This window comes from Micromonospora matsumotoense (assembly GCF_050951065.1).
GTDB lineage: Bacteria > Actinomycetota > Actinomycetes > Mycobacteriales > Micromonosporaceae > Micromonospora > Micromonospora matsumotoensis.
Genome location: NZ_CP192025.1, coordinates 1,140,156 through 1,197,826, shown reverse-complemented (window position 1 = coordinate 1,197,826; position 57,671 = coordinate 1,140,156). Strand labels below are relative to the sequence as shown.

The following is a 57,671-nucleotide window of genomic DNA, read 5'->3' as shown; positions in this document are numbered from 1 at the left end:
CCACCGACACGAGATCGGTGAGCAGAAGCCCCAGGAGGTGGCGGCCGAGCTGCTGCTACGGGTCAGAGCGACGCTCACCGCGACCGGTGCTCAGCTGCCGACCGGCAACGCCGCGCGCAGCAACGAATCGTAGGTCTCAGTACTGCGCACCAGTCCCACGCCGAGCGTGCGGGCGAACCGGTCCAGCTCCTGCTGGACCTCGATCGCCGATCGATCACCGCCCACCATCACCTCGATCTCAAGGAACGCGCCGAGCCCGTCGACCTCGTCGATACAGAGCAGCATGTCGGCGATCCGGGCGGTGCGCCTGGTCTTCACGATGCGCGTGGTCGGATAGAAGCCCATCGCCAGGATCGCGGCGTGCATCGGCTCCCGGTCCAGGACCTCCGTCTCGTGCTCCGCGCAGGCCAACTCGTTCTCCAGGGGCCTTTTCACGCAGAAGGTGTGTCGTCCGTTCTCGGTGCGCAGCCGGGCGAACGCCGCACCCACCTTGCTCTGCCCATAGGTCCAGCCGTTGACCGCGTACGCCTGGTCTTCCTGACGAGTCGGCTCGGAGAGGACAGCGCCCCGAGCAGCCAGGGCCCGGGCCAGCGCCGCCGGTTCGGACACCTGATACTTGACCTCGATCTCCCGCAACAGGGTCGCCATCGCCTCTCCAGAAATCCGGTTGATCACGTACCGGATCACTCAATCACGGCGGCGACCCGCGACCCGGCCGACACCCGGGGGCGGAATGCGCCTATTACGACAGCTATCCGGGCGTGGAGGTCCCTGCTACCCGGCTCCCCTCGATGCCCAACTCCTCGATCCGCTGCCACAGCGGCATCAGCGCCGCCTCCGGGTCCCGGCTGAACACACTCCCCCGGATCCGGACGAACACGCAGTTGCCGACCCGTTCCAGCACCGCCTGCCGACGCATGTCGCTCTCCCACTGCTCCGGCCCGTGGTAGGCGTCCCCGTCACACTCGATCGCCAGCCGCCGCCCGTCCGGGGCGGGCAGCACGAAATCGATCCGGTACGAGCCGATCCGGAACTGCGGCAGCGGCCGGAACCCCCGGCGCAGCATCCGCCGCAGCACCTCGCGTTCGAAGTCGCTGTCGCAGCGCTTCTCCAGGTCGTCGTAGGACTCCTCGGCGGTGTTGACGTTCTGGCAGTAGCGCAGCAGCAGCCCCCGGGCGTCGTCGGCGCGCAGGTCGTCGGGTTGCACGGAGTGGAACACCCAGAGCTGGTCGCGGGCCCGGGAGGCGGCGACGTTGACCCGGCGGTGGTGGTCGCGTTTGGTGAAGGCGGCGACCGGCCCCTGGTGCGGGGAGACGACCGTCGACACCAGCACCACGTCGCGTTCGTCGCCCTGGAAGGTGTAGGAGTCGCCGACGCGCAGCCGGCGGCGTTCCATCTCCTCCTCGCCGATCTGCTCCCGCAGCCGGGCCAGCAGATAGAGGGCCTGCCCGCTGGTGCTGAGCAGGCTGACCACACCGACGCTGCGGCCCGCGTACGCCGGGTCGGCGACGATCGTGGCGACCCGCGCGACGAGGGCCTCGGCCTCGGCCACGTTGACGTTGCCGTAGCCGGGCAGGTCCTGGCGGATGCCCTCGGGCACGTGCACGGCGACGACCGGGTCGCCGATGCCGGCGGGCCGGTCGGTGCGCAGCGGTTCGATCTCGCCGCCGTAGTAGGTGTCGCTGGAGAACCCGATGATCGCCGGCACGGACCGGAAGTGCTCGGTGAGCAGGATCCGCTCGGGCGAGCGGCGGACCGCGTGGTCGTAGAGGCTGCTCTCCGGGTCGAAGTGCTCGGCCGACGGCACATCGACCAGGTGCGAGTTGATCAGGCCGGTGACGCTGCCGACGAAGGAGAGCTGCGGCCCGATCTGCTGGTCGTCGCCGACCACCACGGCCCGTTCGGCGAGGCTGAGGATCGGCAGCGCGAACAGGTCCGCCTGGGACGCCTCGTCGACGATGACGACGTCGAAGCGCGCGCCCCCGGCGAACTGTTCGATGGCCCGGTCGACGGACATCACCCAGACCGGCACGGCGTCCACGGCGGCGGCCATCGCCTTCTGCGCGTGGGCCTGCCACTGGGCGGCGTTCTTCCCGGTCCCCTTGCCGATCTTGCGCAGCGCGGTGGTCCAGTCGGCGAGGGCGGCCCGCCGCCGGTCGTCCAACGCCAGCGACACCTCCCACCAGGCGGAGGCCACCACGAGTTCCCTGGTGAGCTGCCGGATGCGTTCCCGGGTGCGGTCGACACGCCGGCCCAGGGCGACCGGGTCGACGCTGCCGACGACCTGGTCGAACCAGGTCTGCGCGCGCCGCCACCGCCACCGGTCGAGGCAGTCCGCGCCGGTGCCGTGCAGGGCGGCGGCAGTGCCGGCCTCCAGTTGGGCGGTCCAGTCGGGGGCGACGGGTCGCAGCCGGTCGGCGAGCTGGGCGAGGCGTTGCGCCTCGGGGCGCAGGGCGGCGAGCCGGCGCACCTCGTCGAGCAGGGCGTCCCAGCCGTCGAGGTCGCCCTGGTAGCTGTGGTCGAGCAGCCGCCACAGGTCGCTGGCGTCGGCGCCGGACATGCCGTGCTGCAGCAGCGCGTCGAGCCGGTGCTCCTCGGCGACCAGCTCGTCGTGGGCGAACACCGCCGTGGCCCGGCCGAGCAGGGCGATCAGCGCGGTCAGCCGGCGTACGTCGACGGTGTGCTCGGCGCGCGGCAGCAACCGGCGGACGACGCCCAGCAGGGCCGGCCAGCGCCGCCGGTCCCAGTCCAGCGCGGTGGCGGCGGCGGTGAGCAGCTGGCCGGTCCAGTACTCCGGCTCGTCGCCGACCTCGACCGGCAGCCCGAGCGACGCCCGCCACTCCGCCCACCGGGTGGCCAACGCCTGCCGCAGCCGACGCCGGGTGACGTACGCGACGACGATGTCGACGTCGTCGGCGCTGCGCAACACCTCGCCGTCGATCCGGCATTCGGTGGCGATCCGGGCCAGGGTGCCCTGGAAGAGCTTGCTGACGCCCTTGCCGGCGGCGAACCGCTGCCGCAGCTCGTCGAGCAGGGCCAGCAACCGGCGCGGCTCGGTCAGGTGGACCTCGGCGACGGTGACCTCGTGCCCGGCGATGACCCGGGCGGCGGCGGCCAGGTCGGCGAGCGCCTGCTGGCTGGCGGCGACGTGGTCCTCCCACCGGATCCGCCAGTTGGCGTCGGCCTGCAACAGGGTGCCGAGGCGGTCGGTCCACGCCCCCTCCCGCTCGGTGAGCAGGGTCAGCGCCTCCCGCAGCTGACCGCCGAGCTGCTCCACGGCGGGCTGCCCGACGGCGCGCACCTCGGCGACCAGCACCCCGGCGTCGGCGAGCCGATCCAGTTCGCGCCGGGTCGTGGCCAGCTCGTGGCGGTCGGCCCGGATCGCCTCGGCGGTCGGCAGGTCGGCCGCCGTCGGCAGCCGACGCAGCGCTTGGGCCCGGTCCTGTCGCCGGGTACGCCGGGCGATGTCGAGCAGTTCGCTGAACTCCTCGCCGGTCAGCGGGGCGTCGAGGGCGGGGGCGAGCGGGTCGGGGATGTCGCCGTAGCGGTCGGCCCGTTCCCGCAGCCAGACGCCGATGTCGCCGGGGGACAGCCGGATGCCGTCGATGTCGTACCGGGCGGACTCGTGCTCCGCCATCGCCCGCAGGCCGGCCAGGGCGAGCCCGAGGTCCCGCTCGGCCTCCTCCAGCTGCCGGCGCAGCCGGTCGACCTTCTGCTGCTCGGCGCGACGGTCCAGGGTGGCGCCCCGGTCGGAGAGCTCCCGGGCGGCGAGCTGGAGCTGCACGAGCTGGTCGGTGGAGCGGCCGAGCACCGCCAGGCAGAGCGGTTGGATCTCCGGTGGCAGGCCGTCGCGCAGCACCCGCAGCGGGTCCTCCTTCTGGGCGACGACGAGCACCCGCTTGCCGTGCGCCATCAGGTGGCAGATCAGGTTGCGGATGGTGTGCGTCTTGCCGGTGCCGGGCGGCCCCTGCACGGCGACGTTGCGGTGCTGGGCCAGCCGTCGGGCGATGGACTCCTGCGCCTCGTTGGTGGGCAACGGCATGAGCAGCCGCTCACCCAGCGGCTGCCACCGCTGCGGCTGGTCCTGCGGCATCTCCAGCCGGCTCGGTTCGTGGGCGAGGATGGCGGCCAACGCCCCGATGCCGGTGGTGTCGCCGGCCAGCAGCCGCTCCCGCAACTCCTCCAGGAACCGGCGCAGCATCCGCTGTCGGGGCCGGACGAACAGCACCCCGGTGTCGTGCACGTACGCGCCGGTGGGGGCGGGGGCGTCGGCGTCGCGCAGCACCGGGTCGTGGCCGAGCCGGCGCAACGCCCGCGCGAAGAACTCCCGCCGGTCCTCCTGCGCCCAGACGTCCAGGTCGAGCTGCCCGCCGGCCCCGGCCAGGGCCAGCAGTTGGCGCAGGTAACGCTCGTCGAGGCCGGTCAGCGGGTCGGTCTGCAACCGGGCCGGCCCCTGCGGCACGACCCGGACGACCGACCGGTCCGCGTCGAACTCGACGGCGACCGGGGTCACCACCAGCGGGTACTGCACCCGGTGGCCGGCGACCTCGGTGCGGATGACGCCGTGCCCCCAGACCAGTTCGTGACTGGCGGCGGTCATGTCGACCCGGTGCATCAGGTCGAACAGGGCGCGGTGCAGCTGGCGTACCCGGTCGGTGCGGGCGGCCTGCTCGGCCCAGGGCCGCCAGTCCTGCTCCCGCCACTGGTCGAAGCGGGGGCGCAGGCGCGCGATCGTCTCCTCGTCGCCGGTCAGCCTCGGCTCGGCCGGATAGGGCGGAGTGTCGGCGAGGTGCGCCACGAACTCGACGGGGGTCTTGAGCCGCCGGGGCGGCGCCGGCAACCCGACCTGCCACCAGCTGACCCCGTCGGCCGAGACGCCCAGCTGGCAGTCGGGGTGCTCGGGCAGGTCGTGCTGCCAGAACGCGTCGGTGGTGGGCACCGTCCGGGCCGGCTTCTCCAGCTGGGCGCGGACCGCCATCAGATAGTCGACCAGCGCGGTGGTGCGCTCCAGGATCAGCGCGGGCGTTTCAGTGTCGGGCGTGGCGCGGGGGAGCATGCGGCACCTTTGCTGGCTGTGGCGGTCCCCGGCACCCTACCGGCGAATTCCTCCCGGACGGGGCCTCCGGGCGGCATTCCTGACCGCGACCGTGTCGTAGGTCCGTTCTAGCCTGGGCCGGCAACCACATCGAGGGAGACCATCGTGCTCGACCACCTGGGCATCCAGGCCCGCGACATCCCCGCCAGCCTCGCCTTCTATGACGCCGTCCTCGCCCCGCTGGGCGCCCGCCGGATGTTGGAATACGGCGACGTGGTCGGCTACGGCGTCGAACGGCCCGACTTCTGGCTCAGCCCGACCACGGTGTCCGGCCCGGCCCACGAGGCGCACATCGCCTTCACCGCCGCCGACCGGGCCGCCGTCCGGGCGTTCCACGACGCGGCGGTGGCGGCCGGCGCCGAGGTGCTGCACGCCCCGAAGGTGTGGCCGGAATACCACCCGACCTACTTCGGCGCGTTCGTCCGCGACCCGGACGGCAACAACGTCGAGGCGGTCTGCCACCGGCCGGAGTGACGGTCCGCCACCCGGTCCGCCCGGCCACCACGGCTTCCCGACCCGGTGGGGCGGCGGCACCCCGGTTCGCGGCGGAGAGCCTGGACCCCCACCTGCACATCTCGGCTGCCTGACGCGGTGGGGTCGGCACATCTCGGCTGCCGCCCGCCGGGGCGGTCAGACCGGCTCGGCCGCCGCCCGCGCCAGGTTCTCCGGCACGTCCTTGACGTGATAGATCCGTTCGCTCGGCTCGATGCCGGCGAGGAACATCGCGTACACGGCCGCCATCCGCAGCCAGGCCACCGACCGCAGCAGCGTCACTGCCCGCTCCGGCCGGCAGCCGGGCACGTCGGCCCGCCAACGCGCGCACCAGTCGGCCACCAGGGCGGCGGCCAGCTCGGCGGGCAGCTGTTCGGTCAGCCGGAGGATGTCGAAGGCCGGGTGCCCGACGAACGAGTCACCCCAGTCGATGATGGTGTGCCGCGACCCGTCGGCGCGGACGTTGCCGGGGTGCAGGTCGCCGTGCACGAGGGTGTCCGGCAGCCCGCACCGGGCCACCTCGTCGAGCCGCGCCTCCAGCCCGGCGAGGAGCGGGTCGGCGGCGGGATGTGGGGCGAGCGTCGCGCGTAGCCACCGGGCCAGGGCGACGCCGCGCTGGTCCGGCACCCCGGCGGCGATCAGCCGGTCGACGGTGGGCGTCGTGCGTACCTGGAGGGCATGGTGTGCGGCGGCGATCGCGGCGCGTTCGGCGGCGTCGGCGCCGTAGCGATCCTCCCCCGGCACGTGGTCGAGCAGCATCCGCCCCTCGTCGGCGGCGGCGAGCAGCGTCGGCGTGGCCGGGTCGTCGGCCAACAGCCGCAGCACCGCCGCCTCGTGCCGGAAGAACACCGGCACCTGCTTGAGCCAGGCGGTGCCGTGCGGCCCGTCGAGCCGCCAGATCGCCGACAGGTTCCAGGTGCGCTCCTGGGTGACCGCCGTCGCCGGCCGGCCCAACCGGTCGAGCTGCGCGGCGGCCCAGGCCAGGCTCGCCGCCGGCCCGCCCGGCTGCGCGTAGGGCACCCGCAGCGGATGCGCCGCCGGCTCCACCGCCTCCACCGGCAGCAGCGGTACGCCCACCGGCCCGGATGCCTCGGCCAGGTAGCTGACGTGACCACCGGGTGGCCGGCCGCGCTGCCCGGCGAGCACCCGCAGCACGGTCACCTCGACGCCGTACGCCGCGCGGGCCCCGGCGACGACCGTCACCGTGTCCTGCCACCAGGGCACCGGCACGTCGAAGTCGGGCAGCGCGCCCAGCGTCCGGCCGGTGGTATCGACGAGGACGAGTCGGATGGTGCGGGACATGCCCCGGACGGTAGCGACGACCCGCCCGACAGGCGAGCCGAATATCGCCGGCGCTCCGTCCGGCAGCGGTCAGCCCGGGTGGGTGGCGGTCAGCTGCCCGGGTGGGTGGCGAGGATGGCGTCGAGGCCCCGGACGAAGAGGTCTTCGTCGCTCCACTGTCCGTCGTCGAGGTGGCCGGCGGCGATGAGGGTGGGGTAGGCGTCGGCGTTCGCCACGAGGTGTCGACGGGCGTCGGCGCGTACCTCGGGATCGTCGGTCTGCCGCCAGGTGGCCTCGGTGAGCGCCGCGCCGATCACGTAGTTGGCCACCAGCCGGGTCACCACGGCCAGGTGGACGCCGGTGAACCCGGCGCGGACCAACGCCGCCTGCAGGAACTCCGTGCGGGCGAGGACGTGCGGGCCGAGCATCGGACGGCCGATCAGGCTGGGCGCCCAGGGGTGGCGGAGCATCGCCGCCCGCCACCCGGAGGCCAGCGTGCGTACGTCGGCCCGCCAGTCGGCGTCGGCAGCGGGCAGCGGCACCTCGCCGAAGATCTCGTCGACGGCCAGGTCGAGGACGTCCTCCTTGGTGGTCACGTGCCAGTAGAGGGCCGTCGGGGTGACCGTGAGGCGCTCCGCCAACCGGCGCATGGTCAACCCGTCCACGCCGTGCCGGTCGAGCAGGGCCACGGCCGCCGCCACGATCCGCTCCCGGGTCAGCGGGGTGGTCCGGCGGTTGCGGACCGGCTCCTCGCGCAGCCAGACCGTGCCGGCCCGGCCTTCGTGCCGCCCGGCCGGTCGCCCGCTCAATTCGGTCGCGTCCACCTGCAGCATCCTAGTACCGTGGCCACTTAATTTAACGCTGTTAGATTAGACTCGGGCATGCCGCCGGCCGCACCCCCGGTGAGCGGCGTGGCTCTCCCGGAAGGACGGTGGTGACCGTGCCGCTGATGCGGATACAACTGGACAGCGACCGGCTCACCGCGCGCCGGGTGGTGGAGCTGCACCGGGCCGGAAAGACCCACCGCGAGTCCCGCGACGCCGCCCGCGCCGAGGTCTGGCGGCGGGGGCGCACCCCCGCCGCAGAGCCCGTCTTCGTCGGCATCACCAACGGCGATCCCGTCCGGCTCATCTACGACGTCGAGGTCTACCGGGACGTGACGTCGTGACGGCCGCCGGCACACGGTGTTCCCCTGGTCGGGGCGAGCACCGTGCGGCCGTCGGCCACGGGCGGCCGTCGACGCCGCAGGCGCACGGCCGGCAGCCGGGCCCGTGGGTTCGTCAGTGGACCGGGTCGTGGGTGCCGCGTGGGACACCCGGCCGGCAGCGGCGCAGCCGGTCCGCCGCCATCCGCCCGCCGACGGCCAGGCCGTACCGCTCGACGGCGGTCAGGCCGTAGGCGCTGCACGTCGGGGTGTAGCGGCACTGGCCCGGCCAGCGGTGCGACAACCAGCGACGGTAACCGAGGATCGCGGCCCGGCCCGCCCGGTCGACCACCGGCGCCCGGCTCACCCGCGCCGTGGTCGCGCCGAGGGTGAGCAGGAACGAGAACAGCCCGAAGTCACAGCAGGGCAGGCCGTCGCAGTCGCAGACGTCGCAGTCGGCGTCGCACCAGTCGCGCTTCTTCTTGCGCTGCTTGCGCTTGAAATGGATCACGCCGTACATGATGCGACGGCCGCGCCACCACGACGGAAGGCCGGCGGCCGGGCACTGTCCGACCAGCCCACCCTGCCCCGGCACGCGCTTGCCGCCCCGGCGATGCCCGCCGTGGGCGAGGTAGCGGCCACTACTTCGACCCTCCGGCGACGAGGCACCCCTGGGCCCGCCCGGGCCGGCCGACATCCCTCGACCCGTCCGGGGGTACGGTCCGGGGATGGAGCAGCGGATCAGTCTGGTCACGCTCGGGGTCGCCGACCTGCCCCGGGCCCGCGCCTTCTACGAGCGGCTCGGCTGGCGCGGCCAGGAGGTGCAGGAAACGGTCTTCTTCCAGGCCGGCGGGCTGGCCGTGGTGCTCTGGGGGCGGGCTGCGCTGGCCGCCGACGCCGGGGTGGCCGACGCCGGCCCGGGGGCGGCGTCACTGGCGCACAACGTCCACTCCCGGGCCGAGGTGGACGACATCCTGACCGTCGCCGCACAGGCCGGGGCCCGGATCACCCGGCCGGCGGCGGAGACCTTCTACGGCGGGTACGCCGGCTGCTTCACCGACCCGGACGGTCACCTGTGGGAGATCGCCTGGAACCCGGGCTTCCCGCTCGCCGAGGACGGCAGCCTCACCGTGCCGGACCTGACCCCACCGTCCTGACCGTGAGCGGGGCTCCGCTGGGCTGACAGCAGAGCCGCAAGCAGCAGACGGGCCGGCCACGGCAGCAGAGCAGAAGCGGCGAGACGGGCTGGGCCGGCAGCAGAGCCGGAACCACCGAGGAAGCCGGGCCGACGGGGCAGGTCGACCGGTCAGCGGTCGACGGTACGGCGTACCCCGTCGTGGCCGGCGCAGGGCTTCGGCCGGCCGCCGGTCAGGCTGACCGCGCCGTCGCGGCACAACACCAGGTAACCGCGCCCGGCCCAGAACTGCGGCACGCAGTCGAACCAGTCGCAGACCCGGTGGTCGGGCTCGCGGACCCGGTCGCCGCCGCAGTAGTCGTACCCCATCGGGTTGGCCGGCGCCCCGCAACGCCGCTCCCGCACCACGGACGGTGACGGGGCGGGCGACGGGGGGCGGGTGCGGGGCGGGGCAGGGGCGGCGGTGGCCGCCGCCGCCACCTCCGGGGTGACCGGCGGGTCGGACTCGACCAGCACCGCCGGCACCACCAGGGCCAGCATGGCGGCCACCGCGACGGTACGTCGACCGCCCGGGATACGGGCGCTGATCCGGGCCTGCGCGGGGGTGGCGATCGCCGGCCGGAACGGCGTGGTCTCGGCGTGTGTGGCGATCAGCTCGTCGAGTTGGGCGAGGACGGCGGCCCGCTGCTCGATGGCGTCGGCGAAGGCCAGGGTGAGCACGAACCGGAACTCGGCCGCCGCGCCCGGCGGCAGCAGCAGGCCGGAGGTCTGCCGCCGGTCCAGGACCTGGATCAGGGTGACCGGGGCCGCCGGGTCGTGCAGCAGCCCGGTCATCTTCCCGTACGCCCAGTCGCGCCGGCCGCGCCCGCCGACCAGGACCAGTCGACGGTTGGTGACCACCGCGATGCCGGCGTCGGTGACCCGCACCCCGTCGGGCAGCCGGTGGCGCAGCCGCCCCGGGTCCGCCTCGACGACCAGGTCGGGGGCGGGCAGCACGGCGGTGTGCCGGAGTTCGACCAGTTGGGCGCCGGGCATCGTCCAGAGGACGGCCTCGCCGGGACTCAACGCCAGCGGCAGGCCGACACCGGCCGACGCCGTGCCCCGCAGGCCGACGGCGAGGGCACGCAGCCGACGCAGTTCGTCGTCGCGGCGTCGCCAGGCCCGCTCGACGGTACGGAAGGCCCGCCGTCGTCGTTCGTTCTGCTGGCGTGCCCAGGTGTAACGCCAGGTGGAACCCGTCGAATCAGTCATCGCCACGCCGATCCCTCCGCCGCGCGAGCCACCAACCGGGGTGTTCACCCGGCTCAACGGCGGAGACAAGCCCGACGGACCCGACATTGCGGGTTTACCACCCGATCGGGGGATGAATTTCCTCCCAGAGTGGCGCATCGCGCGGTGACCCACGTTCCGGTCCGACGCCGTGCGGGGTGGGGCCGGCGTGGGTAACGTCAGCCGCAGCCGGGCCGCAGCGCCCGCACCGCCGACGCGAAGGGGGACCCGTGACCGGCCCGGACCAGCGCCACCGCGTGGTGCTCGGCGTCGACATCGGCACCACCAGCACCAAGACCGTGGCATACGACGTCGACGGCCATCAACTCGCCAGCCACTCGGTCGGCTACCCCCTCGACGAGCCGCACCCCGGCTACGCCGAGCAGGACCCCCAGCTCATCTTCGACGCGGTGGTGGAGACCATCCGCACCGTCGTCACCGAGTTGGGCGCCGGCATCGCCGGCCTGTCGTTCAGCACCGCGATGCACAGCCTGATCGGCCTCGACCCGGACGGCGTACCGCTCACCCCGTCGGTGACCTGGGCCGACTCCCGGGCCAGCAGCCAGGCCGAACGGCTGCGCGCCGCGCCCTGGGGGCTGGCCCTGCACCGGCGCACCGGCACCCCCGTGCACCCGATGGCCCCGCTGTCCAAACTCCTCTGGTACGCCGAGCAGGAGCCGAAACTGCACGAACGGGTCGCCCACTGGGTCGGCATCAAGGACTACGTGCTGCTGCGGCTGGCCGACGCGCTGGTCACCGACCACTCGGTCGCCTCGGCCACCGGCCTGATGGACATCCACCGGCTCGGCTGGGACGCCCAGGCGCTGCGGATCGCCGGGATCACCGAGGAGCAGCTCCCCCAGCTCGTCCCCACCACCACCGTGCTGCCGGGGCTCACCGCCCGCGCCGCCATCGCCACCGGCCTGCCCGCCGACACCCCGCTCGTCGTCGGCGCGGGTGACGGCCCGCTGGCCAACCTGGGTCTCGGCGCGGTACGCCCCGGCGTCGTCGCCTGCTCCATCGGCACCTCCGGGGCGATGCGGGTGGCCGTCGAACGCCCCGCCGTCGACCCGCTCGGCGGGGTGTTCTGCTATGCGCTCACCGAGGACCGCTGGGTGGTCGGCGGGGCGATCAACAACGGCGGGATCGTGCTCCAGTGGGCCGGCGACGCGCTCGCCCCCGAGTTCGGCGAGCACGGCGAAGAGGAGCTGCTGGCGTTGGCCGCCACCGCCCCGGTCGGCTCCGGCGGGCTGATCATGCTGCCGTACCTGCTCAGCGAGCGGGCCCCGCACTGGAGCGCGCTGCCGCGCGGGGCGTACGTCGGGCTGACCCACGGGCACCGCCGCGAACACCTCGTCCGGGCCGCGTTGGAGGGGGTCTGCCAGCAGCTCGCCCTGGTTTTGGCGTCGGTCCGGGCGGCCGGCAACGAGGTCCGCGAGGTCCGCGCCAGCGGCGGGTTCGCCCGCAGCCCGTTGTGGCGGCAGATGCTCGCCGACGCGCTCGGCATGCCGGTGCGGTTCCCCGCCGGCCACGAGGGCTCCAGCTTCGGCGCGGCGCTGCTCGGCATGCAGGCGCTCGGCCTGATCGACTCCGTCGACGTCGCCGCCGACCTGGTGCGCATCGACGAGACGGTACGCCCCGAGCCGGCCGCCGCCGCCACCTACGCCGCCCTGCTCCCCCTGCACTCCGAGCTGTACGACGCACTGCTGCCCACCTTCGCGTCGCTGCGCCGGCTGGCCCCCAGCCTGCCGGCGGAGCCGCCACCCACACCCGCACCCATGTGATCGCCCGCCCCGCACCGGGTCGGACCCCGTCCGAAGGTCGTGAATACCGTGCTCACTCTCCTCGCCGCACCGGCGGAACCGGCCACCAGCGCCGGTGACGCCCAGCTCGTCGTGGCCGCCCTGCTGGGCATCGCCGCGGTGGTGCTGCTCATCGCCTGGGGCAAGGTGCACCCCTTCCTGTCACTGATCCTCGGCGCGGCGGTGCTGGGCGTGGTCGCCACCATGGCCCCCGACAAGATGATCACGTCGTTCAGCGCCGGGGTCGGCTCCACCGTCGGCGGGGTGGGGCTGCTGATCGCCCTCGGCGCGATGATCGGTGGCCTGCTCGCCGAATCCGGTGGGGCCGACGGCATCGTCAACCGGGTCGTCGGGCGGGTCTCCGGCACCGCCCTGCCCTGGGCGATGGCCGGGGTCGCCGCGCTGATCGGCCTGCCGCTCTTCTTCGAGGTCGGCGTGGTGCTGCTGGTGCCGATCGTGCTGCTGGTCTCGCTGCGCACCGACGTGCCGCTGATGAAGATCGGCATCCCGGCGCTGGCCGGCCTGTCGGTACTGCACGGCCTCGTCCCGCCGCACCCCGGCCCCCTGGTGGCGATCTCCTCGCTCAACGCCGACCTGGGGCTCACCCTCGGCCTTGGCCTGATCATCGCCATCCCCACCGTGATCATCGCCGGCCCGGTGTTCGGCAACTTCATCGCCCGGTACGTACCGGCCACCGCGCCTGCCGCACTGCTGCCCACCCGGCAGCCGGCCACCAGCGGCGGCGGCCGGCGGGGACCCGGCAGCCCCGACGCCCGCCGCGACCGCACACCCGACGGTTCGGACGCCGGGCGCGGACGGGCCGGCGACGACGTCGACGGCGACCTGCTCACCGACGACGACCTGGTGAACCCGGGCACCGGTCGGCCGGGCGCGCCGGTCGACGACAGCGGCACCGAGACCGCCCGGCGTGCCCCGAGGTTCTGGCCGGCGGTGCTCACCGTGCTGCTGCCGGTGGTGCTGATGCTGCTGCGCGCGGTCGGCGAACTGGCCCTGGCCGAGGGGACCTTCGCCCGGCAGGCCCTCGACCTCGTCGGCACCCCGATCGTGGCGCTGCTGGCCGGCGTGATCGTCGCCATGTTCACCCTCGGCTACCAGGCTGGCTTCAACCGCAGTCAGGTCTCCTCGGTGCTCGGCGGCTCGCTGCCACCGATCGCCGGCATCCTGCTGATCGTCGCCGCCGGTGGTGGCTTCAAGCAGGTGCTGGTGGACGCCGGGGTGGGCAACCTGGTCGCCGACGCGGCCAAGGACGCCAACCTCTCCCCGTTGCTGCTGGGCTGGCTGGTCGCCGTCGGCATCCGGGTCGCCACCGGCTCCGCGACGGTCGCCACGATCACCGCCGCCGGCATCGTCGCCCCGCTGGCGGCCACCCTGGACCGGCCGGAGGTGGCGCTGCTGGCGCTGGCCGTCGGCTGCGGGTCGCTGTTCTTCTCGCACGTCAACGACGCCGGCTTCTGGCTGGTCAAGGAGTACTTCGGGCTGACCGTGGGACAGACCATCAAGAGCTGGTCGGTGCTGGAGACGATCATCTCGGTGGTCGGCTTCGCCGGCGTACTGCTGCTCGACCTGGTCCTGTAAGGCTCCCGGGCCGCCGGACCGGACCTCGCCGGCCGCACCGGTCGGGCGTTGATCACCTCAATGTCGCCGTAACAGCGGTATCGGAGCGCGCGGATACCGCTGTTGCGGCGATGTGGCGAGCCGGCGCCGGGCGGGCAGACGGGTAGTGCGGGCGCGGGGGCGTGGTGGGGTCAGGCGCCGGGGATGTTGCGGGGCGGGTCCTCGCCGATCAGGCCCGCCGCCGGCTTCTCCGCCGACACCGGCAGGCCGAATTCCGCGTACGTCAGGTCGAGCGCCGAGGTCTTGCCCGGCTCACCGGACAGCTCGATCCGGTAGCGGACCAGCCGCCCCTGCGCGTCCACGGTCGCGGTGAACGGCACCGCGGCGGCCCGTTCCCCGAGCACCCCGCCCAGCCCGTCGCCGAGCACCTCGGTGCTGCGTCGCAGGTCCAGGGTGCCGGCGTAGGCCCGGTCGCCGGTGGCGCGTACCTCGGTGGCCGCGCCGAGCGTGCTCGCCAGCCGGGTGTTGTCCAGCCCGGTCCGCTTCGCGGCGGCCGCCTCGGCGGTGCCCAGGTGCCACCAGGTGCGCCCGTCCCAGACCGGCACCCGCCGGTCCGGGGCGGTCACCTTCACATAGACGTCGGTGCCGGTGGCGAGCCGTTCGACGACCACCTTGCCGTTCGCCACGGCCAGCGTCGTCGTCTCCAGCCCGCGCCGGGCCCGGGGGTCCCAGACCAGGGTGGTGCCGTCCCCGCCCGCGCCGTCACCGAGGCTCAGCCGGTAGGACTGCTGGTCGACCCGCTGCGCGGCGGCGGCCAGCACGGCGGTCGGCGCGGTCGGTGCCGGCCCGCTGGCGGACGGCCCGGCGGTCGCTGTCGACCCGGCACCGCCGTCCGAGGTGCAGCCGGCGGCCGTCACCAGCACGACGAGGGCGGCGGTGGCGGCGGCCAGCTTCGGGTGCTTCACGACGGTCTCCCCGGGCGATGCGCCCGCCGGCCGAGCCGATCGACGCTGGTGACAGAGCGGTCGCGCCAGCCTAGCCCGACCGCCCGCCGCCGACCGGCCACCCCTGCCCGGCCCTCTCCCGACAGCGACAGCCAGCCCGGGCGCACGCCCCGGGGGACGACACAGCTCGGACCCGGGCACACGCCGATGCCGTTCGATCAGCGTGTTCGGCCCGGTGCGGGCCAGCCGTGAGGCGTCACGGTCCCCGCGCCCGTCGGCGTCCGGGTCAGGGAGCCTCGACGGCGGAGATGCGGTAGCGGTGCACCTCCGCCCCGAGGATCGCGGTCTCCTGCTCCTGGGTCGGGCCGGACCCCCGGAACGCCAGCAACTGGTCGTCGGACTCCCACCGTTCGTAAACGTTGATCCGACCCGGCTCGACCAGGTCGGGACCGATCGCGAAGTCCACGCAGCCGGGCGTCGCACGGGCCTGCCGGACGACCTCCAGGCAGGACTCCAGGTAGGCGTCCCGCTCCGCGGGTTCGACGTAGAGACTTCCGGCGACGATGAACACGGGCGACCTCCGGTAGGCGGGCGGAACGTTCCCCCATCCTGACCTACCGGAGGTGACGCCCCCGTCGTCCCGCTCAGGCCCGGCTGATCGCGTTGGCGTGGATCGCCTCCGCCAGGTACTCGGCCAGCCCCGGCGCGATCGTCTCGTAGTAGGCGGTGAACCGCGGGTCGGCCAGGTACATGTCGGCCAGCCCGGTGTGCACCTCGTACGAGCAGTCGTAGAACCAGCGGACGATGAGCTGCCGGTGCTCCTCGGCCAGCGCCTTCGCCTCCGCCGAGTCGGCCGGCCTGCCGCTGGTCAACGCCGCGACGATGCGCCGGTTCCAGTCGTCCTGCTCCGCCTTGTGGCGCAGCCAGTCCTCCTTCGAGTAGCCGGCCGCCCGTCGGGTCGACACCCGGTACGCCTCGGTGTCACCCCAGCGCTCCCGCGCCTCCTCAGCGTGCTCGTTCGGGTCGACGTCACCGAAGACCTCGAACCGCTCTTCCGGGGTCAGATTGAGTTCCATCCGTCTCGCCTCCATCGCGATCTCGATCGCCGCGACCATCTCCTGGAGTTTCCCGATCCGCCCGGTCAGCAGGTCGTGCTGCCGGCGCAGGTGCGCCGCCGGGTCGGCGGTCGGGTCGTCGAGGATCGCCGCGATCTCCTCCAGCGGAAACCCCAGCTCCCGGTAGAAGCGGATGTGCTGCAACCGCTCCAGGTCCGCGTCGTCGTAGCGGCGGTAGCCGGCCGCCGTCCGGCCGCTCGGCGAGAGCAGCTTGATCTCGTCGTAGTGGTGCAGCGTCCGGACCGTCACCCGGGCCGCCTTCGCCACCTGACCCACCGTGTACGCCATGGTTTCCCCCCTTCCGGCACCAAGCCTCCGGCCTGCCGCGACGTGAGGGTCAAGCCCGATTCTGCGCCAATCCCCCGGCTCCCCCGGTACGCCCCACCGCACCGCACCAGGTCGAACCGGACCGCGCCGGGTAGGGCCGGATCGGATCGGGCCGGAAAGGGCCGGGCCGGAGGAGGGCGGGGGGGGAAGGGCGGGCAGGTCAGCGCGGGGTGTGCAGGGCGGCCAGCCGGCCGGGACGGCCGTACCGGTAGCCCTGACCGTGGACGCAGCCGATCGCGGTGACCGCCGCGTGCTGCCCCTCGGTCTCCACCCCCTCGGCCACCACCGCCAGGTCGAACGCCCCGGCCAACCGGGTGACCATCTCCACCGTGGCGTACGCCCGCGCGTCGGTGTCCAGCCGGGCCACGAACGATCGGTCGATCTTGAGATCGGTGGCCGGGATCCGGTGCAGGTAGCTCAACGACGAGTAACCGGTGCCGAAGTCGTCGATGGCGATCCGGATGCCCAACTCCCGGAGCTGGGCGAGCCGTTCCAACACCGCATCGCTGCCGTCGATCAACGCCGACTCGGTCAGCTCCAGGGTGAGCGCACGGGGTGCCAGGCCGGCGGTGGCGGTGGCCGCCGTGACGGTGGCGATCAGGTCGGGGCGGCGCAGGTGCGCGGCGGCGATGTTGACCGCCACGGTCGCCTCGGGCACCAGGGCCCGCCAGGTCGCCGCCGCCCGGCACGCCTCGTGGATCACCCACCGGTCGATCGGCACGATCAACCCGGTCTCCTCCGCCAACGGCAGGAACGCCGCCGGGGCGAGCAGGCCGAGCCGGGGGTGCCGCCAGCGGACCAGGGCCTCCGCGCTGCGGACCGCGCCGGTGGCCAGGTCGACGATCGGCTGGTACTCCAGGTGCAGTTGCCGCTCGTCGACGGCCCGCCGCAGGTCGGCGATCAACTCGGCCCGGCTCACCGCCGACTCCCGCAGCGCGGGCGTGCAGGTGCGGTACGCGGACTTCCCGGCGGCCTTCGCCGCGTACATCGCGATGTCGGCGTCGCGCAGCAGGTCGGTGTGGGAGGCGTGCTGCGGGCCGAACTCGGCGATGCCGATGCTGGCCGACGGGTGGACCCCGACGTCCTCCTCGCCTGCCGACGGTTGCAGGGCGGCGAGCAGCCGTTCGGCGAGCCGTTCCGGGGCGACCGGGCGGCCACCGTCGATCAGCACGGCGAACTCGTCGCCGCCCAGCCGGGCGATCGTGCCGTCGCCACCGACGGCGGTCCGCATCCGGACCGCGATGCTGGACAGCAGGGTGTCACCGGTGGCGTGCCCGAACCGGTCGTTCACCTGCTTGAAGCCGTCCAGGTCGAGGAGCAGGACGGCCACCGGGGGGCCCTCGCGCAACGCCTGGCGCAGCCGCCGGTTGAACATCAGCCGGTTGGGCAGGCCGGTGAGCTGGTCGGCGTAGGCGAGCCTGCGCAGCCGGGCCACCAGTCGCAGGTTCTCGTTGGCCGCCAGCCCCTGCCGCAGGGCGAGCACCCCGAGCAGCGCCATCATGCCGACGAAGACCAGAGGTGGGGTCTGCCCGGTGGGTCGGCGGGCCAGCACCACCGCGATGATCGCCCCGCCGACCGGCAGGTAGGGCAGCGCCACCCGCCACCACGACGGGAGCGGGGACTCGCCGACCTCCTCGGCGCCGTCGCAGGTCGGCGGCGGTGGTCGGGTGGTGGCGATGCCGATCAGCAGGTAGCTCAGCGGCCAGCAGACGTCGATCGGGTGCCCCGGGGCGTAACTGCCGTGCGCGACCAGCGAGACGTAGACGGCGTCCGCGCCGGCCCGGGTGACCAGGCTCGCCCCGATCAGGGTCAACGGCGGCCACACCGGGCGGGCCGAGCCGGCCACCGCGACCAGGATGGTCAACTGCATCAGGTCGATCATCGGGTAGAGCAGGCCGATGGTCCGCAGGGGATCGTCGAGGTCGGCGGCGGCGATGTCGCGGAACACCACCACCCAGCCGATCGGGATCAGGGCCAGCCCGACGATCACCCCGTCCAGCACGGTGCGGGCGCGGCCGACCATACTGCGTGGGGCGGTCAGCGCGGCCAGCAACGCGGCCGTGCCGGTGACGATGCCGGCGGTGAAGACCGCGCCGATCAGCGGGGTGTGCGGCAGCTCGTCGGCGCGCAGCCGGTCCACCGTCCACAGCAGCCGGCCGGCGGCGGCCAACCCCATGGTGAGCGCGAGCAGCGCCCAGAACCGGCGCAGCGGGGCGGGGTGCCGGCGCATCGTCCGGGTGCAGGCGTAACTGGCCCAGCTCGCCAGCGCCGTGGCGGTCACGTCGCTGGCCAGGGCCGCCCCGGGCAGCGCGGCGAGCAGCCAGCCCAGCTCCAGCACCACGACCACCGAGGCGACGATCGCACCCACCCGGGGAAGGGTCAACGGTCGGATCGGCGCGCCGGAGACGGCGTCCTGGGGTAGCACGGTGATCGCTCCGGCTCTCTGTCCAACGCGCACCTCGACCGTGCGGACCAGCCACGGACGGCGAACCCTCGCAGCCTAGCCAGCCGGGCGGGTCGCCGCCACACTCGCCGGGTCGGTTATCCGACCACTGAGGACAGCCCGGTGGCCGCCACGTTCGGCACGACGGTGACCGGCGGCCCGCCGTGCGTCCACGGTGTCTCCTCCGCCGTCGGGAACGTGCCGGCGGGCAGGAACGCCTCCGACAGGGTGGTCAGGCAGAGCCGCTCCCCCACCTGTGGCACGCTGCCCGGCGGCGCGGTCAGCCCCCGGCCCATCCCGCCGGACAGCTCCAGCACCACCTCGGTCCGGTCGTCCGCCGCCGGGGTCACGAAGACCACCTTCGCCTTCTGCCCCGGCCGTGCCGTCGACCACAGGGTCGCCCCGACCGGCACCCGGACCGGCTCGGTGGTCACCACCTGGATCCTCGGCCGCAGCACCGGCCGTTTGCCGCTGTCGTCCACCCGCGCCGGGTCGGCCAGGGTCACGTCGCCCACGAACGCCTCCCCGGTCAGCCGGTGCTCGGCCATCACCAGCGGGTCGTCATAGGCGCGCTGGACCGCGTACGTGGTCGCCGCGCGTTCCAGCCGGTGCAGTCGTACCGCCGCCGCGACCGCGCCGTCGCGCCGGGGCTGCGGTCCGCCGTCGGCGTCGAGATGCTCGGCGTACCCGGTGAAGGCGTCCCGGTCGCCGGCCCACCGCCCGGCCACCCGGGCCCCGGGCGGCAGCGCGCCGAGCAGACCCAGGCCGCGCCACATCAGCTCCCAGGTGGGCGCGAGCTGCCCGCGCAGCAACCGCACCAGCTCCGCGTACGCCTCGTCGCGGGCGGCCGGGTCGTCGTCGGCCGCCGCCCACGCGGCCATCGCCGGGGCGAGCGCCGCGTTGTCGAACTCCGGGTCGGTGGCCGGCCCGGCCGGCGGGCACACCCCCGGGTCCTCCGCCCGGGCGGCGGCCGCGACACCGGTCCAGCCGGCCGGCGGATCGATCCAGCCGAGCAGTGCCGGCAGGTGCAGGTCCTCCACCGCGCTCTGCCCGGTCGCCCAGTGCAGGGTGAGCGCGTCGGTCATCGCCAGCAGCGCCGACGAGCCGGGCTGCTCGGCCCGTTCGGCGAAGAAGGTCAGCCAGCGGCCGAGCAGCGGCACCGCCGGATGCACCGGATAGTCGCCGTCCGGACGGCGGAACCGGGTGGACCGGCCCAGCAGCCGCAGGAAGGTGATCCCGGCCGGGTTCGGCACCCAGAGCTGCGGGGCATCCACATAGCGGTAGCGGACGTCGCGCCCCCGGTCCACGGCCACCGCCTCCGAGACACCCCGGAAGCCGTCCAGCCACGGCAGCACGATCCCGGCCAGTTCGGTGACGAAGCGGAACCGCTGGTCCCGGTTGCGGGGCTGCGGCACGATCAGCAACCGCGCGTCGTCGGGGGCGGTGCCGACCAACGCGGCGAGCGGGGCGTGCGCCTCACCGGCCATCGCCAGCGGCACCAGCACCAGTGGACGGGTGGCCAGGTGCAGGTGCCGGACCGTGGCGACCGGCTGGGCCACCCCGGCGGCGACGGCCTGGGCCCGTGCCAGCGCGCGCAGCGTACTCATGCGGGGTGGCCGGCGAGGGCGTCGGCGCGCAGCCGGGCGGCGGCCCGCAGCAGCGCGGCGGCCTCCTCCCGCTCCGGATCGGCGGCCCGCTCGCCGGTCGCCAGGGCCAGCACCTCGGTCACCTCGGCGATCCCGCCGAGCGCCTCCCGCACCGGCCGACCCAACGCGCCGGTCTGCCCGCGCGCCTCGTCCCGGCAGAAGTACGCCAGTTCGCAGCCGGCCAGGCAGTCCGGCGCGTATCGGGCCGGCACGGTACGCAGCGCGGCGACCAGCGTCGCCGGCTCGGCGGCCGGGTCGGCGGTGAAGCTGGTCGGCACGGCGGTGAGCAGATCGTCCAGCCGGGCCATCCGGTCCAGCTGGCGGCGCAGCACCAGCAGTTGCTTGCGCACGTCGATCAGGCTGGCCACCGGCTGGTTGGCGAAGTCACGCGGGCAGACCAGCACCACGTCGTGCGACACCGACTCCGGGTCCCGCCCCTCGGCGGCGAACAGGTCCCGCAGCGCCAGCACATAGACGGCCGACTGGACGGCGGCGGCGGCCACCTTCGCCGGGTCGGCCTGGCCGTCGATCACGGGGAACGACTTGATCTCCACGACGTGGAACCGGCCACCGAGCCGGGCGGCGACCAGGTCCGGTTCCAGGTGCACCCGCTGACCCGCCACGTGCAGGCCCAGCAGCGGATGGTCGAACAGCGCCGCCTCCGACCCGCTGGCGGTCAACGCGGCCCGGGACCGTTCCCGCCGGTCCGGCAGGTCGTCCGCGCCGCCCAGGTCCGTCCAAGTGGCCCGCTCCGGCACCGGTACGCCCAACCGCTGCGCGACCAGTCGCAGCAGTTCCGCACCACCGTCCGCCTTGACCTGCGCCTCGAACGCGTTGCCCCGGGTGATGGCGAACCGGGACTGGCCGAACCGGGCCGGGAAGCCGACCCGCTCGGCGAGCGCCGACTTGTCCACCCCGGCCCCGTCCAGCACGGCCCGCCGGGAACAGCCGGGGTTTCCGGTGAGCGCGGCGATCGTCCGGGCGTTGTGCCGTTTCGGGGGCGCGGCGCCCCGGATCGCGGCCAGGCGCTGTGCGGTGCTCGTCACGACAGGCCACGATAGCCGCCCCGACCGACCCCGGCCGGCAGCCGACGTCCGTTTCCGGCGCGGCTGGCCCGGTTGCGGCAGCACGGTCGCGGCAGCACGGTCGCGGCAGCACGGAGCGTGCGGATCGACGGTGCGGGGTGGCGCGGGCGGGTCAGCGGCCGGCGGACCGGTTCCAGGGCGAACGGGGCGAACGGGCACCGGCGGCTGGCCGGTGGCGGCGGCGCGACGGGCGACGACCGGGGGTGCAGGGTGGGCGGGAGGCGGTGTGCACCGGCGCGGCCGGCGAGCCCGGTGGGCGGCCGATCAACCAGCAGAGGAAACGGGCCACGGTCAGCCGACCGGGAGGCGGCGGGCCTCGTCGGCGTCGACGGCGTACTCGACGCCGCAGAACGAGCACTGCTGCACGTACCTCGTCCGGATAGGGATCAGCGGGACGAAGAACAGGGTGAACTTCGTCGACCGGCGGCTGATCACCTGCGCCGCCTGGTTGCCGCAGTGCCGGCAGACGGCGGTCATCACCCCCGACCGGGTGACCTTGGTACGGAGTCCGAAGATGAAGAACATCGCCCGGCAGTACCCCGCCCGACGCCCCGGGAACCACCGGCGAGAAAATCCTGCCCGCTGTTGTCCGGAACCGTGCCTCCCGAACGTCACCCTGGTGACGACAACGACACCGAGGAGCGTCCCGATGAAATACCTGATGCTGGTCTGCACCGACACCGCGCCGGACACCGACCCGGAGGCCGCCCCCGACATCGAGGCGTGGGTCGCCGAGCGCGACGGCAGCGGGCAGCGTGTGCTGGGCAGCCGGCTGGCGGACGCGTCGGCGGCCACCACCGTCCGGGTACGCGACGGTGAACTGCTGCTCACCGACGGGCCGTTCGCCGAGACCAGGGAGGTGATCGTGGGCTTCGACCTGCTGGAGTGCACCGATCTCGACGAGGCGGTGGAGGTGGCCCGCCGTCACCCGATGGCCTACGAGGGGCGGCTCGAACTGCGTCCCCTGGTCGACCTCTGAGGGCCATGGCCGGCGACCCGGTCGGATCCGCCGGCCCGCACCACGGGGGCGGGCCGGCCGACCCGGTCGGCGGGGACCCGGTCGGCGCGGTCGCGGTGGCGGGTGCCGAGGCGTACCCGCGGATCGTGGCCGCGCTGATCCGGGTGACCGGGGACTGGACGCTCGCCGAGGACTGCGCCCAGGAGGCGCTGGCGGCCGCCGTGCAGCGCTGGCCCCGCGACGGCGTGCCGGGCAATCCGGGCGGCTGGCTGATGACGGTCGCCCGGAACCGGGCGACGGACGTGCTGCGGCGGGCCACCGTGGAACGCCGCAAGCTACGCGAGCTGGCGTTGCTCACCGACCCGCGACCCATCCCGGACGACCCGGAGGAGGACGTGGTGGACGACCGGCTGCGGCTCGTGTTCACCTGCTGCCATCCGGCGCTGTCGCTGGAGGCCCGGGTGGCGCTGACGCTGCGTACCGTGGCCGGTGTGCCGACCGCCCACATCGCGCGCGCCTTCCTGGTCGGCGAGGCCACCATGACCCGGCGGATCACCCGGGCCAAGGCCAGGATCGCGGCCGCCGGCGTGCCCTACCGGGTGCCGACCGGGCCCGCGCTGGCCGAGCGGCTGCCGGGCGTCCTGGCCGTGCTCTACCTGCTCTTCACCCGGGGGTACGACGCGGACGGCGAGCCCGCCTTCGCCGACGAGGCGGTCCGGTTGGCCCGGCTGCTCGACGAGCTGATGCCGGCCGAGCCGGAGGTCGCCGCCCTGTGCGCGCTGCTGCTCTTCCAGCACTCCCGCCGGGCTGCCCGCCGCGACGCGGCCGGTGACCTGCTCACTCTCGCCGAGCAGGACCGTTCCCGGTGGGACCACGCCGCTATCGCCGAGGCCCGGACGGCCCTGGCCCGCGCCGAGCGCCGGTCGGCACCGGCCCGCGCCGACCGCCCCTCGACCACGGCCCAGGCCGTGAGCCCGCCAGCCACGGCCCACGCCGACCGCCCCTCGGGTCCGGCCCAGGCCGACCGGCCCGGCCCGTATCTGCTCCAGGCACGGATTGCCGCCTGCCATGCCACCGCGCCGGACGCCGACCGTACCGACTGGCCGACCATCGCCCGCTGGTACGACGAACTGTCCCGTCTGCGGCCCACCCCGGTGATCGGGTTGAACCGCGCGGTGGCCCACGGCTACGCCTACGGACCGGCGGCCGGGCTGGCCCTGCTCGCCGGGGCCCGCGCCGGCGGGGCGTTGGACGGCTACCCACCGGCGCTGGCGGTGGAGGCGGAGCTGACCGCCCGCAGTGGCGACCCGGTCCGGGCGGCCCTCCTGTTCCGGGCCGCCACCGACCTGGTCGGCTCGGCCGCCGAACGCCGGGCCCTGCTGCGCCGGGCGGACGACCTGGCCCCGCCCTGCTGACCTGGCCCCGCCCTGCTGACCTGGCCCCGCCCTGCTGACCTGGCCCCGCCTCGGCTGGCCCCGGCCTCGCTCCGCTGGTGCTGCCCTGCCCCGCCGGTCCGGCCCCGCCCCGCTGACCCGGAAGCGGGGCCAGGTAGGTCAGCTCGCGGTCAGTCGGGGGACGACCAGGCGGACGGTGTCCACCGGGATCGCGAAGCCGAGGCCGACGCTGCCCTCGTCCTCTCCGGTGGTGGCGACGGCGACGTTGATGCCCACCACCCGCCCGGCGGTGTCGACCAGCGCGCCGCCGGAGTTGCCGTGGTTGATCGCCACATCGGTCTGCACCAGCCCGGACAGGTCGTCCACCGACCGGTGGAGGGCCGACACGATTCCGGAGGTGACCGTCCCGGCCAGCCCGAGCGGACTGCCGAACGCCAGGACGGTGTCCCCGACGGTCAGGGTCGAGTCGCTGCCCAGCGTCGCCGGGGTGAGGCCGGTCAACCCGGTCGCCCGCAGCAGCGCGATGTCCGCCGTGGCGTCCTGCGCGACCACGGTAGCCGGGGCGGTACGGCCGTCGGAGAGGGTCGCGGCGACCTGGCCGCCGGAGTCCACCACGTGCTGGTGGGTGAGGACGAGTCCGTCGGTGTCGAGAATGACGCCGGGTCCAAGGCTGGACTCCCGGGCCCCGGTCACCTCGACGGTGACGATGCTCGGCGACACGACGGCGACCACCGTGGCGAGGGAGTCGATGGTGGCGGCGGAGACCGGGGCGACGGACGTCGTAGCGGTGACGGACGAACCCTGGCCGGCGAAGCGGTCCACGACCAGCGCGCCCGGTCCGCGACCTGCGCCCGGACCTCGAAGACCGGCCCGGGCGCAGGTGCGGTGGTGGTTCAGGCGCCGGGAGCGCCGGTGTGGATCTCCTCGGCCACCCAGATCGGCTGCCAGTCGGCCATCTCGTGGAAGCGGCGCAGCTCGGACAGGCCGGCCACCGACCCGCTCCACGCCGCGTACGGCGGGTTGCCCTCGTCGAAGCCGCTCTGCACGAAGGTGAGCCTCGTCTTTCCGCCGGACTCGGCCAGCTCCCAGGTGGTGACGCCGACCGGCCCCCAGTCCACCGACATCTTCCGGCCGGGCTCCAGGTCGATCACCTTCGCCGTGTACCCGCTGTCGAAGCCACCCATGGCGTACCGGCCGCCGACCCAGGGCTCGATGCCGATCGGATAGCCGAACCAGGCGCTGGCCTGCCCGGAGTCGGTCAGCGAGGTCCAGACCCGGTCGATCGGCGCGGCGATGGTCAGCTCACCGCGCAGGTCGGCGGAGGTGAAGTCGGTCCTCGGCAGCAGCGGACGACCCTCCAGGTGCGCGGCGAGGTTGGCGATCGACAGCGACCACCAGGTCTGCAGGACGCCACGGATGCTGCTGCCGTCCATCGCCTCGGCGAAGTCGAAGTGGCTCTGGCTGAGGGTCAGCAGCGTGGCGTCCGGCCCCTGCGCCGTCAGGCACAGCTCGCTGGTCGTCTCGACCCCGTCGAGCAGCCAGTCGAAACGCAGCGTGTACGGGTCGGCGTGCCGCAGCCGTTGGTGGGGTGCGTCGCCCTCGGGCGTGTGCCGGCCCCAGAACTCGTACCGGCTGGGCAGGTCGACCTCGGCGTGCTCGGTCAGCCAGACGCGCAGCTCGGCCGGGTCGGTGAGCGCCCGCCACACGGCCTCCACCGGAGCCGCGAGCCGGACGCCCAGCGTGAGTGGTTCAGTCACGGTCTTCCCCCTTGGGGTAACAGGCCACGGCGAGCTTGAAGGCGTCCCCCTCGACGCCGCCGTAGCGGGTGAACAGGTCCTGCAACGTCGACTGCAGGTCGTGCAGGAACTCCTGCCGATGCTCGGCCGGCACCCGGATCTCGCCGGAGACCCCGATCGAGGGCAGTTCCGGCGCGTTCCGGTCGAGCGCGGCGACGTCGGCCTGGACCTCCTCCATCAGGTCGAGCAGGTGGCCCAGGCTCAGCTCGTCGGAGGCCCGGCGGGCCCCGCCGATCCGGCCGACCAGCCGGGGCGAGAGCCAGTACGACCGGGCGACGGCCTGCCAGATGCCCTCGCTGATGCCGCGCACCTTCCGGCTGGCCACCTGCTCGACCAGGCCGGCCGCGGCGAGCTGCTTGACGTGGTAGTAGACCCGCTGCGGGGTCTGCTCCAGTCGGGCCGCCACCTCGGTGCAGGTGCGGGGCTCGGCCAACTGCCGCAGCACGTCCACGCGCTGCGGCTTGAGCAGGGTCTCGGCCTGCTCGATCTGCTCCAGGTACAGGACGTCTCTCATCTCAAAAACAATCCTGTACGTAAAAATTCTCCTTGTCAATCGGGTCGACGAAAGCCGCGCCGAGGTGGCGCGGCTTTCGTCAGGGCGATCGGCGCGTACGGTCAGGGCGTGCCGCGCAGGCTGGTCAGGGCGTCCAGTTCGGGCGCAACGGGTAGCCGTTCACGCCCTGCGGGGCGTTGCGGGTCGCCAGCACCTGGTGCAGCTGGATGCCGTTGCGCTCGAAGGCCAGCCGCGACCCGGCCATGTAGAGACCCCAGACCCGGGCCGTGCCCAGACCCACCTCGTCGACGCAGGAATCCCAGTTCGCCACGAGATTGCGGCACCAGGCGGCCAGGGTCAGCGCGTAGTGCTGCCGCAGGTTCTCCTCGTGGTGCACCTCGAAGCCGGCGTCGTGCACCTCGCTGATCAGGCGACCCGGCCCGGCCAGCTCGCCGTCGGGGAAGACGTACCGGTCGATGAACGCGCCGGAGCGGTGCGGCGCCCGGTTGTCGGCCCGGGTGATGCAGTGGTTGAGCAACCGGCCGCCGGGACGCAGCCGGTCCCGCAACGCCCGGAAGTAGGCCGGATAGTTGCGCACCCCGATGTGTTCGGTCAGCCCGATCGAGGAGATCGCGTCGAACTGTTCCCGGGGCGCGTCGCGGTAGTCGAGGTGACGCACCTCGGCCAGGCCGGTGAGCCCCTCCCGCGCGATGGCCGCCTGCGCCCACTGCGCCTGCGCCCGGGACAGGGTCACCCCGATCGCCCGCACGCCGTACTCGCGGGCCGCGTGCCGGACCATGCCGCCCCAGCCGCAGCCCACGTCCAGCAGGCGCATCCCCTGCTGAAGGCCCAGCTTGCCGGCGACCAGGTCGTACTTGGCCGCCTGGGCCTGCTCCAGGGTGTCGGTCGGGCTGCGGTACACCGCGCAGGTGTACGTCATGGAATCGCCGAGCACCTTCTCGTAGAAGGCGTTCGACACGTCGTAGTGGTGCGAGATGGCCGTACTGTCGCGGCCCCGGGAGTGCCGCAGCCCACCCAGCACCCGCCGCCAGCGGGGCAGCGCCTCCTGCGGCGGGGTCGGTGGGGGCCGCAGCCGCTCCCAGCCGAGCCCGCGCACCAGGGCCAGCCCCTCGGCCACCGGGGGGACCCGCAACCGCAGGTCGGTGAGCACCCGCAGGGCCTCGTACGGGTCGCCGGGGTGCACCCCGCCCAGCCCGAGATCACCGCTGACGTAGGCCCGCACCATGCCCAGGTCGCCCGGGGCGGTGAGCAGGTAGGACAGCCCCCGCTCGGAGCGGATGTCGAGGGTGATCCCGGCGTCGGCCGGGCCGATCGCGCTGCCGTCGTAGCCGGTGATGCGGACCGGCAGGTCCCGCGTGGTGACCGCGCGGACGATGTCGGCGACAGTCGGGCCGGGCCGACTTCCCGCCGGCGGGCTGGCCGGGGCGCTCGCCGCCCCCTGTTCTCGGTCGGTCAGGCTCATTTTCGGGCAACCGCCTTCTCGTAGAGTCCGGTGAGCCGATGGTCCGGGTCATAGCGGTCCTTCACCGCACGCCAGGTCTCCCCGCCGTAGAGCTGGTCGAAGGCCGCCCGGTCGTAGTACGCGTCGGAGTAGAGCGACTTGTGGCCACCGAACTCCGACACCGCCCGCTCGATGGAGCGGTTCACGTCGCCGTCGACGGCACCGTCCACGATCGGCACGGTGCCCCAGAAGCCGATGTTGAGGTACGTCCGGTCGGGGCGCAGCGGGTAGAGCGGCCAGGCCCGGGCCGAGCCGGGCCCGGCGGGCTCACGTAGCCGCAACGGGCAGAGCCACACCGGGGTCATCCCCACGTTCCGGTCGAACCACCGCAGGAAGTCGGCCGCGCCGTCCAGCGAGATCTCGACATCCTGCACCACCCGTTCCCGGGCCGGCCGGCCCCGCCACCGGTCCACCCGGGCGGCCACGTGGTGCCGGTGTTCCAGCCGGACCAGCCGGTGGTAGACGTCGCTGCGCCGCCAGCGGGCCGGCCAGAGCCGACGCACCACCGGATGCTGCGCCCCGAACGCGGCCGAGCACCAGAACCAGTCGGTGTCCCAGCGCCACAGGTAGTCGTGGCTACTCAGGGTGTCCCGCACCCGACGACGCAGCGAGCGGTAGTAGATGTCCTGGTGGGTGTAGTCGCTGAGCGGCTCCGGGTCGTCGGTGAAGGAGCCGAGCACCAGATAGGACTCGCCGGGGCTGAACATGACGCCGTCCATCGCGTCGACCGGCCGCCCCTCCCACTCGCCCTTGGCGGTCACCTCGGCGATCGTGTCGGTCAACTCCTCCAGCCGGGTGAACCGGAGGTTGCGCAGGGCCACCGCCCGGCGTACCGGTTGGAGTTCGATGCGCAGCCGGATGGCGTACCCCAGGCTGCCCAGCGAGTTGGGCAACGCGGCGAACAGGTCGGCGTGCGGTCCGTCCGGCCGGGCGGTGACGACCTCCCCCGCCCCGGTGAGGACGTCCAACTCGATGACCGACTCGTGCGGGAGCCCGTTGCGGAACGACGTCGACTCGATGCCCAGCCCGGTGACCGCGCCGCCCAGGGTGATCGTGCGCAACTGGGGCACGACCAGGGGCATCAGCTCGTGCGGGAGGGTCGCGTCGACCAGATCCTCGTAGGTGCACATGCCCTGCACCTCGGCGGTACGGGCGACCGGGTCGACCGACAGGACGCCGTCCAGGCCGCTGACGTCGAGGCCGGGCACACCGGTGGCCGACCGGGGTCGGAACAGGTTGGAGGTGCGTTTGGCCAGTCGTATGGGTTGTCCGGGAGGCACGGCGGCGTACGACCGCCGCAACGCGTCCACCGCCAGTTCATGATCACGCTGCGCGCGCATGAGATCACTTTACGCCCGAAGCGTCGTTCTGGGGGACCCCCACCACTGGCCGTTTCGGATCAGCCGCCGCCCGGAGACACCCCTGCCGCAGGTCCGCGCCGGGGCCCCGACCCCGGCGTGGCGCCGGTCGAAACCGGTGGCCGCGAGGGGTCCGGGAGCGGTAACCCGGGCGGGGCGTAGCGTGGTGGCATGCCGAAAGCCGTGTGGAACGACCAGGTCGTGGCCGAGAGCGACGACACCGTCCTGGTGGAGGGCAACCACTACTTCCCCCGCAACACCCTGCGCGACGACCTGATCACCGAGTCGACGACCCGGACGGTCTGCCCGTGGAAGGGCACCGCCTCCTACTACTCCCTCACCGACGGCGACCGGACCAGTCCCGACGCGGTCTGGTACTACCCCGACCCGAAGCCGGAGGCGGAGCAGATCCGCGACCGGGTGGCGTTCTGGAAGGACGTCCGGGTCGTCGACTGAGTCACCCCGTCGCGGGCCGACTAGCCGTCGGCCCGCCCGGTGGGTCACCATGCCAGCATGGCCGTCCCCGATCCGCACCGCGACCCGCCCGGCACCGTGTACGGCGCCAGGCGGGCCGCCCGCCCCGGGCTGCCCCGTGATCCGCTGATGCGGTTCGCGCTGGCCGCCGGGTTGGCCGGCGTACTGCTGGGGATCTTCTTCGCCACCGGTGTGCTCGGCGGCGAAGGGCGGACGCAGCCGGTGGTACCTGCGGCGGCCGCCCCCGCCCCCACCACGGCGGACGCGCCGGCGAGCAGCGAGCCGGCCCCGACCACCGCACCGCCGTCACCGACCCCGGCAGCCACCACCCCCACCGCCGTCACCGGGCCGACGGCATTCCGCGCCGTGACCTCCGGACTCTGCCTCGGCACCGACGGCGCCGGCGAGAAGACCGCGGCCGAACTGGCCGCCTGCACCGGCGGGCCGGAGCAGCAGTGGGTGGCCAACCCGGTCGCGCCGGACGTGGTCACGCTCACCAACGCCGCGTACGACCGCTGCCTGGACGTCGAGGGCGGCAGCGGCGACGACGGCGCGAGGCTCCAGCAGTTCGGCTGCCACGGGCAGGCCAACCAACAGTGGCGGCTGACCCCGCTGGGTACCGGCCCGGTGCTGCTGGTCGGCGTGCAGTCGGGCAAGTGCGCGCAGGTACGCGACGGCGGTACCGGAGCCGGTGCCGAGTTGGTGCAGGTCACCTGCACCGGCGCCGCCGGCCAGCAGTGGGCCCTCGGCTGACGGTGCCGCCGAGCGCCACCCCTGGTCGACCGGTCGACCCTGGTGGCTCCACCACCGGGTGACCGGCGTCGCCCGGCCACACCGCCCCCGATGCGTGGTCGCGGACCGGACCGGGGCCCCGCTCCCGGCCCACCCCCGCAGGGGGTGCGGACTCGGATCACGGTCCTGGCCTTGGATGCGCGGAACGCGCAAAACACGAGTGGCCGGATATCCATCGTACGCAATAATCGGGCCATGACCTCCACCGTGCACCGGATCGCCGTGCTCGCCCTCAACGATGTGGTGGGCCTCGACCTGGGCACCCCGGCACAGCTCTTCGGTGCCGCCCGCACCGACGACCGGCGGCCGCTCTACGACGTCGCCACCTGTACCCCCGGTGGCCGTGCGGTACGCAGCACCGCCGGGTTCCAAGTGTTGCCCGATCACGGCCTCGACCTGCTGGTCACCGCCGACACGGTGGTGGTGCCCGGCATGCGCAGTGGCCCGCCGATGACCGACGGCACCATCGACCCGGCGGTGGCCGAGGCGCTGCGGGGCGCGCACCGGCGCGGCGCCCGGGTCATGTCGATCTGCACGGGCGCGTTCGTGCTGGCCGCCGCCGGGCTGCTCGACGGCCACCCGGCCACCACCCACTGGGCGTACGCGGACCGCTTCCGCCGGCTGCACCCGGGTATCGACCTCGACCCGGACGTGCTCTTCATCGACACCGGACGGGTCCTCACCTCGGCCGGAGTGGCCGCCGGCATCGACCTGTGCCTGCACGTCATCCGCATCGACCACGGCAGCGATGTGGCCAACCGGGCGGCCCGCCGCTGCGTGGTGCCGCCGTGGCGCGACGGCGGCCAGGCCCAGTACATCGAACGACCGGTGCCCCGCGCCCCGGTCAGCGACACCGCCGCCACCCGGGACTGGGCCCGACGACGCCTGCACGAGCCGGTGGCCCTGCGGGACCTGGCCGCGCACGCCCGGATGAGCGTACGCACCTTCACCCGGCACTTCCGCTCCGAAACCGGTCTCAGCCCGGCACAATGGCTGCTCCAGCAGCGCACCGACCACGCCCGCCTGCTGCTGGAGACCACCGACCTGACGGTCGACCAGGTGGCCCACCGCTGCGGCTTCGGCAGCACCGCCGCCCTGCGTCAACACCTGCACGCGCGGATCGGCGTCTCCCCGTCGGCCTACCGCCGCACCTTCCGCCGCACCCGCTGACCGCGCCGGTCAGCGCCGCCCGTGGCGGGCGCGGAGGTAGTCGGACACTACGTACTCGCCGAGGTCGCCCAGGTCGGGGGTGAACAGACGACCCCGGGAACGGCGGGCCACCGCCGCCATGAACCGGTGCAGACCCGGGTCGTCACCGAGCATGAACAGATTGAGCGTCGCCCCGGCACGGGTCAACCGGTCCACCTCGCGGATGGTCGCCTCTATCGTCTCGGGCAGCGGCGGCCAGTGGAAATATGCTTCACCGTCGTCCGGGTCGAGATGCGCGGTCGGCTCGCCGTCGGTCACCACCAACACCACCGGCTCGGCCCCCGGATGGCGGCGCAGGTGCCGTCCGGCCAGCCGCAACGCGTGCTGGAGGTTGGTGCCCTGCTGCATGTCCGGCTCCACCGCCGCCAGCTCCTGCTGGGTCAACGGCATCGCCTCCCGGCCGAAACCGACGATCTGCAGAGCGTCCTGCGGGAACCGGCTCACCATCAGGTGCGACAGGGCCAGCGCCGTCTGCTTCATCGGCCCCCACCGCCCCTGCGACACCATCGAGTACGACAGGTCCACGCAGAGCGCCACCGCCGCCGATGCCCGCCGCTCCGTCTCCACCACCTCGAAGTCCTCGACGGCGAGTTGCAGCGGCACGGTGGGACCGGCCCGACGCACCGCCCGGGTGAGCGTGCGCACCACGTCCAACGGCTGCTCGTCGCCGTACTCCCACTGCCGGGAGGCCCCGCTGACCTCGCCGGCCGCCCCGGCCGTACGCAGGTCGTGCTGGCCGCGCGGGCCGGCGGTGAGGTCGGCGAAGACCCGGCGCAGCGCGGTGCCGGCGAGTCGGCGCAGCGCCTTCGGGCTGAGCGTCAACCCGTCGGCGTCCCGGCTCACCCAGCCCTGCCGGCGCAGCTCCCGCTCCAGCTCCCGCAACCGGCGGACGTCGTCGGCGGCGTCGCGGCCCAGCGTCCGGGCGACCGCGTCGACGTCCACGTCGTCCAGGGTGGCCCCCGGCTGCTGCTGGTCCAGGGAGTCCAGCAGCTCGTCCAGCTCGGCGATCTCGTCCAGCGCCCCCGTCGCCTCGCCGTAGCCGAGCGGCTGGTCGCCACGGACCCGCTCGCCGCGCTGCCAGTTGAGGTCGGGGCGCAGGGCGCGCAGGTGGGCGTCGAGCGCGGACAGCTCACCGGCGAGCCGGTCACCGAGGGACTGCCGCATCAGCCCGGCCAGCTCCTCGCGCTGCCGGTCCGACAGCGACCGCATCAGCCGCTCACCGGCGGCCGACCGGCGGGCCAGCACGTCGACCAGCTCGTCGACGGTGCCCGGCTGTTCCGGGAAGAACTCGCCGTGCCGGCGCATGAACTCGGCGAACGCGTCGGTGGTGTCCTCCGCGCGGGCGTGCCGGGCCAGCAGGTCGTTGAGGTCACGCATCATCTCGGCGAGCTGCGCCTGCACTGCCGGGTCACCGGCGGCCCGCGCCGCGTCGCGCAGCCCGCTGAACCGCTGCTCCAGCACCTCCCCGCGCAGCCCGTCCAGAATCCGCTGGTAGGTCTGCCGGGCCTCGTCGCTGGTCCACCGGTACCCGGCCAACTCCTGCACCGCGCGGGCGGTCGACCGGGGCAGGTTGTCCAGCACCGTCTCGGCGAACCGGGCGTCGTCGTCGGTCCGCTCACGCAGCGCGTCCCGCTCCGCCGCGAGCGCCTGGTCGAGCAGCGCCCGGGAGCGGGTCACCGCGCCGTCCAGGTCGCCCCGGCGCAACGCCTCACGACGCAACCGCCGGGCGCGCGCCGCCAGCTCGTCCAGGCCGCCCCGGTTGTTCGGGCCACGGCGCAGCAGGTCACGCAGCGCGTCCCGGAGGCTGCCGCCGGCCAGCACCTCCGCGCCGACCGCGTCCACCGCGGCGCGCACGTCGTACGGCGGGGCGAGCGGGTCGGGGCCGCCCTGCCACTGGCCGTACCGGAACCGGTTGCCGGCCATGCTCAGCTCCGACCGCCGTAGACGGTACGACCGGAGTCGGTGACGTCCTTGCCGAGCCGGCGGGTCAGGTGCAGCCCCTCCAGCACGAACTCGACCCCGGCGGCGGCCTGCTCCGGGGTGGGCGCGTCGCCCAACCCCAGCCGGTCCAGCGCCTTGGCCAGCCCCGGCACCGTGCCGACCTGACGCAGCAGCTCCGCCGAGGAGACCAGCTCGCCGGTCTCGATCATCGCCCCCTCGGCGACCAGCGCGGTGAAGCCGGAGAGGTCCAGCCCGGCCAGCCGGGCCCGGAACGTCTCGGCGGTGGCGGCCCGCAGCAGGTGGGCCAGCACCTCGATCTCCCGCCCCTCCTCACCGCTCTCGAACTCGACCTTGCCGCGCAGCGTCGAGGTCACCGACACCGCGTCGCCGACCCGGGCGACCGGCGACTCGGGACGTACCGTGGCGTCGTCGGCAGCCGACGCGGAGCCGGCAGCCGGGGAACCGGCGGGGCCGGCGAGCAGGCCGGCGCGGCGCAACGCGGCGGCGGCGACCGTCTCGGCGGCGGCGATGGCGAACCGGGCGGAGACCCCGGAGCGCGGGTCCACCGACGGCGACTCGCGCACCGCGCGGGCGAACCGGGCCAGCACCTCCAGCACGTGCTCCGGCACCTCGGCGACCAGGTCGGCCTCCTGCCGGATCAGCGCCAGCTCCAGCTCCAGGTCGACCGGGTAGTGGGTACGGACCTCCGCGCCGAACCGGTCCTTGAGCGGGGTGATGATCCGGCCCCGGTTGGTGTAGTCCTCCGGGTTGGCGCTGGCCACCAGGAACAGGTCCAGCGGCAGCCTCAGCTGGTAGCCGCGGACCTGGATGTCCCGCTCCTCCAGCACGTTGAGCAGCGCCACCTGGATCCGCTCGGCCAGGTCGGGCAGCTCGTTGACGGCGAAGATGCCCCGGTTGGTGCGCGGCACCAATCCGAAGTGGATGGTCTCCGGGTCACCGAGGGTACGACCCTGGGCGATCCGGATCGGGTCGACGTCACCGATCAGGTCACCCACGCTGGTGTCCGGGGTGGCCAGCTTCTCGCCGTACCGCATCGAACGGTGCAGCCAGCCGATCGGCAGGTCGTCGCCGGCCTCGGCGACCAGCGCACGGGACGCCGGGGTGAGCGGGTGCAGGGGATGCTCGTTGAGCACCGAGCCGGGGAGCACCGGGGTCCACTCGTCGAGCAGCGTCACCAGCGCCCGGATCAGCCGGGTCTTGCCCTGGCCGCGCTCGCCGAGCAGCACCATGTCGTGGCCGGCGAGCAACGCCCGCTCGACCTCGGGCAGCACGCTGTCGTCGTAGCCGACGATGCCGGGGAAACGGTCCTCGCCGGAGCGCATCCGGGCGAGCAGGTTGTGGCGGAGTTCCTGCTTGACGGTCTGGTACCGGTGTCCGGCGGCGCGCAACGCGCCGAGGGTGCCCGGCAGGTCGGCGGGCGGGACCGGGAGAGCCTGGTTGGGCGCAGTCACCCGTCCCACGCTAGCGCGGTCGGGCCCCCTACGCCGCCGGCACCGGGATCGCCCTTCCGACATGCCGGCCCGGACCCGGGTGGCGTCCCGACCGCCACCATGACCCGCTTACGTGCGAGCGGGTCCGCCCCGGCGCTCCGGGGCCGGCGGGTGGGCCCGCGGTGCGGCCGGCGGCCGACCGGGTTCGCCGGCACCCCGTCGCCCCGAGCAGGGAGAACGTCCGGTCGGGGGCGGGGTTAGGGTCGACGGCGTGACCTACCTCGCCGCGGACGACCGCTACGACCAGTTGACCTACCGCCGCAGTGGGCGCAGTGGCCTGCGGCTGCCCGCCATCTCGCTCGGGCTGTGGCACAACTTCGGGCCGGACCGCCCGTTCGCACGCCAGCGGGACATCGTCCGCCGGGCGTTCGACCTCGGCGTCACCCACTTCGACCTGGCCAACAACTACGGTCCGCCGCCCGGCGCGGCGGAGGAGGCGTTCGGCCGGCTGCTCGCCACCGACCTCAGGCCGTACCGGGACGAACTGGTGGTGTCCAGCAAGGCCGGCTACCTGATGTGGCCCGGCCCGTACGGCGAGTGGGGCTCCCGGAAGAACCTGATCTCGTCGCTGGACCAGTCGCTGCGGCGGATGGGCCTGGACTACGTCGACATCTTCTACTCCCACCGCTTCGACCCGGACACCCCGCTGGAGGAGACGATGGGTGCGCTGGACGCCATCGTCCGGTCCGGCCGGGCGCTCTACGTCGGCGTCTCCAACTACGACTCGGAGCAGACCGCGCGGGCCGCCGCGATCCTGCGTGACCTGGGTACGCCGCTGCTGATCAACCAACCGTCGTACTCGATGTTCAACCGGTGGACCGAGGCCGACGGGTTGCTCGACACGCTGGCCGAGGTCGGCGCGGGCTGCATCGCCTACAGTCCGCTGGCCCAGGGGCTGCTCACCGACCGCTACCTCGACGGCATCCCCGCGGACTCCCGGGCGCGCACCAGCGTCTTCCTCAACGAGAACGACGTGACCGGGGAGAAGCTGGCCACCATCCGGGGCCTCGCCGGGATCGCCGAGCGGCGCGGGCAGACGCTGGCCCAGCTCGCACTCGCCTGGGCGCTGCGCGACCCCCGGATGACCAGCCTGATCATCGGGGCGAGCAGCGTGGCCCAGTTGGAGGGCAACGTCGCCGCCGTACGCCACCTCGACTTCACCCCCGACGAGCTGACCGAGATCGATCGCCTCCTCGCCTGACCGCCCACTCTCCCGCGCCCCGGTGGGCCGCGCTTGTGGGCCGAAGTTGCGGTATCCGCGCGCCGGGATACCGCAACTTCGGCGAAACTGTGTGGTCATGCGAGCCGGGTGGGCCTCACCAGATGCGGCGGCGGCCGGCGCGGTGGTTGCGGACGCCACACGGGCGGCCGGGCGGAACGGGTGCCGGTCGGCGCAGCCGGGTCGCCACCAGCGCCACCAGCAGCACGGTCACCACCGCCGCCGCGCCCACCACCAGCCGCATGTTGCCGCCCCCGACCTGGGTCACGGACGCCACCGGCACGCCGGCCTCCTCCCCCGCGCCGACGGACCCGCCGACGTCCGAGGTGGCGTCGGTGGAGGCCGCCGGGGCCGGGTCGGCACCGGTCGCCGGGGCGTCGCTCGCCACGGTCGGCGACGGGGTCGGGGCGGTGTCCGTCGGGGTGGCCGCCAGCACGCTGCCCGCCGCCCGGAACAGCACGTCGGAGCAGGAGTAGTAGGTGTCCGGGGTGTCGGAGTTCTGCCACACCGTGTAGATCAGGTGCCGACCGGTCAACCCGGCGGGCAACCGCCCCGGCATCTGGTACGACCCGTCGCGCAGCGGCGGGTCGGTCACCGACAGGAACGGGATCGTGTCGAGGTCGGCCCAGCGCAACGGGGTCCGCGGGTCGTAACCGGAGCGGGTGGTGTACAGCCGGAACGTGCCCTTGTGCGGGATGGTGCCCCGGTAGCGGAACGTGTACTTCGCCCCGGCGGTCAGCTCCGTCGCCGGCCAGTCGGCCCGCGCCAGGTCCAGCCCCCGGTAGGCGGAGAGCCCGCCGCTGCACAGCTCGCCGTCGGGGATGCGTTCCCGGTCCCGGCCGGCGACGCCGTACACCCGGATGTTGTCCCACTCGCGCAGCGCCGCGCCCGCCGACACCGCGGCCAGGCAGGCCGGCGTCGAGACGTGCGGCCCCTCCGGGCCACAGGCCGCCGAACGGCTCAGCGGGCTGGTCGGTGCGCCGTGCGCGGCGGCAGGAGCCGCATCGAGCAGCACGGTCACCGCCACGACCGCGAGCGCGGCGAACGTTCGGCGTACGGTCATCTGGTCGACCTCCCGCCCTTGGTACGGATGCGGGCGGGTAAAGGTTCGACGATCCGACGCGCCGTGCCGGTGACGGGGCCGCAGCGGGGACCGGTTCGCTCTACAGTGACCGCACTTCCCGTATCAAGGAGCACACCGTGTCCGAGCCGGAGCCGACGTCAGACTCCCCGGCGGGCAGCCCACCGCCGCCCGGGTCCCCGCCCGCCGCCGGGATGCCGTACCTGCTGACCATGCCTGCCCTGGAGGGGGTGCCGCCGGCCATCAGGTGGCCCGGTCGGGAGGGTGAGCCCGGGTGGGCCATCCCGGTCCAGATCCCCGACGGCACCGTCGGGTACGCCATCTTCCTGCCCCTGGTGCCGGTCGCCGCAGCCACCCCGGCAGCCGCAGCCACCCCGGCGGGCAGCGCCGACCCGGCCCCCGCAGGCCCGCCCGCCGTCGCGCCGGCCGGTCGCGGTGACGGCGACCCCACCGTGCCGACCGGCGACAACCCGGCCGGGCCGGCCTCCGCTGCCCCGTCGGCGACGGCGGTCGGCGGGTCGGCGGTCGGCGGGTCGGCGGTCGGCGGGTCGGCGGTCGGCGGGCCCGGTCGACCGGCGACCGTCCCGGCACCGCGCAGCGCCGCAGCCACGGCCGGTGGCCCCTCGACCCCACCGACCGCGGCAGCGCCCGGCGCCGACCAACCCCCGGCTGCCGACGCCGGCCAGCCGGCAACGCCCGGTACCGGCCAAACGGCACCCGGCACCGACCAGACGGCAACACCCCGCACCGGCCAAACGGCAGTACCCGGCACCGGCCAACCCGCGACTCCCGGCACCGGCCAGCCGACAGCACCCGGTGCCGGCCAGCCGGCGACGCCCGGTCCCGGGCGACCCGCGACCGGTGGGCAACCGGCACCACACTGGGGTGGCCCGCCGGTGGACTGGCGCCCGACCCCACCCCCGCCGTCGTTCCTCACCACCCGGTGGCCCGGTCCCCGGCCCGCCACCGGGTGGGCGGTGCCGGCAGCGGTCCTGGCCGGCGCGCTGGGCGTGGCGTTCTTCGTGCCACTGAGCCGTACCGGCATCGGCTGGTTCCTCGGCTGGCTGATCCTGACCGTCGGGGTGGTCGCCGCGGTCCGCCGCAGCGCCGGGGCGCTGACCCGCACCGACCGCCTGATCCGGGGCGGCTGGGCGGTGGGCGCGCTGGCCTTGCTGGCCGTACTGGCCTTCCGCAACGCCTGGTGGCTGGTGACCTTCTGCGTGCTCGGGGCGCTGGGCTGCGCGACGCTGGCCATCATAGGCGGCAGACAGGTCCGCTCGATCCTGTTCAGCCTGGTCGCGGCCCCACTCGCGGCACTGCGCGGGCTGCCCTGGGTACGCCGGCACGTGAGCACCACCGGCTCCGGCCAGTTGGTGCCCCGGGTCGTCGGCTCGGTCGTCGCCACCGCCGTGGTGCTGCTCGTCTTCGGGCTGCTGCTCTCCTCCGCCGACGCCGCCTTCCACCAGGTCCTCGGCACGATCGTGCCCGAGATCAACGTCGGCACGGTGATCCGGTGGCTCTTCCTGGCCGCGGTGGGTGGGCTGATCGCGGTCGCCGCCACCTACGCCCTGGCCGCCCCGCCGGACCTGTCGACGGTCGACCGGGAGGGCCGACGCCGGTGGGGGACGCTGGAGTGGGCCCCGGCCATCGCCGCCCTGACGCTGCTCTTCGTCGGCTTCGTCGCGGTGCAGTTCACCGTGCTCTTCGGCGGCCAGCGGCACGTCCTACGCACCGCCGGCCTGAGCTACGCCGAGTACGCCCGCAGCGGGTTCTGGCAGCTGACCGTGGTGACGCTGCTGACCGTGGCGGTGCTGGGCGGGGTCAGCCGGTGGGCACGCCGGGAGACCCGCGTCGAACGGGTCCTGCTGCGGGTCCTGCTCGGGCTGCTCAGCGCGCTCAGCGTGGTGATCGTGGTGTCGGCGCTGTCCCGGATGTACACCTACCAGAAGGTCTACAGCTTCACCGGTGAGCGGATCTTCGTGATGGCCTTCGAGCTGCTGCTCGGCGCGGTCTTCCTGATGATCCTGGTGGCGGGGGTGCGGTGGCGGGGTCGCTGGATCCCCGGCGCCACCGTCGGCCTGGCCGTGGTGATGCTGCTCAGCCTGGCCGTGCTCAACCCGGAGGACTACGCGGCCCGCCGCAACATCACCCGCTACGAGGAGACCGGCAAGATCGACGCCTGGTACCTGCGGGCGCTCTCCGCCGACGCCACGCCCGCCCTGGCCAACCTGCCGGACCGGGTCCGCCGCTGCACGCTGAGCTGGATCGACGACGACCTCGCCGAGCCGGACCCGTGGTACGCCTGGAACCTGGGCCGCGCCCGGGCCCGCGCGGAACTCGACCGGCTGGGTCCACGGGCGATCGGCGGGCAGAAGGACTGCAAGGCCGCCGACCAGTACGACCTGCCGAAGACGCGGCGTACGCCCCGTTGACCCGGCCGCCCCGTCCGGTCCGGTGGCACCAGCCGATGGACCGGGCGGGGCGCGACGGAGACCAGTTCCCGACCTCCGGGCGGCCACGAGGCGCGACGATGCGATGCCGCTCATCGGGACGGCCGAGCCCGATGTGCCACCCGCCGAACGGGCACGGCACCGCTGGTGAGCAGGTACGAGGCCGGCTACCGCTACGGCGCGGGCACGCGCTCGGCCAGCGCGGCGCAGACGAACCGCGCCAGGGCCGCCGCGTTCGAGTGATCGAAGACCACTCCCGCCGGCAACCGCAGGCCCGTCGCCGTGTTCAGGCGATTCCGCAGCTGCACGGCCGTCAACGAGTCGAATCCCAACTCCCGGAAGTTCCGTTCGGCCTCGGGTCCGTCCGGCGAGCCGAAGCCCAGGACCGCCGCCACGCTCTCCCGAACCAGCCCCGACACGGCGCGGAAGAGTTCCTCCGGATCCGAGGAGCGCAGACCGTCACCGAACTCCGTCGTCTCCTTGCCGGCGGCTCCCGCCGTGAGAAGTGACTCGATCGCCTCACGCGCGTCTTCGATCTCACCGAGCAGCGGGCTCTGCCGGTGGGTGGTGAAGATCGGCGCGAAGGACTCCCAGTCGATGTCGGCGACAGCCAGGAACTGCTCGTCGTGCTCGATCGCGCGGACCAGGGCGGCAATCGCCAGGTCCGGATCCATCTCCCGCACGCCCTGCCGCTGGAGCAGTTCACCGGTGCCCGTCTCCTCGACCATCCCGGCACCGCCCCAGGCTCCCCAGGCAACGGAGGTGGCCGGCCGGCCCCGTGCTCGACGCCACTCGGCGAAGCCGTCGAGGAAGGCGTTCCCTGCCGCATAGAGCGACAGGGTCGCACTGCCCCATACGCCCGCATTGGAGGAGAAGAGCACAAACGCGTCGAGCGGCGTGTCGGCGAGCAGCTCGTCCAACAGGACGGCACCCTCGACCTTCGCGGCCATCACCTGCGTGTGCTCGCCCGGATCAAGGTCCTTGACCAGGTTGTAGGAGGCCACCCCGGCGGCATGGACGACGGTGCGGATCACCTCGCCCGAGGTACGCAGCCCGGTCAGGAGTCCGGCCAGTGCCGTACGGTCGGCGATGTCGCAGCCGGCGATCGTCACACGGGCACCCAGCTGTTCGAGTTCGGCCGTCAACCGGTCCACCCCGGCAGCGTCCGGGCCGCGGCGGCTGACCAACACAAGGTGCTCGGCGCCGTGCGCGGCCAGCCAGCGTGCGACGTGCGCGCCCAGGCCGCCCGTACCGCCGGTGATCAGGACCGTCCCGGAAGGACGCCAGGCACCCGGCTCCCCGGCGGTTCCGCTACGGCGGGCGCGTACCAGGCGGCGTCCGTACGCGCCGTCGCTGCGCAGCGCGATCTGGTCCTCACCGTGGTTGCCGTCGAGCAGAGCGGCGAGGTCACGCGTGATCACCCTGTCCGTGGCGTCCCTCGGGAGGTCGATCAGTCCGCCCCACAGGGAGGGGAGTTCCAGTGCCATCGCCCGCCCCGCCCCCCACGTCTGGGCCTGTATCGGGTCCTGCACCGGATCGCCGACGCCGGTACCGACCGCCCCCTGCGTCAACGCCCAGACCCGCAGCGCGCGGCCGGTGTCCAGCACGGCCTGCATCAGCACCGCCGTCGCCATCACCCCGACCCCGACCCTGACTCCCACTCCGGCCACGCCCTCGTCGTTCATGGCGAGCAGCGAGACGACTCCGGTGGTGTCGCCGTCGATACAACTGCTCAGCAGCATCGTCCACCCGGGTCGGTCGGGGGCCGCGGCGTCAAGTTCCAGCACCCGTGCGCGATCCCCGCCGCCGGTCAGGACGTCGGCGATCCGGTCGGCGATCTGCTGTGCCGTGGCGACCCCCTTGGGCACGACCACCGTCCAACGCCCCGGCGCAGCCCTGCCCTGCCGGGACGGCAGAGCGCGCCAGGTCACCTGGTAGCACCACCGGTCAATCACCGCTTCCTGGTCGCGACGCCGGCGCCAGGCCGACAGCGCCGGCACCAGCTCACGCAGGGGGGTGTCCGCGCCAACGCCCAGCGCGACGCCCAGCGCGTCCGCGTCGCCCCGCTCCACCGCGCCCCAGAACTCCTCGGCGACGTCGGCGGGCCGGGACCGGGGAGCCGCGTCGGCAACCCGGGGGTTCGGCGCTGATGCCCAGTAGCGCTGGTGTTGGAAGGGATACGTCGGCAACCCCACCACACGCCCCGCAGGCAACACCCGACCCCAATCCACCTCCACACCACACACAAACGCCTCAGCCGCCGAACGCACCAACCGATCCACCCCACCATCACCCCGCCGCAACGACCCCACCACCACAAACTCCCCACCCACACCATCCACAATCTCCTGCAACGCCGGCACCAACACCGGATGCGCACTCACCTCAACAAACGCCACACCCCCCGCACCCACCGCCGCCCCCACCGCATCCGAAAACAACACCGTCTGCCGCAAATTCCTATACCAATAATCCGCATCCAACCCCCCAGTATCCAACCACCCACCAGTCACCGACGAATAAAACGCCACCCCACAAGACCGCGGACGAACACCCGCCAACTCCACCCGCAACCGCCCCTCCACCCGCTCCACAAACCGCGAATGCGACGCATAATCCACCGCAACCCACCGCGCCCGCACCCCCAACCCCTCACACTCCGCCACCAACCCCCGCAACTCATCCACCGGCCCCGACACCACCGTCGAACCAGGCCCATTCACCGCCGCCACCGACAACAAACCCCACCCACCCAACAACTCCTCCACCCGCGCACGAGAAACCCCCAACGACACCATCGACCCCTCACCACACAACTCCCGCAACACCCGCGAACGCAACGCCACCACCCGAGCCGCATCCTCCAACGACAAACCCCCCGCCACACACGCCGCCGCAATCTCACCCTGCGAATGCCCCACCACCCCCACCACCCGCACACCCCACGACTCCCACACCCGCGCCAACCCCACCATCACCGCAAACAACACCGGCTGCACCACATCCACCCGATCCACATCCACACCACCCGACCCCCCACACACCACATCCACCACCGAAAAACCCACCAACGGATCCAACACCCGCGCACACTCCTCCACCACCCCACGAAACACCCCACTCCCCGCCCACAACCCCGCACCCATCCCCCGCCACTGCGAACCCTGACCCGGAAACACCAACACCACCCCACGATCCGCACCCACCACCACCCGACCCGACACCACACCACCACCCACACCACCACCACCCGCCAACACCCCCAACCCCCCCAACAACGACACCCGATCCGACCCCAACACCACCCCCCGAAACTCAAACCGCGACCGACCCCACAACGACACCCCCACATCCCCCACCGACACACCAGCACCAACCCCACCCACAAACCCCGCCAACCGACCCGCCTGCTCCCCCAACGCCCCCACCGACCGCCCCGACAACACCCACACACCCGCACCCGGCGGCAGGACCACCGCGTCAGACGGCCGCGCACCCGCAGGCTGCGCAGCGTCACCCGCCGTCGACGCCGCTACCTCTTCTTCGGGTGCTTCTTCGAGGATCACGTGTGCGTTCGTGCCGCTGATCCCGAACGACGACACACCCGCCCGACGCGGACGCCCCACCACCGGCCACTCCCGATTAGCCGTCAACAACTCCACCCGCCCCGACGACCAATCCACCTCCCCCGACGGCACCTCCGCATGCAACGTCCGCGGCAACACCCCATGCCGCAACGCCAACACCATCTTGATCACACCACCCACACCCGCAGCCGCCTGCGCATGCCCAACATTCGACTTCAACGACCCCAACCACAACGGACCCTCCCGACCCACCGCCCGCCCATACGTCGCCAACAACGCCTGCGCCTCAATCGGATCCCCCAACCGCGTCCCCGTCCCATGCGCCTCCACCACATCCACCTCACCCGCCCCCAACCCCGCCCGCGCCAACGCCCCACGAATCACCCGCTGCTGCGCGAGGTCGTTGGGCGCGGTCAAGCCGTTACTCGCACCGTCCTGGTTCACCGCGCTGCCCCGCACCACCGCCAACACCCGCCGACCCGCCCGACGCGCATCCGACAACCGCTGCACCACCAGGACACCGACACCCTCAGCGGGACCGAACCCGTCGGCGCCCGCGCCGAACGCCTTGCACCGGCCGTCCGGGGCCAGCCCGCGCTGCCGGCTGAACTCCACGAACGTCCCCGGATGCGGCATCACCGTCACCCCACCCGCCAACGCCATCGAACACTCACCCGCCCGCAACGACTGCACCGCCAAATGCAACGCCACCAACGACGACGAACACGCCGTATCCACCGTCACCGCCGGCCCCTCCAACCCCAGGCAATACGCCACCCGACCCGACACCACACTCAAAGTGTTCCCGGTCAGCAGATACCCCTGAAGATCCTCCTGCGACCCCGACCTCAGCGAGGCATACTCCTGGGAAATAACACCGCTATACACACCCACCTGCTCACCACGCAGCGACAACGGATCAATCCCCGCGTCCTCCACCGCCTCCCACGAAACCTCCAGAAACAACCGCTGCTGCGGATCCATCGCCAACGCCTCACGCGGCGAAATCCCAAAAAACCCCGCATCAAAACCCGCCACATCCCCCAAAAAACCCCCCGACCGCACATAAGACGTACCCGCCCTATCCGGATCCGGATCATAAAGACCATCCAAATCCCAACCCCGATCCAACGGAAAACCACCAATCGCATCCCCCCCACCCACCACCAACTCCCACAACTCCTCCGGCGACGACACCCCACCCGGAAAACGACACCCCATCCCCACGATCACGATCGGCTCCGCTGCCGCCGCACGCGTCGACTCCAGTTGCTGACGCGTCTCCCGCAGATCTGCGGTGACGAGCTGCAGATAATCGCGGAGCTTCTGTTCTGTCGCGGCCATGAAACTACCCCCACATCGGGACGGGAAAGCGAGAGGAAAGGCTCAGCCGATTCCCAGTTCGCGGTCGAGCATCGCAAACATCTCGGTGTCTGAATCCGAGACGCCCGCACCGTCCTCGTCGACGGAATCGAGTCGTAGCAGGGCCCGCCGCAACCGTTGCGACAACTGCTGGCGGAGTTCGTCCGGCAACTCGGCGTCCGACCAGGACGACTCCCAGTGGCCGAACTGCGTCATGAGATCGACCTCGTCCGCCTCGGCGTCCCCTGCCGTTTCCCCGATTAGCTCGCCCGCCAGGTGGGCGGCGAGAGCAGCCGGGGTCGGATATCGGAAGACGAGCGTGGGCGGCAGCGAGAGGCCGGTCGCACCCGCGAGACGATTGCGCAGCTCGACCGAGGTGAGGGAGTCGAAGCCGAGATCCTTGAAGGGTCTCTGGGAATTGACGGTGGTGGTGTGGCCGAGGACGGTGGCGGCCTCGGTCGTGACCAGGTTGAGCAACAGAGCCTGCTGTTCTGCCGGGGTCAGCGCCGTCAGCCGTCCCCGCAGGCTGGTCTCGTCGCCCCGGCCGGCGGCTGCGGCGGCCGGGCGCTGCTGCCGGACGCGGATCAGGTCACGCAGCAACGACGGCACCGGGGCACCCGCCGCCGGGACGGGCCTGGGCAGCGGCAGCACGTGCGGCAGAGGTGCCGCCAGCGCCTGGTCGAGCAGGGCCAACGCCTGATCGGTGGTCAGCGGGCGCAGGCCGGACCGCGCCATCCGGGTCCGGTCGGCGTCGGTCATGCCCCCGGTCATCTCACTGGCCTGCTCCCACAGGCCCCAGCCGAGCGACACCGTGGGCAGTCCCCGCAGGTGACGCTGCTGTGCCAGCGCGTCCAGGATCGCGTTCGCCGCCGCGTAGTTTCCCTGACCCGCGTTGCCGAACGTGGCCACCGCAGACGAGAACAGGAGAAAGCCCGCCAGGTCCATGTCCTGGGTGAGTTCGTGCAGATGCCACGCGGCGACCGACTTCGCCGCCAGTACCCGTCGCACCTGCGCGTCACTCAACGTCATGAGCAGACCGTCGTCAAGCACTCCGGCAGCGTGCACCACCGCGGTCACGGGATGCTCGGTCGCGACCCCGTCCAGCGCCGCGGCCAGCGCCGTGCGGTCTGCCACGTCGCACGACACCACGTCGACGTGGGCACCCAGGGCCGTCAAATCGGCCACCAGCCGCGGGGCGTCGGGCGCGTCCACACCACGGCGGCCAAGCAGCAGGAGGTGCCGCACCCCGTGCTCGGCGACCAGGTGGCGGGACAGGATCGCGCCCAGCGTCCCGGTGCCCCCCGTCAGCACCACCGTTCCCTCGGGGTTCATCGGGCGAGGCATCCGCAGCACGACCTTGCCCACATGCCGGGCCTGGCTGACGTACCGCAACGCCTCCGGCGTGCGCCTGGCGTCCCACACGGTGATCGGCAGCGGCGACAGCAGACCCTGGTCGAACAGGTCGACCAGCCGGGTCAGCATCTCCCGCAGCAACTCCGGGTCCAACGCCAGCAGATCGAAGGCCCGGTACCAGACGCCCGGGTACGAGGCCGCGACCTGGTCGGGGTCGCGGAGATCGGTCTTGCCCAGTTCGACGAACCGGCCACCGCTCCCGGCCGCGGCCAGCCGTAGCGACGCGTCCGCGAACGGGCCGGTCAGCGAATTCAGCACGACGTCCACGCCGCGCCCCTGCGTCGCGGCCAACCCTCCCTGCGCGAAGTCCAGGGTCCGCGACGAGAACACGTCGCCGTCGGCGACCCCAGCTTCCCGCACCACCTCCCACTTGCCTTCACTCGCGGTCCCCAGCACGCGCGCCCCGAGCCGGTGCGCGATCTGCACCGCCGCCAGCCCGACCCCGCCGGCGGCTGCGTGGACCAGTACCGTCTCGCCGGCTCGCACCCGGCCCAGCTCCACCAGCGCATACCAGGCGGTCAGAAACACGACCGGCACTCCGGCCGCCGTCTCCCACGACCACCCGTTCGGCATCGGCACCACCAGGCGGGCATCCGTCACCACGACCGAGCCGGCGCCGCCCGCAACGATCCCCATCACCCGGTCGCCCGCGCTCAGGCCCGGGACATCCGGACCGACCTCGATCACCTCTCCCGACATCTCGATGCCCACGCCCTCGAGGTGCGGCACCAGGCCGAGGGAGACCACCACGTCCCGGAAGTTGATCCCCACGGCCCGCGTGCGCACCCGGATCTGCCCCGGCATGAGGCGGTCGCCGGTGCCGGGGTGGGCGGCGAGGGTGAGACCGTCCAGCGTTCCCCGCTCGGACGCCTCCAGCCGCCACTCGCCTTCCCTCGGCAGCTTGAGCGCCTGGTCGGCCGGGGCGAGTCGGGCGGCACGCACGGTGTGCCGCCGCAGAGCCAGTTGCGGTTCCCCGGCCACCGAGGCCGCCGCAGGAAGCAGACCCAGGGAACAGCTGTCGCTGTCCACCAGCAGGATGCGGTCGCTCGCGTCCTCCTGCTGGACCGAACGCAGCAGGCCCCAGGCCCCGGCGGTGTCGGGATTCTCGATGACGTCACCGGCGTCCACGGCGATCGCACCGCGGGTGAGTACGAGCAGTCGTCCCGTCGCCCAACAGGTGCGGTGGAGCCACTCCCGCACCGCATCCCGCACATCCTGCACGAAACCGACCCCGTCGGGTCCGGGGGCCGTCGGCAACGCCAGCACGGTCACCGCAGGGGCGGGGGTCAGCCCGGAGGTGACGGCATCGGCCAGTTCCGCGACCGAGTTCCAGGACCGCAGCGCCGCTTTGCCGCCCACCACGGCGGGATCCAGGCCACCGACGACGGCCCACTCCCCGGCGAGAAGCGGGGTGGGCAGGGCGATCTCCGGCCACTGCAGGCGGTACAGGTCGGCCCCGGCGGGCGACGTGCCGCTGGGCAGGCTGTCGGTGCGGATCGGACGCAGCACCAGGGCGTCCACGCTCAGCACCGGCCCCCCGACGAGATCCGTCACCTGCAGACACACCGCGTCCTCACCGACGAGGGTGATCCGGGCCCGGACCTCGCGCGCCCCGGTAGCGTGCAGGCGCACCCCCGACCACACGAACGGCAGCCGCGGTACGTCGTCGGGGAACCAGCCACCCGCGCCTATCGCGTGCAACACCGCGTCCAGCACCGCCGGATGGATGCCGAACCCGTCGCCGCTGACCGGTTGCTCGGGTAGTCCGACCTCCACCAGCACCGTGTCTCCCGTACGCCAGATCCCTCGTACGCCCCGGAACGCCGGCCCGTACTCGTACCCCGCAGATGCCCGTTGCTCGTAGAAGGACGCCACGTCGGCACCGTCCACGAGCTGCTCCGCGCCGGCCGTGGACCAGACCGGGGACGGTTCGGCGGCGACCTGGCCCTCGGCGGCGAGGATGCCGGTGGCGTGCAGGGTCCATTCCTGTTCCGGCGTCGTGTCCGGGCGGGCGTGCACACTGACGCGGTGCTCGCCCTGCTCATCGGCACCCGCGACCGAGACCTGTACGACCATCGCACCCTGCTCGGGCAGCAGCAGCGGACTCTGCAGGGTCAGCTCCCGCAGCACGTCGCACCCCAACTGGTCACCGGCGCACACTGCCAGATCAACGAAGGCCGTACCCGGCAGCAGGACCGAGCCCAGCACCGCGTGGTCGGCGAGCCACCCGTGGGATCGCAGCGACAGCCGTGCGGTGAAGACGACGCCACCCGGGCCCGCCAGCTCCATGCCCAGACCCAGCAGTGGATGGGACGACGCCAGCGCGCCCCAGCGCGACGCGTCGCCGGTCCGGCCGGTGTTCGCCGGCCAGTAGCGCTGGTGTTGGAAGGGATACGTCGGCAACCCCACCACACGCCCCGCAGGCAACACCCGACCCCAATCCACCTCCACACCACACACAAACGCCTCAGCCGCCGAACGCACCAACCGATCCACCCCACCATCACCCCGCCGCAACGACCCCACCACCACAAACTCCCCACCCACACCATCCACAATCTCCTGCAACGCCGGCACCAACACCGGATGCGCACTCACCTCAACAAACGCCACACCCCCCGCACCCACCGCCGCCCCCACCGCATCCGAAAACAACACCGTCTGCCGCAAATTCCTATACCAATAATCCGCATCCAACCCCCCAGTATCCAACCACCCACCAGTCACCGACGAATAAAACGCCACCCCACAAGACCGCGGACGAACACCCGCCAACTCCACCCGCAACCGCCCCTCCACCCGCTCCACAAACCGCGAATGCGACGCATAATCCACCGCAACCCACCGCGCCCGCACCCCCAACCCCTCACACTCCGCCACCAACCCCCGCAACTCATCCACCGGCCCCGACACCACCGTCGAACCAGGCCCATTCACCGCCGCCACCGACAACAAACCCCACCCACCCAACAACTCCTCCACCCGCGCACGAGAAACCCCCAACGACACCATCGACCCCTCACCACACAACTCCCGCAACACCCGCGAACGCAACGCCACCACCCGAGCCGCATCCTCCAACGACAAACCCCCCGCCACACACGCCGCCGCAATCTCACCCTGCGAATGCCCCACCACCCCCACCACCCGCACACCCCACGACTCCCACACCCGCGCCAACCCCACCATCACCGCAAACAACACCGGCTGCACCACATCCACCCGATCCACATCCACACCACCCGACCCCCCACACACCACATCCACCACCGAAAAACCCACCAACGGATCCAACACCCGCGCACACTCCTCCACCACCCCACGAAACACCCCACTCCCCGCCCACAACCCCGCACCCATCCCCCGCCACTGCGAACCCTGACCCGGAAACACCAACACCACCCCACGATCCGCACCCACCACCACCCGACCCGACACCACACCACCACCCACACCACCACCACCCGCCAACACCCCCAAACCCCCCAACAACGACACCCGATCCGACCCCAACACCACCCCCCGACACTCAAACCGCGACCGACCCCACAACGACACCCCCACATCCCCCACCGACACACCAGCACCAACCCCACCCACAAACCCCGCCAACCGACCCGCCTGCTCCCCCAACGCCCCCACCGACCGCCCCGACAACACCCACACACCCAAGGACTGCCCGTCGTCACCCGCCACCGACGCCGGCGCGACCGCGTTTCCGACGGGTGTCGTCGACGGCACCCGGGTCCAGTCGACGTGCACGCCGCGCGCGTATGCCTCGGCCGCCGAACGCACCAACCGATCCACCCCACCATCACCCCGCCGCAACGACCCCACCACCACAAACTCCCCACCCACACCATCCACAATCTCCTGCAACGCCGGCACCAACACCGGATGCGCACTCACCTCAACAAACGCCACACCCCCCGCACCCACCGCCGCCCCCACCGCATCCGAAAACAACACCGTCTGCCGCAAATTCCTATACCAATAATCCGCATCCAACCCCCCAGTATCCAACCACCCACCAGTCACCGACGAATAAAACGCCACCCCACAAGACCGCGGACGAACACCCGCCAACTCCACCCGCAACCGCCCCTCCACCCGCTCCACAAACCGCGAATGCGACGCATAATCCACCGCAACCCACCGCGCCCGCACCCCCAACCCCTCACACTCCGCCACCAACCCCCGCAACTCATCCACCGGCCCCGACACCACCGTCGAACCAGGCCCATTCACCGCCGCCACCGACAACAAACCCCACCCACCCAACAACTCCTCCACCCGCGCACGAGAAACCCCCAACGACACCATCGACCCCTCACCACACAACTCCCGCAACACCCGCGAACGCAACGCCACCACCCGAGCCGCATCCTCCAACGACAAACCCCCCGCCACACACGCCGCCGCAATCTCACCCTGCGAATGCCCCACCACCCCCACCACCCGCACACCCCACGACTCCCACACCCGCGCCAACCCCACCATCACCGCAAACAACACCGGCTGCACCACATCCACCCGATCCACATCCACACCACCCGACCCCCCACACACCACATCCACCACCGAAAAACCCACCAACGGATCCAACACCCGCGCACACTCCTCCACCACCCCACGAAACACCCCACTCCCCGCCCACAACCCCGCACCCATCCCCCGCCACTGCGAACCCTGACCCGGAAACACCAACACCACCCCACGATCCGCACCCACCACCACCCGACCCGACACCACACCACCACCCACAGCCGACGCCATTTCCTCCTCGGGTGCTTCCTCGAGGATCACGTGTGCGTTCGTGCCGCTGATCCCGAACGACGACACACCCGCCCGACGCGGACGCCCCACCACCGGCCACTCCCGATTAGCCGTCAACAACTCCACCCGCCCCGACGACCAATCCACCTCCCCCGACGGCACCTCCGCATGCAACGTCCGCGGCAACACCCCATGCCGCAACGCCAACACCATCTTGATCACACCACCCACACCCGCAGCCGCCTGCGCATGCCCAATATTCGACTTCAACGACCCCAACCACAACGGACCCTCCCGACCCACCGCCCGCCCATACGTCGCCAACAACGCCTGCGCCTCAATCGGATCCCCCAACCGCGTCCCCGTCCCATGCGCCTCCACCACATCCACCTCACCCGCCCCCAACCCCGCCCGCGCCAACGCCCCACGAATCACCCGCTGCTGGGCCGCACCGCTCGGAGCCGACAGGCCATTGCTGGCGCCGTCCTGGTTCACCGCGCTGCCCCGCACCACCGCCAACACCCGCCGACCCGCCCGACGCGCATCCGACAACCGCTGCACCACCAACACCCCGACACCCTCGGCCCAACCGGTGCCGTCGGCGCCCGCACCGAACGCCTTGCACCGACCGTCCGGGGCCAACCCCCGCTGCCGGCTGAACTCCACGAACATCCCCGGATGCGGCATCACCGTCACCCCACCCGCCAACGCCATCGAACACTCACCCGCCCGCAACGACTGCACCGCCAAATGCAACGCCACCAACGACGACGAACACGCCGTATCCACCGTCACCGCCGGCCCCTCCAACCCCAGGCAATACGCCACCCGACCCGACACCACACTCGATGTGCTGCCGGTCAACTGGTAGCCGTCGAAACCCTCGACGGGCTCGTGCAGGGAGGAGCCGTAGTCGTTGCCCATTGCTCCGGCATAGACGCCCACCTGCTCACCACGCAGCGACAACGGATCAATCCCCGCGTCCTCCACCGCCTCCCACGAAACCTCCAGAAACAACCGCTGCTGCGGATCCATCGCCAACGCCTCACGCGGCGAAATCCCAAAAAACCCCGCATCAAAACCCGCCACATCCCCCAAAAAACCCCCCGACCGCACATAAGACGTACCCGCCCTATCCGGATCCGGATCATAAAGACCATCCAAATCCCAACCCCGATCCAACGGAAAACCACCAATCGCATCCCCCCCACCCACCACCAACTCCCACAACTCCTCCGGCGACGACACCCCACCCGGAAAACGACACCCCATCCCCACGATCACGACGGGATCCTCGTCGGCAGGCCGGTCCGAAGGCGCACCCGGTGACGGCTGCACGGCCGCCCCGCTCAGTGCTGCGCCGACGAACCGGGCCAGAGCTTCGGCGGTGGAGTGGTCGTACATCACGGTGGTGGGCATGGTGAGACCGGTGGCTTCGTTCACCCGGCCCAGCAACTGCTCGAGCATGATGGAGTCAAAGCCCAGATCGCTGAAGGCGCGGGTGGGTTCCACCGCCCAGGGACCCTCATGCCCCAACAGCGCGGCAGCCGTCGAGCGGACCAGTTCCAACAGATCCGGGCTGCGATCCGACCCGGGCTGCGGGGCCGCCGAGGTCTGCTGCACGGCGGCATCCTGGACCCCGCCGGTGGCAGGACGAGCAGCCGAACGACGCCAGTACCGTCCCCGCTGAAACGCGTACGTCGGCAGGTCGACCCGCTTGCCGTCGACGAACACGCGGTTCCAGTCCGGCGACCGGCCCCGCAGGTGCAGCCGGCCCAGCGCGCCCATAATTGCCTCGGCCTCGGCCCCGTTGGCCGGCAGCGCCGGGACGAACTGATCCGGTTGGCGACCCTCCACACCCGTGCTCGCCATCGCCGACAGCGCGCCGGCGACGCCGAGTTCGAGAAAGGTGGTCACGCCGGACGCGTACAGGCTGTCGACGCCGTCGGCGAAGCGCACCGTCTCGCGCACCTGCCGCGTCCAGTACCGGGGTCCCCGGATGTCATCGGTCACCACACCGGTCAGGGCGGAGACCATGGGGATCGTGGGCTTCCGGAAGGTGAGCCCACCCGCGATACGGGCGAGCTCCGCCAGGATCGGGTCCATGTCGGCGGAGTGACAGGCCCGCATCACCCCCAGGCGGCGGGTCGTCCTGCCCCGCGCCGCCCAGGACTGGGCGATCTCGGCCACCGCGGCGGCGTCACCGGAGATCACTGTGGACATCGGCCCGTTGACCGCGGCGATGTCCACCCCGGCGGCGTCACGCCCGATCGACTCCCGTACCTCGGCCTCACCGGCCTCAAGGGAGTACATCGCGCCCCGGTCGGGCAGCGCCTGCATCAGCGTGCCGCGGGCCGCGACCAGTGCGCAGGCATCCTCCAGGGAGAACACGCCGGCCACATGGGCGGCGGCGAGTTCACCGGCGGAGTGACCGAGCACGTAGTCGGGCCGGATGCCCCAGAACTCGAAGAGGCGGAACAGGGCGACCTCGAAGGCGAACTGGCACGACTGGGCCCAGAGCGTCTCGTCGAGCAGCCTCGCGTCGGCCGTCCCGTCGGCAGCGAAGGCGACCGACTCGACCGGGCGATCCAGATGCCGGTTCAGCTCCCGGCACACGGCGTCGTAGGCGGCGGTGAAGGCCGGGAACTCCGTGTACAGCTCCGCTCCCGCACGCACGCCTGATGCCTCGTGGCCGGGAAACAGGAAGGCCAGCCCGCCCTCGACGGGCCTGCCGATCGGCACCGAGGCGCTCCCGTCCCGCAGCGCCGCCAACTGCGCGACGAGGTCCTCCCTCGTCGCCCCGACCAGCGCCGACCGGTGTTCGAAGGCCGTGCGTGACGTGGCCAGCGAGAACCCCAGCTCGACGGGGGATTCCCGGCCGCCCACGTCAAGGCGGTCCAGCAGGCGTGCGGCTTGGCCCCGGAGCGCCTGGGGGGTCCGGCCGGAGAGCACCCAGAGCAGGGCGCGGGGCTCGGTCAGGATCGCCACCGGCCGGACCGGTGCAGTATCGGGCCAGTCCGACACGACCACATGGCAGTTGGTCCCGCCGAGCCCGAACGCGCTGACTCCGGCGAGCAGCGGCCGATCCGGTCGCGGCCAGGCTCCTGCGTCCTGACGTACCATCAGGTTGCGCGAGGTCAGGTCGAGAGCCGGATTCGCCCGCTCGAAGTTGATGCTCGCCGGCAATTCTCGATGATCGACCGAGGCGACGACCTTGACCAGGCCGACGATGCCCGCGGCGCTCTCCAGGTGACCGATGTTGGTCTTGACCGATCCGACCTGCAGCGTCTCGGCGGGGCCGCGACCGGCTCCCAGCACCCTGCCCAGGGCGGCGGCCTCGATCGGGTCCCCCACCTTGGTGCCGGTGCCGTGGAGTTCGACGTACTGGATGTCGCGGGGATCGACGTCGGCGTCGACGCAGGCCAGCCGCAGCAGCTCCGCCTGGGCCTCCACATTCGGTACGGTGAAGCCGCGACCGTCGCCGTCGTGGTTGACCGCCGTCCCGCGGATGACGGCGTGGATCCGATCAGCGTCGGCGATGGCGTCGGACAGTCGCTTGAGCAGGATCGCCGCACCGCCCTCGCCCCGTACGAAGCCGTTCGCGCGGGCGTCGAAGGTGAAGCAACGGCCGTCCGGCGACAGGGCGCCGAGCTCCGCCATGGCCAACCAACTCGCCGGGGCGACGTTGAGGTTCACGCCCGCCGCCAGGGCCGTCGAGGCCTCCCCCCGGCGCAGTGCCGCGCAGGCCGTGTGCACGGCGACGAGCGAGGAGGACTGCGCGGTATCGATCGTCACACTGGGCCCACGCAGCCCCAGGAAGTACGAGAGCCGGTTCGCCAGCATCCCGTTGCTGAGCCCGGTGAATGACCGGTGGTCGATCTCGTCCAGGGATCCCTGTAGCCGCGCGTAGTCGTCGCCGCTGGCGCCGACGAAGACACCCACGGGGGTTGCGGCCAGCGCGCCCGGCTGGATGCCGGCGTGCTCGATCGCCTCCCAGCCGAGTTCGAGCATCAGCCGCTGACGGGGGTCCATCGCCTCGGCCTCGCGCGGCGACAGCTTGAAGAATCCGGCGTCGAACCGGTCGACGCCCTCGACGAATCCGCCCCACCGTAGCCCGGGGTGGCGGGCGGCTGCGGCGGCCAGCGGTTCGACGAGATCGGGTCGGGCATCGACGATCTCGGTGATTCCGCTGCCTCCGGTGCGCAGAAGTGCCCAGAACGCGTCCGGATCGGGCGCCTTGGGAAGCCGGCACGCATAGCCGATCACGGCGATGCACCCGTCGTTGTCCGCAGTCGCACCGTGCACGTCAGTCATCGGTCACCCCAGTCAGTAGCACGGTCATCAGACGCCCGAGCGCGGTGGTGTACGAGTTCAGGTAGAAGTGACCGCCCGGAAAGGTGTGCAGGGTGAACGGGCCCGACGTGTGGTCCCGCCACTTCTCGGCCTCGGCCACGGCGACCCGCGGGTCCTCGGTGCCGACGAGCGCGACGATCGGGCACCTGAGATCGGGCACGGTGGTGCCCTGATAGCCGTAGGTCTCCACCGCCCGGGTGTCATTGCGGACGAGTGGCAGCGCCGCCTGGACGATCTCCTCGTCGTCGAGGAGTTCGGCCTCGGTGCCGTTCAAGGAGCGGACGACCCGGAGGAGTTCCGCGTCATCGACCAGGTGCAGTCCCTCGTTGCCGAGCAGCGAGGGGGCTCTGGCACCGGACACGAACAGGCCGGCGACCTCCCGGCCCCCGTGTTCGAGGCGCCGGGCCAGCTCGAACGCGAGCAGCGCGCCCATGCTGTGCCCGAACAGGGCCACGGGGCCGGGCTCGTCCGCGAGTACGTCGACGACCCGGGCGGCAAGCTCCCGCAGGTCGTCGATCAGCGGTTCCGCTCGGCGGTCCTGACGCCCGGGGTACTGCACGGCCACCGCCTCCACCACCGGTGACAGCACCCCGGACAGCGCCCGGAAGTAGCCGGCCGAGCCGCCGGAATGCGGGCAGAGCAGCAACCGGACGGCCGCGTCGGGCGCGGGATGGAAGCGCCGCAGCCACAGCACATGATCATCCGATGGCGAGGCGCGCCGGTCACCCGCGCCGCTTGCTCCGAGGTTGCCGGAAACCGTGTCGGTCATGCGAACCGCCCCATACCGAGGCGGGCCTGCATGTCGCCGGCGAACGCGGCGGGCGGTGGTGCGGGCAGCAGCACGTCCAGTCGCATCCGGGCGAACGCCACCACCTGCTCGGCCACCGTCTCCAACTGGGCCTGCAGACGCCCGTCGGAACACTGCCCACCCGGCCCAAAGCCGACGTCGGCCGTGTTCAGCGCGATGCCGAGCGGGGTCGGCCAGCCCCGCAGGGCGAAGACCGTGTCCCGCAGCGCCGCCAGGGTGTTCACCGCACCCTGCCATCCCTGACCAACGGCGATGCAGCCGACGGGCCGATCAGTGAAGTAGGGGCGGACGTCCTCGCGTAGCTCCTCGACGTGGTCGAGCGCGTTCTTCACCAACCCGGACATGCTGCCGTGGTAGGCAGGGCTGGAGAGGACGATGCCGTCGGCTGCGGCGACCTCCGATATCAGTCGGACGGCCTGCGGGCAACGTTTCCGCTCAGCGGGGTCGTAGAGCGGCATCTGCAGATCCTGGCCGACGATCAGCCTGGCCTCGGCCCCGCACTGTTCCGCCGCCGTCAGCGCGGCACGCAGTGCGGCTTCCGCGGTCGAACCCGCCCTGGTCGACCCGCCGATCCCGAGTACGGTCACCTTCGGCCTCATGAACGCCCCCCTCGATCATTTGCCAACTACGACACAGCGATCCGCGACAGCAGACGGCGCCCACCGAGACCGGCCCCGGCGTGGCCCGCCGCTACTGGCGGGAGAGGAACTCCACGACGGCCGCGGCGGTCACCTCGCTGGTCCCGACGCCGTAGTGGCTCCGGTCGACCTCGACAACCTCGGTCTGCGGAACGGCCTTCATGAAGTCCTGGAACGTCTCCTCGGGGACGATCAGCCCGCTCTCCGGCGTCACCGGGTCCAGGCCGCGCACCAGCAGCACCGGGCACCCGACGTCATCCCAGAGGTCACGGCCGTCGTGCTCGATGTCCCACTCGAAGTCCTCCATCACCGCGGCCTTCGAGGTACGAGACCGGAATCCGCCCTCCACCGGCTCCATCTCGTAGACGAAGTAGGACTCCCAGGTCTCCGACCAGGGCCGGACCAGCCCCATGTTCTTGACGTTCTCGAGATACTCCGGGAGCGAGGGAACCGTCGAGTCCAGCCGGTCGATCACCTGCCGGGCGACGTCCATGACCGGGGCCGGAGCCGCGGCGACCTGGTCCAGGAGCACCAGTCGCCGCAGCCGCTCCGGTGCCGTGCGGTGGATGTTGAACCCGATCAGGCTCCCGGTCGACCAGCCGATGTAGTCGAACTCCTCGATGCCCAGCTCATCGGCGATCCCGATGATGTCCTGTGCGTGGGCCGGCCAGCCGTAGGATCCCGCCGGGGTGTTGTCGCTGAGGCCCCGGCCACGCATGTCATGCGCCACGAGCTGGTAGCCCGCACGGTCGAGCGCCTCGGCCAGGGGTTCGAAGCACACCAGGTTGGCGGTCAGGCCGGAGACACCGAAGACGACCGGCCGGTCGCTGCTGCCCCAACGTCGCACGTGCACCGTGCCCGACGGCAGCTCGATGTCGTAGTCCTTGTACTCCACGGCGTACTCCTTCTCGTGACGAGTTCTGCTTCCGGGTGCGGGTTCAGCGGCGGAACTGGGGAATGACGTGCTCGCCCCACATACGGATGGTCTCCATGCATACGTCGAGCGGGACCGTCCCCATCTGGATGAGGCAGATCACCTCGTCGGCCCCTGCCTCCTGCAGCTTCTCGACGTAACGGATCGCCTGCTCCGGCGTCCCGTAGGCGTGGTCGGTGTTGAACACGCCGAGCGTGGTCGGATCCGCGGGGATCCTCGCCTCGTTGAGGAAGGCGATCTGGTCCTCGC

The 57,671-nt window shown here is 72.7% G+C and carries 39 protein-coding genes and 1 pseudogene (2 of these 40 cut by a window edge); 13 read left to right on the top strand and 27 right to left on the bottom strand.

All coding sequences use genetic code 11. The features are described 5' to 3' along the window. A protein-coding gene (gene tmk / locus ACQP1S_RS05590) for a dTMP kinase (protein ID WP_432903735.1) crosses the window boundary here: on the top strand, window positions 1-133 show its 3' portion. Its footprint begins 524 nt before the window's first position; only the last 133 of its 657 coding nucleotides appear in the window; its start codon lies off the left edge, out of view; it ends in the stop codon at window positions 131-133. On the opposite strand, the gene ACQP1S_RS05585 is transcribed toward tmk, so the two are convergent. Together ACQP1S_RS05585 and ACQP1S_RS05580 are read right to left on the bottom strand one after the other, a co-directional pair. After that, window positions 91-648, bottom strand: coding sequence for a class IV adenylate cyclase (locus tag ACQP1S_RS05585; RefSeq protein WP_432903732.1), 558 nt, complete (start codon window positions 646-648; stop codon window positions 91-93). The two genes, tmk and ACQP1S_RS05585, sit on opposite strands and share 43 nt — an antisense overlap. Window positions 649-751: 103 nt before the next feature. Beyond that, a complete protein-coding gene (locus tag ACQP1S_RS05580; RefSeq protein WP_432903729.1) occupies window positions 752-5,056 on the bottom strand; it encodes an AAA domain-containing protein in 4,305 nt (1,434 codons plus the stop codon). Window positions 5,057-5,200: 144 nt separating this feature from the next. Here ACQP1S_RS05580 and ACQP1S_RS05575 point away from each other — a divergent pair, with 144 nt between their 5' ends. Next, window positions 5,201-5,569, top strand: a complete 369-nt coding sequence (locus ACQP1S_RS05575; protein ID WP_091251467.1) for a VOC family protein — start codon at window positions 5,201-5,203, stop codon at window positions 5,567-5,569. 156 nt (window positions 5,570-5,725) lie between these two features. On the opposite strand, the gene ACQP1S_RS05570 is transcribed toward ACQP1S_RS05575, so the two are convergent. After that, window positions 5,726-6,889 carry a phosphotransferase family protein gene (locus ACQP1S_RS05570; protein WP_432903726.1) on the bottom strand — a complete coding sequence of 388 codons (1,164 nt, stop codon included), beginning with the start codon at window positions 6,887-6,889 and terminating at the stop codon, window positions 5,726-5,728. An 89-nt stretch (window positions 6,890-6,978) separates the two neighbouring features. Continuing rightward, the gene (locus ACQP1S_RS05565; protein WP_432903723.1) at window positions 6,979-7,692 is read right to left on the bottom strand and encodes a TetR/AcrR family transcriptional regulator; all 714 of its coding nucleotides are present in this window, start codon (window positions 7,690-7,692) and stop codon (window positions 6,979-6,981) included. A gap of 110 nt (window positions 7,693-7,802) precedes the next feature. Here ACQP1S_RS05565 and ACQP1S_RS05560 point away from each other — a divergent pair, with 110 nt between their 5' ends. Continuing rightward, window positions 7,803-8,036, top strand: a complete 234-nt coding sequence (locus tag ACQP1S_RS05560) for a hypothetical protein (RefSeq protein WP_432903720.1) — start codon at window positions 7,803-7,805, stop codon at window positions 8,034-8,036. A 112-nt stretch (window positions 8,037-8,148) separates the two neighbouring features. On the opposite strand, the gene yidD is transcribed toward ACQP1S_RS05560, so the two are convergent. Beyond that, entirely contained in the window at window positions 8,149-8,532 is a 384-nt protein-coding gene (gene yidD, locus ACQP1S_RS05555; protein WP_091251460.1) for a membrane protein insertion efficiency factor YidD, read from the bottom strand. 208 nt (window positions 8,533-8,740) lie between these two features. On the opposite strand from yidD, the gene ACQP1S_RS05550 reads away from it, so the two are divergent. Next, on the top strand, window positions 8,741-9,169 hold the full coding sequence (locus ACQP1S_RS05550; protein WP_432903717.1) for a VOC family protein: 429 nt from the start codon (window positions 8,741-8,743) through the stop codon (window positions 9,167-9,169). Between the two features lie 149 nt (window positions 9,170-9,318). On the opposite strand, the gene ACQP1S_RS05545 is transcribed toward ACQP1S_RS05550, so the two are convergent. Continuing rightward, entirely contained in the window at window positions 9,319-10,404 is a 1,086-nt protein-coding gene (locus ACQP1S_RS05545) for a hypothetical protein (protein WP_432903714.1), read from the bottom strand. 242 nt (window positions 10,405-10,646) lie between these two features. On the opposite strand from ACQP1S_RS05545, the gene ACQP1S_RS05540 reads away from it, so the two are divergent. Both ACQP1S_RS05540 and ACQP1S_RS05535 read left to right on the top strand, forming a co-directional pair. Next, complete coding sequence (locus ACQP1S_RS05540; protein ID WP_432903711.1) at window positions 10,647-12,200, top strand: gluconokinase; 1,554 nt, start codon at window positions 10,647-10,649, stop codon at window positions 12,198-12,200. A 48-nt stretch (window positions 12,201-12,248) separates the two neighbouring features. Next, a complete protein-coding gene (locus ACQP1S_RS05535) occupies window positions 12,249-13,814 on the top strand; it encodes an SLC13 family permease (protein WP_432903708.1) in 1,566 nt (521 codons plus the stop codon). 170 nt (window positions 13,815-13,984) lie between these two features. Here ACQP1S_RS05535 and ACQP1S_RS05530 read toward each other — a convergent pair whose 3' ends face one another. The 7 genes from ACQP1S_RS05530 to ACQP1S_RS05500 form a co-directional block, all read right to left on the bottom strand. Then, window positions 13,985-14,758 carry a hypothetical protein gene (locus ACQP1S_RS05530; RefSeq protein ID WP_432903705.1) on the bottom strand — a complete coding sequence of 258 codons (774 nt, stop codon included), beginning with the start codon at window positions 14,756-14,758 and terminating at the stop codon, window positions 13,985-13,987. A gap of 265 nt (window positions 14,759-15,023) precedes the next feature. Continuing rightward, the gene (locus tag ACQP1S_RS05525; protein WP_091251448.1) at window positions 15,024-15,308 is read right to left on the bottom strand and encodes a putative quinol monooxygenase; all 285 of its coding nucleotides are present in this window, start codon (window positions 15,306-15,308) and stop codon (window positions 15,024-15,026) included. Window positions 15,309-15,381: 73 nt separating this feature from the next. Further along, window positions 15,382-16,140 carry a MerR family transcriptional regulator gene (locus tag ACQP1S_RS05520; RefSeq protein WP_432903702.1) on the bottom strand — a complete coding sequence of 253 codons (759 nt, stop codon included), beginning with the start codon at window positions 16,138-16,140 and terminating at the stop codon, window positions 15,382-15,384. Between the two features lie 199 nt (window positions 16,141-16,339). Next, window positions 16,340-18,637 carry a putative bifunctional diguanylate cyclase/phosphodiesterase gene (locus ACQP1S_RS05515; RefSeq protein WP_432903699.1) on the bottom strand — a complete coding sequence of 766 codons (2,298 nt, stop codon included), beginning with the start codon at window positions 18,635-18,637 and terminating at the stop codon, window positions 16,340-16,342. An 83-nt stretch (window positions 18,638-18,720) separates the two neighbouring features. Continuing rightward, window positions 18,721-20,229 carry a hypothetical protein gene (locus tag ACQP1S_RS05510; RefSeq protein WP_432903696.1) on the bottom strand — a complete coding sequence of 503 codons (1,509 nt, stop codon included), beginning with the start codon at window positions 20,227-20,229 and terminating at the stop codon, window positions 18,721-18,723. Then, window positions 20,226-21,314 carry a hypothetical protein gene (locus ACQP1S_RS05505; RefSeq protein WP_432903693.1) on the bottom strand — a complete coding sequence of 363 codons (1,089 nt, stop codon included), beginning with the start codon at window positions 21,312-21,314 and terminating at the stop codon, window positions 20,226-20,228. The genes ACQP1S_RS05510 and ACQP1S_RS05505 overlap by 4 nt, the downstream gene beginning before the upstream one ends. Before the next feature lie 330 nt (window positions 21,315-21,644). Next, on the bottom strand, window positions 21,645-21,878 hold the full coding sequence (locus tag ACQP1S_RS05500) for a zinc-ribbon domain-containing protein (RefSeq protein WP_432903690.1): 234 nt from the start codon (window positions 21,876-21,878) through the stop codon (window positions 21,645-21,647). A gap of 124 nt (window positions 21,879-22,002) precedes the next feature. On the opposite strand from ACQP1S_RS05500, the gene ACQP1S_RS05495 reads away from it, so the two are divergent. Together ACQP1S_RS05495 and ACQP1S_RS05490 are read left to right on the top strand one after the other, a co-directional pair. Then, entirely contained in the window at window positions 22,003-22,332 is a 330-nt protein-coding gene (locus tag ACQP1S_RS05495; protein WP_432903687.1) for a YciI family protein, read from the top strand. Window positions 22,333-22,337: 5 nt separating this feature from the next. Continuing rightward, window positions 22,338-23,726 carry an RNA polymerase sigma factor gene (locus tag ACQP1S_RS05490; protein ID WP_432903684.1) on the top strand — a complete coding sequence of 463 codons (1,389 nt, stop codon included), beginning with the start codon at window positions 22,338-22,340 and terminating at the stop codon, window positions 23,724-23,726. A gap of 138 nt (window positions 23,727-23,864) precedes the next feature. Here the strand turns inward: ACQP1S_RS05490 and ACQP1S_RS05485 are convergent, their stop codons facing one another. From ACQP1S_RS05485 to ACQP1S_RS05465, 5 genes are all read right to left on the bottom strand, one after another. Continuing rightward, window positions 23,865-24,527: a S1C family serine protease gene (locus tag ACQP1S_RS05485; RefSeq protein ID WP_432903681.1), complete on the bottom strand. Its 663-nt coding sequence runs from the start codon at window positions 24,525-24,527 to the stop codon at window positions 23,865-23,867. Between the two features lie 71 nt (window positions 24,528-24,598). After that, entirely contained in the window at window positions 24,599-25,462 is an 864-nt protein-coding gene (locus tag ACQP1S_RS05480; protein WP_432903679.1) for an SRPBCC family protein, read from the bottom strand. After that, complete coding sequence (locus ACQP1S_RS05475) at window positions 25,455-26,015, bottom strand: helix-turn-helix domain-containing protein (RefSeq protein ID WP_432903676.1); 561 nt, start codon at window positions 26,013-26,015, stop codon at window positions 25,455-25,457. The genes ACQP1S_RS05480 and ACQP1S_RS05475 overlap by 8 nt, the downstream gene beginning before the upstream one ends. Before the next feature lie 124 nt (window positions 26,016-26,139). Further along, entirely contained in the window at window positions 26,140-27,477 is a 1,338-nt protein-coding gene (locus ACQP1S_RS05470) for a class I SAM-dependent methyltransferase (RefSeq protein WP_091251428.1), read from the bottom strand. Beyond that, entirely contained in the window at window positions 27,474-28,856 is a 1,383-nt protein-coding gene (locus tag ACQP1S_RS05465; RefSeq protein WP_432903672.1) for an FAD-binding oxidoreductase, read from the bottom strand. The genes ACQP1S_RS05470 and ACQP1S_RS05465 overlap by 4 nt, the downstream gene beginning before the upstream one ends. Window positions 28,857-29,045: 189 nt before the next feature. Here ACQP1S_RS05465 and ACQP1S_RS05460 point away from each other — a divergent pair, with 189 nt between their 5' ends. The 3 genes from ACQP1S_RS05460 to ACQP1S_RS05450 all read left to right on the top strand — a co-directional run bounded on the left by ACQP1S_RS05460 (window position 29,046) and on the right by ACQP1S_RS05450 (window position 31,310). Further along, window positions 29,046-29,330 (top strand): DUF427 domain-containing protein, encoded by a 285-nt coding sequence (locus ACQP1S_RS05460; RefSeq protein ID WP_091251423.1) that lies wholly within the window; start codon window positions 29,046-29,048, stop codon window positions 29,328-29,330. Window positions 29,331-29,387: 57 nt separating this feature from the next. Next, entirely contained in the window at window positions 29,388-30,101 is a 714-nt protein-coding gene (locus ACQP1S_RS05455) for an RICIN domain-containing protein (RefSeq protein ID WP_432903668.1), read from the top strand. A gap of 234 nt (window positions 30,102-30,335) precedes the next feature. Next, window positions 30,336-31,310, top strand: coding sequence for a GlxA family transcriptional regulator (locus ACQP1S_RS05450; protein ID WP_432903665.1), 975 nt, complete (start codon window positions 30,336-30,338; stop codon window positions 31,308-31,310). A gap of 9 nt (window positions 31,311-31,319) precedes the next feature. On the opposite strand, the gene ACQP1S_RS05445 is transcribed toward ACQP1S_RS05450, so the two are convergent. Both ACQP1S_RS05445 and ACQP1S_RS05440 read right to left on the bottom strand, forming a co-directional pair. Then, window positions 31,320-33,272, bottom strand: coding sequence for a VWA domain-containing protein (locus tag ACQP1S_RS05445; protein ID WP_091251417.1), 1,953 nt, complete (start codon window positions 33,270-33,272; stop codon window positions 31,320-31,322). A gap of 2 nt (window positions 33,273-33,274) precedes the next feature. Beyond that, window positions 33,275-34,771, bottom strand: a complete 1,497-nt coding sequence (locus tag ACQP1S_RS05440) for a magnesium chelatase (protein ID WP_432903662.1) — start codon at window positions 34,769-34,771, stop codon at window positions 33,275-33,277. A 241-nt stretch (window positions 34,772-35,012) separates the two neighbouring features. On the opposite strand from ACQP1S_RS05440, the gene mgrA reads away from it, so the two are divergent. Then, window positions 35,013-36,002 (top strand): L-glyceraldehyde 3-phosphate reductase, encoded by a 990-nt coding sequence (gene mgrA / locus ACQP1S_RS05435; RefSeq protein ID WP_091251413.1) that lies wholly within the window; start codon window positions 35,013-35,015, stop codon window positions 36,000-36,002. A gap of 115 nt (window positions 36,003-36,117) precedes the next feature. Here mgrA and ACQP1S_RS05430 read toward each other — a convergent pair whose 3' ends face one another. Continuing rightward, window positions 36,118-37,083: a lytic polysaccharide monooxygenase auxiliary activity family 9 protein gene (locus ACQP1S_RS05430; RefSeq protein WP_432903659.1), complete on the bottom strand. Its 966-nt coding sequence runs from the start codon at window positions 37,081-37,083 to the stop codon at window positions 36,118-36,120. A gap of 137 nt (window positions 37,084-37,220) precedes the next feature. On the opposite strand from ACQP1S_RS05430, the gene ACQP1S_RS05425 reads away from it, so the two are divergent. After that, the gene (locus ACQP1S_RS05425; RefSeq protein ID WP_432903656.1) at window positions 37,221-39,533 is read left to right on the top strand and encodes a DUF4153 domain-containing protein; all 2,313 of its coding nucleotides are present in this window, start codon (window positions 37,221-37,223) and stop codon (window positions 39,531-39,533) included. A 209-nt stretch (window positions 39,534-39,742) separates the two neighbouring features. Here the strand turns inward: ACQP1S_RS05425 and ACQP1S_RS05420 are convergent. From ACQP1S_RS05420 to ACQP1S_RS05395, 6 genes and pseudogenes are all read right to left on the bottom strand, one after another. Continuing rightward, window positions 39,743-44,470: pseudogene (locus ACQP1S_RS05420) on the bottom strand (type I polyketide synthase); the annotation flags it as partial. 54 nt (window positions 44,471-44,524) lie between these two features. Then, entirely contained in the window at window positions 44,525-55,003 is a 10,479-nt protein-coding gene (locus ACQP1S_RS05415; RefSeq protein ID WP_432903653.1) for an SDR family NAD(P)-dependent oxidoreductase, read from the bottom strand. After that, complete coding sequence (locus ACQP1S_RS05410) at window positions 54,996-55,811, bottom strand: thioesterase II family protein (RefSeq protein ID WP_432903650.1); 816 nt, start codon at window positions 55,809-55,811, stop codon at window positions 54,996-54,998. The genes ACQP1S_RS05415 and ACQP1S_RS05410 overlap by 8 nt, the downstream gene beginning before the upstream one ends. Then, complete coding sequence (locus ACQP1S_RS05405; RefSeq protein ID WP_091248576.1) at window positions 55,808-56,449, bottom strand: NADPH-dependent FMN reductase; 642 nt, start codon at window positions 56,447-56,449, stop codon at window positions 55,808-55,810. The genes ACQP1S_RS05410 and ACQP1S_RS05405 overlap by 4 nt, the downstream gene beginning before the upstream one ends. Before the next feature lie 91 nt (window positions 56,450-56,540). Next, complete coding sequence (locus tag ACQP1S_RS05400; protein ID WP_091248572.1) at window positions 56,541-57,383, bottom strand: alpha/beta fold hydrolase; 843 nt, start codon at window positions 57,381-57,383, stop codon at window positions 56,541-56,543. Window positions 57,384-57,426: 43 nt separating this feature from the next. Continuing rightward, on the bottom strand, window positions 57,427-57,671 hold the final stretch of the coding sequence (locus ACQP1S_RS05395) for an LLM class flavin-dependent oxidoreductase (RefSeq protein WP_218108249.1). Its footprint extends 886 nt past the window's final position; 245 of the gene's 1,131 nt are visible here — the last part of the coding sequence; the start codon falls outside the window, past its right edge — the gene reads right to left on this strand; it ends in the stop codon at window positions 57,427-57,429.

Bases quoted from the DNA above. Each gene is read 5' to 3' on its own strand.
- ACQP1S_RS05580 (WP_432903729.1), bottom strand. From the start codon at position 5,056: ATGCTCCCCCGCGCCACGCCCGACACTGAAACGCCCGCGCTGATCCTG.
- ACQP1S_RS05495 (WP_432903687.1), top strand. From the start codon at position 22,003: ATGAAATACCTGATGCTGGTCTGCACCGACACCGCGCCGGACACCGAC.
- ACQP1S_RS05415 (WP_432903653.1), bottom strand. From the start codon at position 55,003: ATGACTGACGTGCACGGTGCGACTGCGGACAACGACGGGTGCATCGCC.
- ACQP1S_RS05550 (WP_432903717.1), top strand. From the start codon at position 8,741: ATGGAGCAGCGGATCAGTCTGGTCACGCTCGGGGTCGCCGACCTGCCC.
- ACQP1S_RS05410 (WP_432903650.1), bottom strand. From the start codon at position 55,811: ATGACCGACACGGTTTCCGGCAACCTCGGAGCAAGCGGCGCGGGTGAC.
- ACQP1S_RS05465 (WP_432903672.1), bottom strand. From the start codon at position 28,856: ATGCGCGCGCAGCGTGATCATGAACTGGCGGTGGACGCGTTGCGGCGG.
- ACQP1S_RS05455 (WP_432903668.1), top strand. From the start codon at position 29,388: ATGGCCGTCCCCGATCCGCACCGCGACCCGCCCGGCACCGTGTACGGC.
- yidD (WP_091251460.1), bottom strand. From the start codon at position 8,532: ATGTACGGCGTGATCCATTTCAAGCGCAAGCAGCGCAAGAAGAAGCGC.
- ACQP1S_RS05430 (WP_432903659.1), bottom strand. From the start codon at position 37,083: ATGACCGTACGCCGAACGTTCGCCGCGCTCGCGGTCGTGGCGGTGACC.
- ACQP1S_RS05500 (WP_432903690.1), bottom strand. From the start codon at position 21,878: ATGTTCTTCATCTTCGGACTCCGTACCAAGGTCACCCGGTCGGGGGTG.
- ACQP1S_RS05585 (WP_432903732.1), bottom strand. From the start codon at position 648: ATGGCGACCCTGTTGCGGGAGATCGAGGTCAAGTATCAGGTGTCCGAA.
- ACQP1S_RS05510 (WP_432903696.1), bottom strand. From the start codon at position 20,229: ATGAGTACGCTGCGCGCGCTGGCACGGGCCCAGGCCGTCGCCGCCGGG.
- ACQP1S_RS05490 (WP_432903684.1), top strand. From the start codon at position 22,338: ATGGCCGGCGACCCGGTCGGATCCGCCGGCCCGCACCACGGGGGCGGG.
- ACQP1S_RS05470 (WP_091251428.1), bottom strand. From the start codon at position 27,477: ATGAGCCTGACCGACCGAGAACAGGGGGCGGCGAGCGCCCCGGCCAGC.
- ACQP1S_RS05450 (WP_432903665.1), top strand. From the start codon at position 30,336: ATGACCTCCACCGTGCACCGGATCGCCGTGCTCGCCCTCAACGATGTG.
- ACQP1S_RS05460 (WP_091251423.1), top strand. From the start codon at position 29,046: ATGCCGAAAGCCGTGTGGAACGACCAGGTCGTGGCCGAGAGCGACGAC.
- ACQP1S_RS05445 (WP_091251417.1), bottom strand. From the start codon at position 33,272: ATGGCCGGCAACCGGTTCCGGTACGGCCAGTGGCAGGGCGGCCCCGAC.
- ACQP1S_RS05520 (WP_432903702.1), bottom strand. From the start codon at position 16,140: ATGGCGTACACGGTGGGTCAGGTGGCGAAGGCGGCCCGGGTGACGGTC.
- ACQP1S_RS05405 (WP_091248576.1), bottom strand. From the start codon at position 56,449: ATGAGGCCGAAGGTGACCGTACTCGGGATCGGCGGGTCGACCAGGGCG.
- ACQP1S_RS05475 (WP_432903676.1), bottom strand. From the start codon at position 26,015: ATGAGAGACGTCCTGTACCTGGAGCAGATCGAGCAGGCCGAGACCCTG.
- ACQP1S_RS05570 (WP_432903726.1), bottom strand. From the start codon at position 6,889: ATGTCCCGCACCATCCGACTCGTCCTCGTCGATACCACCGGCCGGACG.